Here is a 57,671-nt window from a genome sequence, read left to right as displayed (position 1 = left end):
GCTTTCCTCGACTTGGTCGGCGACCTCCGGGATGTCTGCAAGCAGAGGGATCGGATCGGGTGTGCGGGAGGGACGGAACGTCTTCCAATCGATGTTCGCGATAGCGATGCTCGGTTCCGGCCGGCTGATCGCTTGCTCGAATGCCGTGAGGGCAAGCTCGGGTGGCATGGGCAGAATGCCGAGTCGCCTGAGCTGGCGGTGAGTTGCTTCAGCGCTCGCGAGACCTTCGCCTTCCCAGAGTCCCCAGGCGATGGAGGTGGCGGGTTGTCCTTGGGTGTGGCGGTGGTGGGCGAGGGCGTCGAGGTAGGCGTTGGCGGCGGCGTAGTTGGCTTGTCCGGGGGAGCCGAAGGTGGCGGCGGTGGATGAGTAGAGGATGAAGTGTTGGAGGGTGGGGTGGTGTTGGGTGAGTTCGTGGAGGTGTTGGGCGGTGAGTTGTTTGGGGGTGAGGGTGGTGTGGAGGTGGTGGGGTGTGAGGTTGGGGATGGTGGCGTCGTTGAGGGTGGCGGCGGTGTGGATGATGGTGGTGAGGGGGTGTTGGGGTGGGATGGTGTTGAGGAGGTGGGTGAGTTGTTGTTTGTTGCTGGTGTCGCAGGTGGTGATGGTGGTGTGGGTGTTGTGGTGGGTGAGTTGTTTGAGGTGGTGGTGGGCGTTGGGGGCTTGGGGTCCTTGTCGGCTGGCGAGGATGATGTGGTGGGGTTGGTGGTGGGTGGTGAGGTGGTGGGCGAGGGCGGTGGCGAGTGCTCCGGTGCCTCCGGTGATGAGGATGGTGCCGTGGAGGGTGGGTTTTGGTGTGGGTGTGTTGGGTTGTGTGGTGGGTGTGAGGCGTGGGGTGTGGAGGGCGTTGGGTCGGATGGCGAGTTGGTTTTCGGTGGTTTGGGTGAGGGCGGTGGGGAGGTGTTGGTGGAGGGTGTGGGGTGTGGGGTGGTGGGGGAGGTCGATGAGTCCGGCCCAGTGGTGGGGGTGTTCGAGGGCGGTGGTTTTGCCGAGTCCCCAGGTGAGTGCTTGTTGGGGGTGTGTGAGGGGGTCGTGGGGGTGGGTGCTGGTGGCGTTGTGGGTGATTGTCCAGAGGGGGTGGTGATGTGGGGGTGTTGGGTGAGGGTTTGGATGAGGGTGAGGGTGAGGGTGAGTCCGGTGGGGAGTGTGGGGTGGTCGGGGTGTGGTGTTTCGTCGAGGGGGAGGAGTGAGAGGAGGCCGGTGAGGGTGTGGGGTGGTTGGTTGTGGGTGGTGAGGGTGTGGTTGAGGTGTTGGGCGAGTGCCTCTGGGTTGGTGTGGGTGTGGTTGAGGGGGAGGGTGATGGTGTGGGCGCCGTGTTGGTGGAGGACGTTGAGGATGTTCTGGGTGAGAGGAAGGCTGGTGTGGTCTTCGGGGTGGGGGATGAGCCAGGTGCCGTGGAGGTGGGGTGGTGTGGTTGGTGGGGGGAGGGGTTTCCAGGTGATGGTGTAGGTCCAGTTGGTGATGGTGTTCTGTTGTTGTTGCTGTTGGTGCCAGGCATGGAGGGCGGGGAGGAGTTCAGGGAGAGGAGTGTCAGGTGGGACGTCGAGTGTGGTGGCGAGCGCGGTGGCATCCTGGGCGCGGACGGCCTCCCAGAATTGCTCATCATTGGACTGAACTCCCTTTGCAGGGGCCGAGACTGCGGTTTGCGATGTGGGCGTGGTGGTGCTGAGCCAGTAGCGTTCGTGTTGGAAGGGGTAGGTGGGGAGGTCGATGTGCTGGTGGGGGGTGGTGTGGGTGGTCCAGTTGATTTTTTGGGCGTGGGTGTGGAGGTGGGCGAGGTGGGTGAGGAGGGTGTGGGTGTCGTCGCGGTCGCGGCGGAGGCTGCCGGTGACGACCGCCGGGGCCGGAGTGTGGTCGTTGAGGGCGGGAACCAGGGTCGGGTGCGGGCTGCACTCGATGAAGGTCTGATGCCCCTCGGAGGTCAGAGCAGTGGTGGCTTCGGTGAAGTGGACGGGGTGGCGCAGGTTGCGGTACCAGTACCCGGCATCCAAACAAGCCGTGTCCACCCAGGCATTGTCCAGGGTGGAGTAGAACGGGATGGTGGAAGGTTGGGGGGTGATGTGGGCGAGGAGGGTGGTGAGTTGGTCTTCGAGGGGGGTGATGTGGGGGCAGTGGGAGGCGTAGGTGACGGGAATGCGCCGTGCCCGTACCCCCTCACTGCGGCAGTGGTCCAGCAGTTCCTCCAGTGCGTCGGCGTCCCCGGAAACCGCCGTCGCCGTGGGGCTGTTGTGCGCGGCTACCCACAACCGCCCCTCCCAACGCTCCTCCAGCAGATCGGCTGTTCGGTCCGCTGGCAGTGCGAGGGAGGCCATCCCGCCCGTTCCCTGCAGGGACTGCAGCACCCGGGCCCGCAGGGCCACCACGGCTGCCGCGTCCGGCAATGAGAGCGCCCCCGCCACATGCGCCGCCGCGATCTCCCCCTGCGAATGCCCGACCACCGCGTCCGGCTCCACCCCGTAGGAGCGCCAGACCGCCGCGAGCGCGACCATCACCGCGAACAGCAACGGCTGGACCATCTCCACCCGTTCCCACACCGCGTCCTCGGCGGGCCGGCCCAGCATGTCCGGCACCGCCCATCCGGTATGCGGCTCCAGCGCCTGGGCACACTCCTCCAGCGCTGCCGCGAAGACCGGCGAGGACTCCCGCAACCCCAACCCCATCCCCGCCCACTGACCACCCTGACCGGGAAAGACGAAAACGGTCTTGTATCCGTCCGCGCCGGGGGGTGGCGTGCCGTGGACGAGGGCGGGATGGTCCTCCCCCGCCGCCAGGGCCTGGAGGGCATCGAGGTAGCCGTCCCGATCCCCAGCCAGGACCACTGCCCGATGGTCGAACACCGACCGGCCCGAGGCCAGTGCATGCCCCACATCAGGCAAGGACAGGTCCGGGTGGGCCTCGATGAACGCCCGCAGCGCGCTCGCCTGGTCCCTCAGCCCTTGCTCGGTCTTCCCCGTCACCGGCCAGGCCCACGGTCCCGGCGGAACCGCCGCGGTCTCGACCGGGACCTCTTCGGTTGGTGCCTGTTCGAGGATGACATGCGCGTTGGTGCCGCTGACCCCGAACGACGACACACCCGCCCGCCGCGGCCGCCCCGTCTCCGGCCACGGCACCGCCTCCCTCAACAACTCCACCGCACCCGCCGACCAGTCCACATGCGGCGACGGCTCATCGACATGCAACGTCCGAGGCAGAAAACCCTGGCGCAGCGCCATCACTATCTTGATGACCCCCGCCACCCCCGCCGCAGCCTGCGTGTGCCCGATGTTCGACTTCACCGACCCCAGCCACAACGGCCGCCCCTCCACCCGCCCTTGACCATAAGTGGCCAACAACGCCTGCGCCTCGATCGGATCCCCCAGCCTCGTCCCCGTCCCATGGGCCTCCACGGCATCGACGTCACCCGGCGCCAGGCCGGCGTTGGCCAGAGCCTGCCGGATGACCCGCTGCTGGGACGGACCGTTCGGCGCCGTCAGCCCATTGCTCGCCCCGTCCTGATTGATGGCGCTGCCGCGTACGACCGCCAGGACACGGTGGCCGTTGCGGCGGGCATCCGACAACCGCTCCATCAGCAGCATGCCGACACCCTCACCCCAGCCGGTGCCGTCCGCCGCAGCCGAGAACGCCTTGCACCGGCCATCCCGCGCCAGACCCCCCTGCCGCGAAAACTCCACGAACATCCCGGGCGTGCTCATCACAGTGACCCCGCCGGCGAGTGCCATGGAGCATTCGCCGGACCGGAGGGACTGGGCGGCCAGGTGCAGGGCGACCAGCGACGATGAACACGCGGAGTCCACTGTCAGGGCGGGTCCCTGCAATCCAAGGGCGTATGCGATGCGACCCGAGACGACGCTGCCGGTCGTTCCTGTAAGGACGTGCCCTCCGACCTCCTCGGGCGCCTGATGCATGCGGGGGCCGTAGTCGGGGGAGAGGAGTCCGGCGAAGACCCCGGTGGTGCTCCCACGTACCGTCTCGGGGGCGATCCCGGCGTTTTCCAGCGTCTCCCAGGCGACTTCCAGGAGCAGGCGCTGCTGGGGGTCCATGGCTAGGGCCTCGCGTGGGCTGATGCCGAAGAAGTGGGCGTCGAACTCGTCGGCGTCGTAGAGGAAACTCCCATGGCGGGTATAGGACGTGCCGAGGTGCTCGGGATCAGGGTCGTAGAGCTGCTCGACATCCCAGTCCCGGTTGTCGGGGAATTCCCCGACGGTGTCCTTGCCGGTGGCCACGAGCTGCCACAGGTCCTTGGGGCTCTTCACTCCCCCTGGGAAGCGGCAGCCGATTCCCACAATGGCGATCGTTTCCTCCGTCCCCTTCTCAGGCCGCGGGGACACCGCCAAACCTTGACTTCCGTAACCGTCGTCTCCGAACGCCTCCGCGTTTCCATCGCCGAGCACCATGCCGGCCAGGTGCTTGGCGAGTACCGCGGGCGTGGGGTAGTCGAAGACCGCGGTCACAGGGATGCGCAGCCCTGTCGCCTGCTCCAGGAGATGCCGCAACTCCACGGCGAGTGATGAGTCGACACCCATGTCGTGGAATGTGGCGGTCGTCAGCATGCCTTCCGTCCTCGCAGCGCTGCTCTCCAGAACCTGCGCGGACTTCTCGGATACCAGGCGAGTGAGGTGCACCTCGAGCTCCGCTCGGCCCAGCAGGGAAAGCGCAGCACGCGCATCCGAATTCCGGACGGGCTCGGGGCCTGGTTCAGCGTCGTCCGTCTCGCCCTGCGCGGTAGACTGATGCAACGGCAGGCGCTGGAAGGCGTATGCGGGAAGGTCGGCCCAACGGTGGTCGTGCCCGGCGAACGCGGGCCTGCAGTCCGTGGACAACGCACCATTGACGTGGAGTTGCGCCAGCGAGGTCATGAACTTCCGCATCCCGCCCTGGTCGCGTCGCAGGGTGCCGACGGCAACGCCGCCGGTGCTCATCGCATCGGCGGTGGCCAGCACGTCCATGACCATCACGGGATGGGGGCTGATCTCTGTGAAGCAGCGATGCCCCTCGCGCAGGAGCCGTTCTGCGGCAGCTGAGAATCGAACGGTGCTTGTCAGGTTGCGCGACCAGTAGTCGGCGTCGAGTTCGGGTCCGTCCAGCCACTCCCCGGTGACCGGGGAGAGGAAGGGGACGCTTGCCCGACGGGGAACGATGCCGGACAGCGCGGAGCGCAGGTCGGCCTGGGAGGCTGAGAAGTGAGGCGAGTGCACCGGTACGTCGATCGGGAGCGGGCGGTTCCAGATGCCGTTCGCGGAGAGTTCGGCCAGCAGCTCTTCAACGGCCTCCCGTTCACCGGAGATCACCGTGGTGGACGGGCCGTTCGTGGCGGCGACCACCACCGCGCCGTCCCATCTCTGCAGGCGCGACGCCAGGGTGCCGGCGCCAAGGCGCACGACGGCCATGGCACCCGTGCCGGCGACGGCGGCCTGCGCGTTGCCCCACGACGCGACCACCCGGACCGCGTCCTCCAGGGTCAGCGCCCCGGCCACCTGGGCTGCCGCGATTTCCCCGAGGCTGTGGCCCAGGACGGCCGCCGGTTCGACGCCGTGGGCGCGCCACAGCCCGGCCAGCGACACAATGATGGCGAACATGACGGGCTGTGCCACGTCGGGGCGATTGAGCGAGGGAGTGTCCGGTGCGCCGTGCAGCACATCCTCCAGCCGCCATCCCAGCAAGGGGGCGAAGGCGTCCGCGCAGGCCCGCACGCCGTCCCCGAACACGGCGGAGGTCTCCAGCAACTCCACCGCCATGCCCGGCCAGTGCTGCCAGTGGCCGGGGAAGAGGAAGACGGTGCCCTGGGACGGGCCGGCCGTGCCCCGGACGAGTCCGGGGTGCTCCTCGCCCTCGGCCAGGGCGTGCAGTCCTCGCAGGAGGTCCTGCCGTTCGCCTGCGATCACGACGGCCCGGTGCGCGAAGGACGTACGGGTGGCCGCCAACGCGTACCCCACGTCCGTGTGCCGCAGTTCGGGGCGGTCGGTCATGTGGTCGTGCAGGCGTCGGGCCTGCGCCCGCAGTGCGGCGTCGGTGTGGGCGGAGAGGACATAGGGCAGTACGGCGGCGTCCGGTGGGGGAGTGCCGTCTTCGTGCGTCGTGGCGGGGGCGGAGAGAGGCGCCGGCGACGCCCCGGGGGCAGGGCCGAAGACCAGGTGGGTGAAGCTTCCCCGGGCGTCGAAGGAGGCGACGGCGCCCGGGCCGTCGCACCTGCCCTGGCACGCGAGGGCCTGAAGGATTCCCGCCATGTCCGGAGCCGCCGCCCGGTGTGGCGGGGTGGGGGCCGAGGGGTCTGGGTCTGCGGAGTGTCCGGTGCCGGCCGAAGCCGGCACACCAAGGACGGCCCTCACGGCGGCGACGTCCGGTTGGAACGCGTCGGGCACATCGGTGCTGCTCAGGTGGAGGTGGCGCAGTGTCTCGGGGCCTGCGCCCGCTTGTTCGTGCGCCGCGTGCAGTGCGCGCACCGGGCCGTCCCCGCGGGTGTCGCTCGTGGCGCTGCCGTGGATGACGCAATGAACGCGGTTGCCGTCGGCCAGTGCCCGGGAGAGGGGTTTGAGGATCAGGAGTGCGCCGATCATGCTGCGTTCGCCGCTGTCGGCGGAGGAACCGGACGCCGGTGCCGTCCCGTCCTCCCGCGCGACGGGGTGCACGCCGCCGGCGACTGCCAGCGTGTACGCGCCGGTGCGGAGAGCGCGGCATGCCTCGTGGACGGCGGCGGGCCCGGACACGGCTGTGGTGCCGGTCGAGGTGGTAAGTCCATGGGAGGCGAGGAACGCGCTGATCGGAGGTGAGCGGTCCGGTTCGGGGGGCCGTGTCGTCCGGGCGTCGTTCTCGGTGGCGACGGCAGGCGTGGCGAGGAACAGCCCCGTCTGGTCCTGTACTTGGGCTGTGACCAGTCCCGCGTCCTCGAACGCTTCCCAGGCCAGTTCCAGGAGCAGCCGCGCCGAGGGGCTCATTGCCGCGGCCTCCTGGGCCGTGACGCGGAAGAAGGCGGCGTCGAAAAGGTCCATCTCCGTGGGAATTTGGCGGCTGCCGCAACCGATGACGGCGACGGCCTCGTCCGACGATGGCGACGATGGAACTGACGCACACCCCTCGGGGTCGGGGCCCTCGGCGTCGTGAGGGGCGGCCGGTTGATACGTCTTGTCATGCATCTCACGCACCTGACTGCCTCCAAACCGCAAACCGCAGCCTTCCGGGGGAAGACCCTAGGAAGGATCGGTTTGGGCGGTAACCCCTACGATCCCCGGGAAGGGCGGCGTGGAGCTTCGGTCGGGTTCGCACGCGTGAACTGCCAGACAAAAGAGGTCACTTGGTCGTATCGGCATTGCGCAGCGTCCCGGCATTTCCCCCGGTCTCATCGTTCTGTTCCCCGGTCGCCACCGATGGGATTCCGGTGCGCGAATGCGGCGTTCGGCAGGGGGTACCCCAGACATGTTCCGCAGCCCTCGTCGGGCCTCGGCTTCCTCGGTAGCGTGGGAAATCCCGCGGCCGCGCGCGGGGGTGGCGTTCCGCTCGGCTGCCGCCGGTTCCCCGGCCTCGGGCCGAGATGCTCGGCTTCCAGCCGGTCCCGAGAACCCGCGGGACGCGAAAGGGTCGAGGACGTACGAGCTGAGGAGACCGGGTAACCCATGTCAGAGTCATGCCGTCCCGTGCCGGGCGAATGCGCCTTCGCTGTTGCACGCGGAGCGCTCCCGGTCATCGGACACCTGCGCAACTTCCTGTGGGAGCCACTGGAGCTCCTGGAATCGCTGCCCGCCACCGGGACCTCGTGGAAATCCGCCTCGGGACGCGCAGAGTCTATGTGGCCTGCCGCCCCCGCCGCATGCGCCGTATCTTCGCCGGCAGTCACCTGTTCGGCAAGGACGGACGGCAACTTGAGGAAGCGGAGCAGGCGTACGGACATACGCTCGCCACTACGCCGGACGAGCGGCACCTTCGGCTCCACCGCATGCTGCAACCGGCTTTCGACCGGAGTGCCCCGGCCGGGTACGGGGCCCTGCTGGAGCGGAATGCCGCCCTCCTCGCCGGTGGGTGGCGGACGGTCAGGTCGTCGATGTCTTCCCGACTTTCCAGGCCTTCGCGACGGATGCCGTCAGCCGTGCCCTCTTCCCCGGCTCCCTGGGCGACGAACGCCTCGCCGAGGTGCGGAACCTGTTCCGCGAGGTGAGCGAGACGGACGAGGGAGTCGGCATCGCTGCCGCCCTGATGCTGCTGCGGGGCGCGAACGGCGGGCGGAGGGGACGGAAGGCCGTCCGGGAGCTGTGCGACAAGGGGAGCGACGACGTGTTCCTCCTCTCGCCGTTGCTCGCTGCCGGCGCGCCGCCCCCGCATCCGGGGGCGGCGGGCGGAGCGAGCGGGACGGAGCCGGTGCTGACGGACGAGGAGACCCGCGCCTGGGGTGACCTCCCACGCCCCGGTACAGAGCCGCTGCCCTTCGGGCCAGGGGTTCCTACGGGTTGGGGCAGCCGTCCCCGACCGGTACAAAAAGGATGAGTCGGACGCGAGGCGAGGAGGTGCGGTGCCCGTGATCAGGGTCGGGCTGTTCGGCTGTGCCGACACCCCGTGGCTGGGTGTGGTCTCGGCGCTCGTGGCCTCCCCCTTGGTGCGCGTCGTGGCGGTCGCCGGCCGTACCGACGGGGAGACGGTGGCGGCAGCCGGCCGACTGGGCTGCGCCGCCGTGAACGGTTACGCGGCCTTGCTGGAACGCGGGGACCTGGACGCGGTCTACGCGCCCCTGCCGCCGGAGCTGCAGACCGAATGGATCGGCAAGTCGCTCACGGCGGGCAAGCACGTCCTCGTCGGAGAACCCCTGGCTCTGAACCGCATGGAAGCCGCCATGCTGGTCGCGGCCGCACGCATGGGCGGGCTCCTGCTCATGGAGAGCTTCGCGTTCCCGCGGCACAGTCAGCACGCGGCCGCCCAGCAACTGATCGATGAAGGCGCCATCGGCGAGCCGCGGTCGTTCACCGCCGCTCTCTTCCTTCCCCCGCCGCCCCCCTCCAGGTGGAGCGGCGCGTGCCCTTCTGAGGCCGGTGGCGCGCCCCCCTTGCACGGAGGGCGTGGCGCGCTGCTCGACACGGGTGTGTACGCGCTCCGGGCCGCGGGTCTTCAGCCGGGCAGGAACCCGCAGGTGGAGGGGGTCGTCCTCCACCGCGACCGGGACACGGGGGTGGACGTCGCCGGAACGGTCCTTCTGTCGACGGCGGACGGTCGGGTCGGCAACGTGTCCTTCGGCCACGACCGGTTGCTCGCCCGTTCCACCTACTTCGTACAGGGCAGCCGGGGCAGCATCACTCTGCCCATGGCCTTCACCGCTCCGCCTGGGTTGCGGCCTGTCCTCCGCCTGGAACGACCGGAAGGGGTCGAGGAACGCACGCTGGACGCCGACTGCCAGAACGGTGCGCTGGTCTCGGCGTTCGCGAGGAGAATCCTGGAGGGCGGCGATCTGATCGGCCCGGGCGAGGACATTCTCCGGCAGGCGTCCTTGCTCGACGGCGTCCGCGAGACCGCCGAACGGGACAGGCGGCAGCGGGGGTTGTAGACAGGAATGGCCGGTGATCACTACCGGCCGAGTGGCCGGCCTCGTCCCAGGATCCGCCGCGGCGTCACGGGCGACAGCCCGGCGGGCCGGGTTCCCCAGCCGGTTGCCAGACCGGCCGGTTGTGGACGTACCACTGCACGGTGTCGGCGAGTCCGTCCTAGAACGGCACGCGCGGACGGTAACCCAATTCGGCCACTGCCTTGCCGATGCCCAGGGCGTAGCGGAAATCCTGCCCCGGGCGGTCGGGGACGTGCTCGACGGAGGACCAGTCGGCGCCCAGGCGGGCGAGCAGCAGGACGGTGAGGTTGCGGTTGGAGAGTTCAGTGCCGCCGCCGATGTGGTAGACCTCGCCGGACCTGCCGTGCTCGGCCACGAGGGCGATGCCTCGGCAGTGGTCGTCGACGTCCAGCCAGTCCCGGCGGTTGGATCCGTCGCCGTACAGAGGGATTGTCTCCCCCTCCAGGATGCGGGAGACAAAGCGGGGGACGAGCTTCTCCGGGTACTGGTACGGCCCGTAGGTGTTAGAGCCGCGGGTGACGCAGACCGGCAGCCCTGCGTGCGGTGGTGTGCACTCCCCGGTCGCGCTCCATGGCCCACACGTACTGGCCAGCCCGCACCAGCGCGTCGTGGGTGCCGGTGTCGAACCAGGTAATGTCTGGCTTCAGCGGCACGAACCGGGCCCTGCCCCCGCTCGACGTAGACCGGTTGACGTCGGTGGCTTCCGACTCGCCCGCGTGCGTAGGGCCGGAGACCGCGTGCGATGCCGACTACGTCGCTGCCGTACAGGTAGGGGCCGGTGATGGCCAGGTTGGACTTGTGGTACGGAGGGCTTCTCTACGAGGGACACCAGCCGGCCGGCGGCAGCGATCTTCCCCACCCTGTACCGTTCGGGGTCCTCGACCGGATCGCCGAAGACGACGCAGCCGTCCACGTAGCCGGTGTGCCGGCGCAGGGACGGGAGACCGGGGCCCTGGTGCGGTGGGCGAAGATGCGCTGTCGGATCGAGCACGACCACCGCGAGCTCAAACACGGCCTCGGACTGGACCACTTCGAAGGCCGCAGCTGGCGGGGCGGGCACCACCACGTCACCCTCGTCACCGCCGCCCAGGCATTCCTCCCCCTCCACCGGAACGACCCAAAAGTCCCCGCACCAGTCTGAGCCTCTACCAGGTTCTCGACGCCATCCAGGGCCTGTTGCGGTGCTGGACTACCACCTGCGGCCGCCCTCAGCCAGCCAGCAGCCGAACCACAACCAGACGCCAACCGACTTAACGAAGCACTACTAGGCCTCATACCGCCAGGCGTACACCAGGAAGATATCGGTGTCCTTGAACACCAGGTCCTGTTCGAGCGCCGTGGCGAGGCCGTGGGAGGAGAGGAGGGAGAGCACGGCCTGGAGGGATCCGTCGACGTCATGCACTTCGGCGACACACTGCCGGACCTTGGGCCAGTCGTCCTCCGACAGCCCCCGGAAAACCTCCAGTTCGCTTTTCTGGACGTCCACTTTCAGCAGCCCGATCGAGGACACGTTCCGCTCCGCGATGACCTCGGACAGCGTGTGCACCGGGACCTCCACCGTCTCCGGTACGCCCGTCGCCCATTTCTCCGCCACCATGGCGTCGATGTCCTCCGCCGGATATCCGCTGTTCACCATGACGGAACGGACGAGGGCCTCTTCCTCCTCCGGGCTAGGGTGCAGGCCGGACATCGCGGTGAAGTGCGGATAGTAGGCCAGCTCGGCGGTGCCGGACCGGTCGGAGACCGCGCACCGCGTGGTGACCGCGTCGATGCCGTGCGCGGCGACGTTCGCCTGGAGGGCCGCGTACGGCCCGGGGCCGGGCTCGAAGGCGTGGACGCGCACCCCCGGGCACTCGGTGTGGAAGAAGAGCGTGGCCAGCCCGATGTTCGCGCCCACGTCGAAGACGGTGTCGCCGGGACGCAGCGTGATGCCGTTCCGGGCGTAGCAGCGTTCGACGAAGATCTCACGGTAGAGGATTTCGGTCTCACCGGGGTTCACATGCTCGACGGTGAGCTTGTTGGGCAGCTGCGTTGATTCCATTGAGTTGCGTCCGATTCTCTTGGCAGTGGTGAGAAGTGAGAAGCGTGCACCGGCAATTGCTGCATTCCCGGCCCCCGGATGCAGTGAATACCGAGTGTAGAAATTCTGTGATGCCGCGAGAACCCGTGTCCTGGCCGGGAGCCGGAGCCCTGGAACAGGGGAACGCAGGGGTGCCTGCCACCACGTCTCCGTCCGTAGTCTCTCGGCTGTCATTGCGGCTCGGTGAGGCGCCCCGGCCGTCACGCCGCCGGAGGAACGACGGCTACCAGGACGAGGAGAATGCGGCCGTGACAGAAGACGACGAACTCTGGCTGCGTTGTTTCCGGCCCGCACCGGAGAGCAGCCACCGGCTGCTCTGTTTCCCGCACGCCGGCGGAGCGGCGAGTTCCTTCCTCCCGCTCGCCCGGTCGCTCGCCCCGGACGTCGAAGTGCTGGCCGTCCAGTACCCCGGGCGGCAGGACCGGCGCAACGAGCCGCACTTCACTTCCATCGGTGAACTCGCCGACCGCATCCACCGGGTTGCCGCGCCCCGGCTCGACGAGTCGACGGCGCTCCTCGGCCACAGCATGGGGGCTGTTCTGGCCTTCGAAGTCGTCCGGAGGATGGAGCGGGAGACCGGCCGCACCTGTGCCGGGCTCTTCGCCTCCGGGCGCAGGGCCCCGTCCTGCAGGCGCGAGGAGGACGTCCACCGGCGCGATGACAGCGGCCTTCTCGCCGAACTCATGGACCTGGGCGGAACCGACCCGCGGATTCTCCAGGACGACGAGCTCCTGGCCGCCTTCCTCCCCTGCCTGCGCGCCGACTACGAGGCCATCGAGACCTACCGGGCGGATGACGGCGTCACCGTCGGCTGCCCTGTCACCGTCATGGTGGGTGAGGACGACCCGAGGACCACGCTCGAGGAGGCGGACGCCTGGCGTCAGCACACCACGGCCGCGTTCGAGCTCTGGTCCTTCCCCGGGGGCCACTTCTTCCTGGACGGTCCCCACCACGCCCAGGTGGTCCGCACGATTGCCGGTCGGCTCGGAAATCGCTGAACCGACCGTTCTTGGTGACGTGTTGGTCTGCGACGTGTTGCCGTCGGAGGCCAGAGGGCTGTCGTCCTGTCGTAAAGGAGGCCGTACGTGGCCGTCTCGATCTCCACCGTCATGCTCATGGGCATCGTCGTCGTCTTTCTGATCAGAGGCGGCCACATCCGCCCGGGTTCCGCCGTTGCCTGTGTGCTGTTCGGGTTCACGCTCGCGTCCACCGGAATGGCCCCGACCATCAACAGCGGCCTCCTCTCCATCGCCCGAGTAGTTTCCAGCTTCTGAACCAGAGGTTCGGCAACTTGCGCGCTTCCTCTGTGATGAACGATCCGTTGCTCGGCGGGGGACAGAAGACGGACAGCGCGCGCAGCTGCGCTACTGCCCGCGGGAACTGCCGCCGACAGTGCGGGCTTTGTCATGTGCGGCCGGCGTTCCGGCCCGGGGACGCAGGGAGGTAGCACAGGGAGCCTCCGGAGGGCAAGAGACATTCGTTACGGGCGGGCAGGGGCATCCGGTCGCCTCCTGTGTTTCCTAATCTCGGACGGCGGTGTTCTTCTCAGCCAGCGGTGATCAGTCCTGCGCACCGACTCTCGGGTGCAACAAGGAGGTTGGGCATGCGGCCCCTTCTTTCCCCGATTCCTTCCCGGTTCGGTGGTCGCGGGCGTCGGCGGAATCCTGAACCGTCGGAACGCAATCTCGTCCACCTGCCACGCGCCTTCCAATACGCGGGAGACACCTTCGACGAACGGTTCGTCTTCGTCGGCCCGTGTCTGGGGGGAGCGCCGCTTCCTGGGCGAGTGGGCGCCGTCCGGCGACGGACTGCCGGTCGTACTCGTCTCGTTGGGTACCGTCTGCAACGCACAAAATTCCTTCTTCCGCATGTGCGTCGAGGCCTTCCACGAGTTTCCGGCCCATATCGTGATGGCATTGGGGCAGGAGATCGGCTCTTGTGACCTCGATCCGTTGCCACCCTCCATCGAGGTGCACGAGTGGGCCCCACCTTTCGGTGCTTCCCCACGCCAGCGCCTTCGTCGCGCACGGCGGTATGGCCAGCGTCATGGAGTCGCTCTACTCCGGGTGCCCGGCGCTGGTCGTGCCGTTGACCGCCGACGCCCGGCGACCGGCCGACGTATCGCCGACCTGGGACTGGGTCGGACGACGCGTCCGGAAGACGTCACCGCACAGACACTCCGGAAGACCCTGCTGGAGCTCATGGCGGACGAGGAGGCCACCAGGCGGGCCGGGGAAATGCGGCAGCACTGCCTCGCGGCGGGCGGCACCCTCCGGGCGGCGGATGAATGCGAAGCGCGCGTAGGGCGAGTGCGGTAGAGCACCCCTGCCAGGGCCGTTCTGCCATCGCCGCGGAACTGCTATCGGGGTCGGGTCGGAGCCGATGGCACGGTGCCGGAAATCCAACCGGAACCGGACGGATTGTTCAGGCGTACGTACCGGCGATCGTCCTGGCATGGACGATCGCGGGTACGCCGTTCAGCCTTCGTACCCCATCTTCCGCATCTCGGTGCTGACATCGGAGTCTTCGAAGTACTCCACGTCAGGAATGCGCCGGAGCTTGTCGAGCATCTCCACATCAAGGTCCATTGAATCCGCCATGTCGAGGATCTCCCCCTTCACAGCGGGAAAGGTCAGGCTCATGAGCAGTTGCTGGAGCGATGCGTACGGCATGGCGGTCCTCCAGAGAGCGAAGGGGTGACGAATGAGGCAGAGTGGTGAGGTGAGTTGGGAGCCCGGTGCCGGCTCTTGGACGAACGGTGTTCGGCTCACGGGCTCCGGGTCAGCCGGTGCGAACGGCCGCCAGGGAGAGGTAGCCAATCCCTCTCACCGCATTGGTCCGGGCGAAACGTTCGGCGATGGACAGGACGTCTTCGGCGCTGGTGCCCAAGGCCGTCGCGCAGTCCTCCACCCGTTTCCGCACGTACTCGGCAATAGCCGCGAACGAGGGAGCGATGACGTCGTCGCCGACGTTGGTGAACTCCTCGACGAGGAACCCGGTATCGGTGACGGTCCGCCGTTAGTCGCGGACTGGTGTGATCTCGTGAACCGCGAACATGACGTCCAGGGAGAACTGTCGCTGCGCTCTCCCTCTGCGTGACGCTCCTCCCGCCGGACCAGATCCGTGGCCACAAGGCGCCCACCGGCACGGAGCACCCGGGCGGTCTCCCGTAGCACTTGAGGGACGCTGGCATGTGGAGAAGACATTCGAGCGCCCATACGGCGTCGAACGACGCGTCGTCGAAGGGAAGGGCCATGGCGTCCGCATGCAGGAAGCGAACCCGGTCGGCGACCCCCGCCTGCTCCGCCAGAGCCGTGGCCATCCTCACCTGTACCCGGCTGATGGTGACGCCGATGGCCTCCACCAGCTCCGCCAGGGTGCACCGTACCGTCGGCCGGCCCGAGCCGAACCCCCACGTCGAGGATCCGGTCGCCGGGGGAACACCCAGTTTCTCGATGGCCTCGTCCATGTCCCCGACGTCACTCGGAGGCGGCGTTGGTTCGGCTGGCACAGGCACGACCTCTTTCGTCTCTGTCGTCGGCGGAGCGGAGGGCTGCCACCAAGGTGTCGTGGGCTGTCCGGAGTGACAACGTGCGCAGAGGTGGGCCGGCAGAACGCAGGGGGTCTCTCTCAGACGCCCCCCGGGTCCCTGGGGGAGTTCACAGCAGGTCCCGGACCCGTCGTCCGGCCTTCCGATTCAGGGGTGGGCACGGGTGACCGGGACTCGCCGGTGTCGCTAGCTTCGGCGCTGCCCAGGTCTGTCGTGGCAACCGTTGGAGATGATGGTGACTTCGTCTGGTGACAAGGTCATTGAAGCACTGAGGGCATCCCTCAAGGCGAACGAGAGGCTGAGGCAGCAGAATCGGGAACTCGCCGATGCGGCGAGGGAACCGATCGCGATCATCGGCACGGCCTGCCGCTACCCCGGGGGGATCCGCTCGCCCGAGGACCTGTGGAACCTCGTGGAGTCCGGGCGCGACGCCATCGGCGAGTTCCCCGACAACCGGGACTGGGACCTGGAACGACTCTACGACCCCGACCCCGCCCACCCGGGAACCTCGTACACCCGCCACGGCGGCTTCCTCTACGACGCGGCCGACTTCGACGCCGCATTCTTCGAGTTGAGCCCGCGCGAGGCCCTGGCCACCGACCCGCAGCAGCGGCTGCTGCTGGAGACGGCGTGGGAGGTTTTCGAGCGGGCCGGTATCGACGCGGGGACGGTGAGGGGCAGCCGTACGGGCGTGTTCGCCGGAGTCATGTACCACGACTACGGAAGTCGCCTCCATACCATCCCGGACGGGTTCGAGGGATACCTCGGCAACGGCAGCGGCGGCGCAGTGGCCTCGGGCCGTATCGCCTACACCTTCGGGCTGGAGGGGCCGGCGGTCACGGTGGACACGGCGTGCTCCTCGTCGTTGGTCGCCCTGCATCTGGCCTGTCAGGCCCTGCGGTCGGGCGAGTGCACCATGGCCCTCGTTGGCGGCGTCGCCGTCATGTCCACCCCCAATCTGTTCGTCGAGTTCGCACGGTTGCGGGGGCTCTCGCGCGACGGCCGGTGCAAGGCGTACGCGGCCGCGGCAGACGGCACCGGCTGGGGCGAAGGCGTCGGCATGTTGCTGGTCGAGCGGTTGTCGGATGCGCGGCGTCTGGGCCATCGGGTGTTGGCGGTGGTGCGGGGGAGCGCGGTCAACCAGGACGGCGCGAGCAACGGGATGACCGCTCCGAACGGCCCGTCCCAGCAACGCGTCATCCAGCAGGCGTTGCTGGGCGCGGGGCTGGAGCCGGGTGATGTGGACGTGGTGGAGGGGCACGGGACGGGGACGACGCTGGGGGATCCGATCGAGGCGCAGGCGTTGTTGGCCACATATGGTCAAGGGCGGGTGGAGGGCCGGCCGTTGTGGCTGGGGTCGATGAAGTCGAACATCGGTCACACGCAGGCCGCGGCGGGGGTGGCGGGGGTCATCAAGATGGTGATGGCGCTGCGGCATGGGGTGTTGCCTGCCACGTTGCATGTCGATGAGCCGTCGCCGCATGTGGACTGGTCCTCCGGCGCCGTCGAACTGCTGACTCAGGCGGTGCCGTGGCCGGAGACGGGGCGGTCGCGGCGGGCGGGTGTGTCGTCGTTCGGGGTCAGCGGCACCAACGCGCATGTGATTCTGGAGCAGGCGCCTGTTGAGAAGCCGGGTGGCTCCGAAACGGTGGCGGCCGCACCTGTATCGGGGCCGTGGCCGTGGCCGGTCTCGGCGAAGTCGCCGCGGGCCCTGCGGGAGCAGGCGCGCAGGCTTCACAGGTTCCTGGCGGCGGACGCCGACCTGTCGCTGCCGGACGTGGGGCACATGCTGGCGTCGGGTCGGTCGGTGTTCGACCACCGGGCCGTCATCCTCGCCGAGGACCGCGACGGATACCTGGAGGCGCTGCGGGCTCTGGGCAGCGGCGAAGCACACGGCGCGGTGATCGAAGGACCGGATGCGGCGGCCGCGGGAGCCGGAACGCGGTCACGTGCCGGAATGGACGGGGTCGTTTTCGTCTTTCCCGGTCAGGGTGGTCAGTGGGCGGGGATGGGGTTGGGGTTGCGGGAGTCCTCGCCGGTCTTCGCGGCAGCGCTGGAGGAGTGTGCCCAGGCGCTGGAGCCGCATACCGGATGGGCGGTGCCGGACATGCTGGGCCGGCCCGCCGAGGACGCGGTGTGGGAACGGGTGGAGATGGTCCAGCCGTTGCTGTTCGCGGTGATGGTCGCGCTCGCGGCGGTCTGGCGCTCCTACGGGGTGGAGCCGGACGCGGTGGTCGGGCATTCGCAGGGGGAGATCGCGGCGGCGCATGTGGCGGGGGCGCTCTCATTGCCGGACGCGGCAGCCGTGGTGGCCCTGCGGGCCCGGGTGCTGCAGTCCCTGCAGGGAACGGGCGGGATGGCCTCCCTCGCACTGCCAGCGGACCGAACAGCCGATCTGCTGGAGGAGCGTTGGGAGGGGCGGTTGTGGGTAGCCGCGCACAACAGCCCCACGGCGACGGCGGTTTCCGGGGACGCCGACGCACTGGAGGAACTGCTGGACCACTGCCGCAGTGAGGGGGTACGGGCACGGCGCATTCCCGTCACCTACGCCTCCCACTGCCCCCACATCACCCCCCTCGAAGACCAACTCACCACCCTCCTCGCCCACATCACCCCCCAACCTTCCACCATCCCGTTCTACTCCACCCTGGACAATGCCTGGGTGGACACGGCTTGTTTGGATGCCGGGTACTGGTACCGCAACCTGCGCCACCCCGTCCACTTCACCGAAGCCACCACTGCTCTGACCTCCGAGGGGCATCAGACCTTCATCGAGTGCAGCCCGCACCCGACCCTGGTTCCCGCCCTCAACGACCACACTCCGGCCCCGGCGGTCGTCACCGGCAGCCTCCGCCGCGACCGCGACGACACCCACACCCTCCTCACCCACCTCGCCCACCTCCACACCCACGCCCAAAAAATCAACTGGGCCACCCACACAATCCCTCACCGACACGTCGATCTGCCCACCTACCCCTTCCAGCGCGAGCGCTACTGGCTCACCGCACCCCCCGGCACGGGGGACGTGACCCGCGCGGGCCTGCAACCCGCCCACCACCCCTTCCTCGGCGCCACCCTCACCCTCGCCGACAACGACACCCACCTGTTCACCGGACAGATCAGCCTCACCACCCACCCCTGGCTCGCCGACCACACCATCGCCGGCACCCCCCTCCTCCCCGGCACCGCCTTCCTCGAACTCGCCCTCCACACCGCCCACCACACCACCACCCCCACATCCAAGAACTCACCCTCCACACACCCCTCCCCCTCCACCCCACCCACCCCACCACCCTCCAAATCACCACCACCCCAACCAACACCCACGGCCAACGCCAACTCACCATCCACACCAACACCACCCCCGACGACCAGACCACCCCCTGGACCCTCCACGCCACCGCCACCCTCACCCCCACCCCACCCCCACACCCCCCACCAACAACACCCCCTGGCCACCACCCGACGCCGTCCCCATCCCCCTCGATGACTTCTACCACCGCCTCGCCCAAGCCGACTTCACCTACGGCCCGGCCTTCCAAGCCCTGACCGCCGCGTGGCGACACGGCGACGACATCCTCGCGGAGGTCAGGTTGCCTCGGGAACTCGCCGACGAGGTCGGCTCGTACGGGTTGCACCCCGTCCTGCTCGACGCCGCGCTCCAGGCCACCTGCCTCGTGGCAACGGACGAGGAGCAGGCCCGGCTGCCCTTCGCCTGGCGGGACGTGTCCGCCTACGCCACCGGCGTATCGACGCTGCGCGTACGCGTCCGGCCGCTGGGTCCGGACGCCGTGGCGCTCGACGTGGCCGACTCGGAGGGGCTGCCCGTCCTCTCCCTCGGTTCCCTGGTCACGCGGCCGGTGTCGATGGCTGCGCTCCGGTCCGCCGGGTCGGCGGTCGAGGAGTCGCTGTTCGGGCTGGACTGGGTGCCGATCGCCCGGGGTCCGGAGCCAGAGGGTTCGCGGCGTCGCGTCCTGCTCGGCCATGCCGCTCCGGGGCTGCTCGCGGCTCTGTCCGCACTGCCTGGGCCCGCGCCGGAGTGCTGCGCCGGTGTGGACGAGCTGGTCGCGGCCGTGGAAGCGGGTGCACCCGCCCCGGACGAGGTCTTCGTCCTCTCCCTCCCGCCCGAGGGCATCGCTCCCGCGGGGCAGCCGACCGCAGTGCGGGAGAGGACCGAGCAGATGCTGACCCTTCTCCAGCGCTGGCTCGGCGAGGAGGCGCTGGGCTCGTCCCGGCTCGTGGTCGTGACCCGTGGAGCGGTCGCCGCGGAGGACGGGGACGACGTGGCGGACCTGGCCGGGGCCGCCGTCTGGGGACTCGTCCGCTCGGCCCAGGCAGAGGAGCCGGGCCGCTTCCAGGTCGTGGACGTGGATCCGGGCGCGGCCATGGGCGAGGCGGCCGGTGCCCAAGTGCCGGAGGACGAGGCCGAGTCGTGGGCGGCCGTGGTCGCAGCATCGGGATGCGGCGAAGACCAAGTGGCCGTCCGGGCCGGGCGGTTGCTGGGGGCCCGGCTCGTGCGCGCTAGAGCCGCAGACGGGGCGTGGTCGCGTGACGAACCGTGGCGGCTGGAGAGCAGCGCGTCCGGGTCGCTCGATGACGTGACGGCGGTGCCCGCTCCGGAGGCGTCGGCGGAACTCGCCCCCACGCAGGTGCGGGTGGCCGTGCGGGCGGCGGGAATCAACTTCCGGGATGTGCTCGTGGCCCTGGGCATGGTCCCGGAGCAGGTGGGGCTGGGCAGCGAAGGGGCCGGCGTCGTGCTGGAGGTCGGTGCGGACGTCACCGACCTGCGTGCCGGGGACCGGGTGCTGGGCGTGTTCGGAGGGGCTTTCGGGCCGGTCGCGGTGGCCGAGCGGCCGATGCTGGCCCGCATGCCGGAAGGATGGACCTTCGCCCAGGCGGCGGCGGTGCCGGTGGTGTACGCGACCGCGTACTACGGCATGGTCGACCTGGCGGACGTCCGGCCGGGCGAGGCGCTGCTGGTGCACTCCGCGGCCGGCGGAGTGGGCCTCGCCGCCGTGCAGTTGGCACGTCATCTGGGCGCCGAGGTGTACGCCACGGCCCATCCGTCGAAGTGGCCGCTGCTGCGGTCCCGGGGAGTGCCCGGGGACCGCATCGCCTCGTCCCGCACGCTCGACTTCGAGGAGCACTTCACCTCGCTCACCGGCGGGCGTGGCGTGGACGTCGTCCTCAACAGCCTCTCCGGCCCCTTCACGGATGCCTCGCTTCGACTGCTGCGGCGCGGCGGCCGGTTCCTGGAAATGGGTAAGACGGACCGGCGGGACCCCGGTGAGGTGGCCGCTGCCCACCCCGGCGTGGCCTACCGGGTGTACGACCTGATGGAGGCCGGTGCGGAGCGGATCGGGGCGATCCTGCGAACGGTGCTGGAACTGTTCGCGCGAGGCGCCCTCGACGCCCAGCCCCTCACCTGCTGGGACGCCCGGCGCGCGGTCGACGCCTTCCGCCACATGCAGCAGGGGCGGCACACCGGCAAGAACGTCCTCGTCCTTCCGGCCGGACCCGACCCGGCCGGTACGGTTCTGATCACCGGGGGCACGGGAGTTCTCGGCGCGGCCCTCGCACGTCACCTCGTGACGGCCCGGGGGGTGCGCCACCTGATCCTGGCCGGCCGCAGCGGGCCCTCCGCCGAAGGGGCCGCCGAACTCCGGGCCGAGCTGACGGCGGCGGGCGCTGACGTGAGGATCACCGCATGCGACGCCGCCGACCGCAGAGCACTGGCAGGGCTCCTGGCCTCCGTCCCCCCGGAGCATCCGCTGACGGGCGTGGTCCACGCGGCCGGTCACCTCGACGACGCCACGCTCCCCGCGCTGACCCCCGAGCACCTCCGGACCGTCCTGGCACCCAAGGTCGACGGGGCCAGATGGCTGCACGAACTCACCCGGGACGCCGACCTGGCCTTCTTCGTCACCTACTCCTCCGCGGCCGGCCTCCTCGGCTCGCCGGGCCAGGCCAACTACGCCGCCGCCAACTCCTACCTCGACGCCCTCGCCGTCCACCGCCGCCTCCAGGGACTCCCCGGACACTCCCTCGCCTGGGGCATGTGGGAGCAGGCCAGCGGCATGACCGCCCACCTCGGCAGCACCGACCACGCCCGAATCGCTCGCTCCGGGCTGCGTCCGCTGTCCACGGAGGACGGCCTCGCCCTCTTCGACGCCGCCCTCCGCTCGGAGCGGGCCGTCCTGCTGCCGGCCCACCTGCGCGTGCAGAACACGCTCGCGGAGGAGACGGAGGAGAACGTGCCGCCGTTCTACCGCGGCCTGTTGTCCTCCCCGAGACGCCGCTCCCTCGACGGCTCCGCGCCGGGTGCCGGCCCGGACTCGCTGCGTGCCCGGCTGACCGGCCGCGGCTCGGCCGAACAGACCGACATTCTGCTGACCACCGTCCGCACGCACGCCGCCATCGTCCTGGGCCACACCGGCCCCGAGGCGGTGCAGGCGGACGCCGCCTTCCGCACCATGGGATTCGACTCGCTGACGGCCGTCGAACTCCGGAACCGGCTCAACAACGCCACCGGACTCCGGTTGCCGGCCACCCTCGCCTTCGACCACCCCACCCCTCTGCTCCTGGCCGGGCACCTGAGGGACGAACTGCTGGGAGCGGCGGCCGGCAGCCGGGCCGATGCGGCGGCTCCCGTCACGGTGACCGGCAGCCCGGACGAACCAGTGGCGATCGTCGGCATGGCCTGCCGCTTCCCCGGAGGAGTGCGCTCCTCCGACGACCTGTGGGAGCTGGTGTCCGAGGGCATCGACGCGGTGGACGGCTTCCCCCTGGACCGCGGCTGGGACCTGGAACGGCTCTGCGCCGAGGACTCGGACCAGCCCGGTTCCTCGTCCACCCGCTACGGCGGTTTCCTCTGCGGCGCCGACGAGTTCGACGCGGGGTTCTTCGGCATCAGCCCGCGCGAGGCCCTGGCCATGGACCCGCAGCAGCGTCTGCTTCTGGAAACGGCATGGGAGGCCTTCGAGCACGCCGGCATCGACCCCGTGTCGGTGCGCGGCAGCCGAACCGGGGTGTTCGCCGGGGTGATGCCGCAGGAATACGGACCGCGCCTGCACGAGGCCGTCGAAGGCGCGGAGGGCTACGTCCTGACCGGTACGTCGGGCAGCGTGACTTCGGGCCGCGTCGCCTATGTGCTCGGTCTGGAAGGCCAGGCCGTCTCGGTGGACACCGCCTGTTCCTCCTCCCTCATCGCCCTGCACCTGGCCTGCCAGGCCGTCCGGGCGGGGGAGTGCTCGATGGCGCTGGCGGGCGGCGTCACGGTGATGTGCACCCCGGGGGCGTTCGTGGAGTTCTCGCGGCAGGGTGGTCTGGCGCGGGATGGCCGGTGCAAGGCGTTCTCGGCTGCGGCGGACGGCACGGGCTGGGGTGAGGGTGTCGGTGTGCTGTTGGTGGAGCGGTTGTCGGATGCGCGGCGTCAGGGGCATCGGGTGTTGGCGGTGGTGCGGGGGAGTGCGGTCAATCAGGACGGGGCGAGCAACGGCCTGACGGCGCCGAATGGTCCGTCGCAGCAGCGGGTCATCCGGCAGGCCCTGGCCAATGCGGGGCTGGGGCCGGGTGATGTGGACGTGGTGGAGGGGCACGGGACGGGGACGAGGCTGGGGGATCCGATCGAGGCGCAGGCGTTGTTGGCCACTTATGGTCAAGGGCGGGTGGAGGGGCGGCCGTTGTGGCTGGGGTCGGTGAAGTCGAACATCGGGCACACGCAGGCTGCGGCGGGGGTGGCGGGGGTCATCAAGATGGTGATGGCGCTGCGCCAGGGTTTTCTGCCTCGGACGTTGCATGTCGATGAGCCGTCGCCGCATGTGGACTGGTCGGCGGGTGCGGTGGAGTTGTTGAGGGAGGCGGTGCCGTGGCCGGAGACGGGGCGGCCGCGGCGGGCGGGTGTGTCGTCGTTCGGGGTGAGTGGGACCAACGCGCACGTGATTCTGGAGCAGGCGCCTGTCGAGGAGTCGCCTGTCGTTGCGGCGTCGCCGGGGCCGTGGGCGTGGCCGGTGTCGGGGAAGACCGAGCAGGGGCTGAGGGACCAGGCGAGGGCGCTGCGGGCGTTCGTCGCTGCCCATCCGGACGTGTCGCTCGCGGATGTGGGGCATGCGCTGGCGTCGGGGCGGTCGGTGTTCGATCACCGGGCGGTGGTCCTGGCCGAGGACCGGGACGGTTACCTCGGCGGGCTGGGAGCTCTGGCGGCGGGTGAGGAGCATCCCAGGGTGGTGGTGGGGGACGGGCCGGTGGTGGGGGGTGGTGGCAAGGTCGCGTTCGTCTGCGCGGGACAGGGCACCCAGTATCCCGGCATGGGACACCAACTCTACGAAACCTTCCCCGTCTTCGCCGAGGCACTCGACGAGGCATGCGCCCACCTCGACCCCCACCTCGACCAGCCCCTGCGGGAGATCCTCTTCGCACCGCCGGAGGAGGGGCAGAGAGCGCTGGTGCACCGCACCCAGTACACCCAGCCCGCCCTGTTCGCCCTGCAAATCGCCCAGCACCGCCTCATCACCGAAACCTTCGGCCTGACCCCCGACTACCTCGCCGGCCACTCCCTAGGAGAAATCACCGCAGCACACCTCGCCGGAATCCTCACCCTCCCCGACGCCGCACGGCTCGTGGCCGTGCGCGGACGGCTCATGGCCACCCTCCCCACCGACGGCCTCATGGCCGGCCTCCAGGCCGCACCCGAAGAAGTCCTCCCCCTGCTGGAAGGCCGGGAGGACGCCATCTCCCTGGCCGCAGTCAACAGCCCCACGTCACTCGTCGTTTCCGGCGACGCTGAGGCCGTCCACGACATCGTCCGGCACTTCCACGACCTCGGGCGCAAGACCACCGTCCTCCACACCAGCGGCGCCTTCCACTCACCCCACATCGACCCCCTTCTCCCCCCACTTCACGAAACCACCAGCACCCTCACCTACCACACCCCCCACACACCACTCATCAGCAGCACAACACCGGCGGAAACCCTCCTCACCCCCGACTACTGGACCCACCAGACCCGCGAACCCGTCCACTACCAGAACACCACCTGTGCCCTCCACACCCTCGGCGTCACCACCTACCTCGAACTCGGCCCCGACAACACCCTCACCACCCTCACCCACCACAACCTCACTGACACCAACCTTCAAGCCCACCCCCTCCTCCAACCCAACCAACCCGAAACCCACACCCTCCTCACCACCCTCGCCCACATCCACACCCACACCCACACCATCAACTGGACCACCCACACGGCCCCCGCCCGACATGTCGACCTACCCACCTACCCCTTCCAGCACCAGCGCTACTGGCTCACCACACCCCCCGGCACGGGAGACGTGACCACCGCCGGCCTGCAACCCGCCCACCACCCCTTCCTCAGTGCCACCCTCACCCTCGCCGACAACGACACCCACCTGTTCACCGGGCAGGTCAGCCTGACCACCCACCCCTGGCTCGCCGACCACACCATCGCCGGCACCCCCCTCCTCCCCGGCACCGCCTTCCTCGAACTCGCCCTCCACACCGCCCACCACACCACCACCCCCCACATCCAAGAACTCACCCTCCACACACCCCTCCCCCTCCACCCCACCCACCCCACCACCCTCCAAATCACCACCACCCCAACCAACACCCCCCACCAACGCCAACTCACCATCTATTCCTCCCAGATGGAGTCCACAGGCTCCGGTACAGCGGCGGAAGCATCCTGGATCCGCCACGCGGTAGGTGTCCTGACCGACGAGCCGTGCCGTGATGGCGACGGGAGTGACTGGGCAGCGGAGGCATGGCCTCCACAAGGAGCCGTGTCTGTACCCCTGGAAGATCTGTACGAGAGGTTCGAGTCCGCCGGGTTTGCCTACGGCCCGGCCTTCCAAGGGCTGCGGCAGGTCTGGCAGCGGGGCGAAGAGACCTTTGCCGAGGTCTGCTTGGAGGAAGAGACGCTGAGCGAGGCGGCGCGCTTCGCCCTGCATCCCGCGCTTCTCGACGCGGCCGTGCAGGCGGTTCCCCTGGTTGGAACCCCAAGTCCGGGCACAGCGACGGCAGATGAGGAGAGTGGTCTGCCGTTCAGCTGGTCCGGTGTCTCCCTGTTCGCCGAGGGGGCGGCGACGCTGAGGGTCCGGCTCAGCCGCACGTCCAGGAACACCGTGTCCCTCCACATCGTGGACGCGGAAGCGCAGCCAGTGGCTTCGGTCGAGTCTCTGGAGCTGCGGCCCGTTTCCATGGACGAACTGCGGTCTGAGTTCGGCGAGGGGACGTACGAGTCGCTGTTCGAGGTGGTGTGGCAACCGGCCGACACCGGTTCTTCCCGTGCTTCGCAGGGTTCACGGCGTGGTCGCGAGTGGGTGGTTCTGGGTTCGGAGCCGGATGCGGTGCCCGTGCCCGCCGCCACGGTGGTGACGGCTTTCCGGGACATGGACGGGCTGCTGGAGGCGGTGGCCTCCGGCATGTCCGTGCCGGAAGTGGTCGTGGCTCCGTGCGGTGGGCTGGCGGGGGTGGAGGGGGAGCCGTCGGAGGTGCTGGAGGCGGTGGCGGCGGAAGCGCTGACGTTGTTGCAGGGCTGGCTGGCCGACGAGCGCTTTGCCGACAGCCGGTTGGTCGTCGTGACGCGCGGAGCGGTGGCCGTCACGGCAGGCGACGACGTGGTGGACCTGGCGGGCGCGGCGGTCCGGGGGCTGGTGCGGTCCGCGCAGGCGGAGAGCCCCGGCCGGATCTGTCTCCTCGATGTGGACGACGCGAACACTGCGGGCGGCGTGGTCGACGTCGGGGACCTGGACGCCTGGGACGCTGCCGCGTCGAGGATCGAGGCGGCGGTGTCCTGCGGCGAGCCCGAGGTGGCGCTGAGGAGCGATCAGGTGCTGGTGCCGCGCCTGGTGCGGGTTCCCCGGCCCTCGGACGTGCCGGAGGGCACGGGCTTCGACGTGGAGGGCACGGTGGTGGTGACCGGCGGGACGGGGGCGCTCGGTTCCGTGGTGGCCAAGCACGTGGTCCGGTCGTACGGCGTCCGGCACCTGCTCCTGGCCGGGCGGCGGGGCCCGGAGGCCCCGGGCGCCGCAGAACTGACCGAGGAACTGCTCGCGCTCGGCGCGGCGGAGGTGCGGATCGTCGCCTGCGACCTGGCCGACCGCGAAGCCACAGCGCGGCTGCTGGAATCCGTGGCGCCCGAGCATCCGTTGACGGCCGTCCTCCACCTGGCCGGCGTGCTGGACGACGGCACACTGCCGTCGCTGACGCCGCAGCGGCTGGCCACGACCCTGCGGCCGAAGGCCCTGGCGGCCCTGCACCTCCACGACCTCACCGGCGCCGATGGTCGGGAGCTCGACGCCTTTGTGACCTTCTCCTCCGTCGCGGGTGTCATGGGTTCGGCCGGCCAGGCCAACTACGCCGCCGCCAATGCCGTCCTGGACGCTCTCGCCCATCGTCGTCGTGCCTCGGGGCTGCGGGCGCTGTCCCTGGCCTGGGGCTTGTGGGAGGAGTCGGGAGGCATGGCCGACCGGCTCCAGGAGACGGATCGCTCGCGCGTTGCCCGTTCGGGGATCGCCCCGCTGTCCACGCAGGAAGCACTGACGCTGTTCGACGCGGCATGGGACCGTGCCCGGTCGGGCCCGGAAGCTCGCCCGGTGATGGTGCCGGCGCGGGTGGACGCAGCCGCCGTCCGGGCAGCCGAGCAGGTACCACCCCTCTTCCACAAGCTCGTCCGCGTACCGAAGCGCCGCAGCGCACAGCGCGCGGCAGATGCGAACGGCGGCGCCCTGCGCGCCCGTCTGGCCGGGAAGTCCGGCCCGGAGCGCACGAGGATGCTCCTGGCGCTGGTGCGTCGGCACGTCGCCAGCACGCTCGGGCACGACAGCGCCGACACCGTCCGTGCGGAGAGTTCCTTCCGGGATCTCGGGTTCGACTCGCTGACGGCGGTCGAACTGCGCAACCGGCTCCAGAGCGCCACCGGCCTGCGTCTGCCGGCCGGTCTGATCTACGACCACCCCAGCCCGGCCGCCCTCGCCGAGCACCTGAACCACGCGCTCATCGACGACCCGGACCACCGCCCCGCCCTGCCGTCCGCCGCCGTCCGGGTGAGCGACGAACCCGTCGCGATCATCGGCGCGACATGCCGCTACCCCGGCGGGGTCCGTTCCCCCGAAGACCTGTGGCGGCTGCTCACCGCGTCACGGGACGCCACCGGCGACTTCCCCGACGACCGTGGCTGGGACGTCGACAACCTCTACCACCCCGATCCCGACCAGCCCGGCACCTCCTACACCCGGCGAGGCGGCTTCCTCTACGACGCGGGCGACTTCGATCTGGCCTTCTTCGGTATCAGCCCACGCGAGGCCCTCGCGATGGACCCGCAGCACCGCCTGCTCCTGGAAACCTCATGGGAGGTGTTCGAACGCGCCGGCATCGACCCCATGTCCATGAAGGGCAGCCGTACGGGCGTGTTCGCCGGAGTCATGTACCACGACTACGCCAGCCGCCTCCCCACCGTCCCGGACGGCTTCGAGGGGTACCTCGGCAACGGGAACGCCGGCAGCATCGCCTCGGGCCGTATCGCCTACACCTTCGGGCTGGAGGGACCGGCGGTCACGGTGGACACGGCCTGCTCGTCGTCCCTCGTCGCCCTGCATCTGGCCTGTCAGGCCCTGCGGTCGGGCGAGTGCACCATGGCCCTCGCCGGTGGTGTCACCGTCATGTCCACACCGGCGACGTTCGTGGAGTTCTCGCGGCAGCGGGGGCTGTCCCCGGACGGTCGGTGCAAGGCGTTTGCCGCCGATGCCGACGGAGTTGGTTGGGGTGAGGGTGTCGGTGTGGTGTTGGTGGAGCGGTTGTCGGATGCGCGGCGTCTGGGTCATCGGGTGTTGGCGGTGGTGCGGGGGAGTGCGGTCAATCAGGACGGGGCGAGCAATGGGCTGACGGCGCCGAACGGGCCGTCGCAGCAGCGGGTCATCCGGCAGGCCCTGGCCAGCGCGGGCCTGGGGCCGGGTGATGTGGACGTGGTGGAGGGGCACGGGACGGGAACGACGCTGGGGGATCCGATCGAGGCGCAGGCCCTCCTTGCCACCTACGGTCAAGAGCGCCCCGAGGGACGGCCGTTGTGGCTGGGGTCGGTGAAGTCCAACATCGGCCACACCCAGGCCGCTTCCGGTGTGGCGGGCGTCATCAAAATGGTCATGGCTCTGCGTCATGGTCACCTTCCCTCCACCCTGCACGTGGAGGAGCCGTCGCCGCATGTGGATTGGTCGGCGGGTGCGGTGGAGTTGTTGAGGGAGGCGGTGCCGTGGCCGGAGACGGGGCGGCCTCGGCGGGCGGGTGTGTCGTCGTTCGGGGTGAGTGGGACCAACGCGCACGTGATCCTTGAGCAGGCGCCCGTCGAAGAGCCGTCTGATGAGGAGGAGTTGGCGGTGCCGGCGGGGCCGTGGGCGTGGCCGGTGTCGGGGAAGACCGAGCAGGGGCTGAGGGACCAGGCGAGGGCGCTGCGGGCGTTCGTCGCCGCCCACCCCGACCTGTCGCTGCCGGATGTGGGGCGTGCGCTGGCGGTGGGCCGGTCGGTGTTCGATCACCGGGCCGTCATCCTCGCCGAGGACCGGGACGGCTACCTCGACGGGCTGGAAGCCCTGGCGGCGGGTGAGGAGCACCCCGCCCTCGTGCACGGCAGCCCACCCCCCGGCGCGGAGGGGTACAAGACCGTCTTCGTCTTCCCCGGTCAGGGCGGCCAATGGGCCGGAATGGGTCTCCAGTTGCGGGAATCCTCACCCGCGTTCGCCACCGCCCTGGACCAGTGCGCCCAGGCGCTGGAACCGCATACCGGGTGGGCGGTACCCGACATGCTGAGCCGGCCGGCAGAGGACGCCGCGTGGGAGCGAGTCGAAGTCGTCCAGCCGCTGCTGTTCGCGGTGATGGTCGCACTCGCGGCGGTGTGGCGGTCGTACGGAGTGGTACCGGACGCGGTCGTCGGGCATTCGCAGGGCGAGATCGCAGCGGCCCACGTGGCCGGGGCGCTGTCGTTGCCGGACGCCGCAGCCGTCGTGGCCCTGCGCGCCCAGGTACTGCAATCCCTGCACGGCACCGGCGGCATGGCCTCGCTCGCCCTCCCCGCAGACCAAACAGCCGCCCTGCTCGATGAGCACTGGGAGGGTCGGCTGTGGGTGGCCGCGCACAACAGCCCTGCAAGCACCGCTGTGTCGGGGGATGCCGATGCGCTGGACGAATTGCTGAACCACTGCCGCCATGAGGGGGTGCGGGCGCGGCGCATCCCCGTCACCTACGCTTCCCACTGCCCTCACATCACCCCCCTTGAAGACCAACTCGCCGGTCTTCTGGCCCACATCACCCCCCAACCCGCCGCCGTCCCCTTCTACTCCACCCTCGACAACGCCTGGACCGACACCACAGGTCTGGATGCCGGGTACTGGTACCGCAACCTGCGCCACCCCGTCCGCTTCACCGAAGCCATCACCACCCTCACCACCCAAGGCCACCAGACCTTCATCGAGTGCAGCCCCCACCCCACCCTCATCACCGCACTCAACGACCACACACCCCCACCCCCCGTCATCACCGGCAGCCTCCGCCGCGACCGCAACGACACCCACACCCTCCTCACCCACCTCGCCCACCTCCACACCCACGCCCAGACAATCAACTGGGCCACCCATACGCCCTCTGCCCGGCATGTCGATCTGCCCACCTACCCCTTCCAACACCAGCGCTACTGGCTCACCGCACCCCCCGGCACGGGAGACGTGACCACCGCCGGCCTGCAACCCGCCCACCACCCCTTCCTCGGCGCCACCCTCACCCTCACCGACGGTGACACCCACCTGTTCACCGGGCAGGTCAGCCTGACCACCCACCCCTGGCTCGCCGACCACACCATCGCCGGCACCCCCCTCCTCCCCGGCACCGCCTTCCTCGAACTCGCCCTCCACACCGCCCACCACACCACCACCCCCCACATCCAAGAACTCACCCTCCACACCCCCCTCCCCCTCCACCCCACCCACCCCACCACCCTCCAAATCACCACCACCCCAACCAACACCCACGGCCAACGCCAACTCACCATCCACACCAACACCACCCCCGACGACCAGACCACCCCCTGGACCCTCCACGCCACCGCCACCCTCACCCCCCACCCCACCCCCACACCCCCACCAACAACACCCCCTGGCCACCACCCGAAGCGGAGATGCTGTCCCCAGACCAAGTGCGGGAGCTGTACACCGCATTGGCAGCAGCCGGGTTGGAGTACGGGCCCGCCTTTCAGGGGCTCGGCGCTGTGTGGCGGCACGGGGCGGACGTCCTCGCGGAGGTGACGCTGGCAGACGAGGAGGCGCGTGAAGCACGTCACTTCGGTCTGCACCCGGCGCTGATGGACGCCGCCCTGCACGCCGCCGCCCTCCTCGGACCCGCGACCGGAGTGCAGGACGAGTCCCCACGGACCGGCATGACCGGTGCCTCAGTGCCCTTCTCCTTCTCCGGGGTCACGCTGCACGGGACCGGTCCCAGCGTCCTGCGCGTCAGGTTGTCCCCCGGTCCACTGCACGGCGATCAGCCCTCCGTGCGGCTGGCGCTCTTCGACGAGGCCAACAGGCCCGTGGCAGAGGTGAAATCCCTGGAGCTGCGGCCGTTGCCACCGGAGGCGCTGCGCGCGGCCTCGGGGGCGCGACGGCACGAATCCCTCTACAGCCTGGAGTGGCAGCAAGTGCTTCGGGGGGGAGACGGAGAAGGGGAGGAACCGCCCGGCCCTGCCATGGCGTGGGACATCGGCCCCTTCTCCGACAACGCCCTGCTCCTCGGACTGCTACGACATCCGGACGCGATGTGCGGCGTGTTCACGGACCCCGCCGAACACGCGGCGGCCTTGGAGGCGGAAGGCCGGGTGCCGACGGGGTGGTTCCTGCTTCCCGTTCGGGCCCCACACCCTGACGGTGGGCTGGTATCCGCCGTGCATGGCGCGGTCCTTGCGGTGCTGGAGGCAGTTCAGGCGTGGGCGGGTGACAGCCGGTACGACGGCACGCGGCTTGCGGTCGTCACCCGGGGCGCCGTGGCGGCGTCGCCGGGTGAGGACGTGACGGATCTGGCCGGTGCGGCGGTATGGGGGCTGGTCCGCTCCGCTCAGTCGGAGAACCCGGGCCGTATCGTCCTGCTCGATGTGGGCGTCGAGGCAGGGGCGGAGGGCGGTTCTTTCGGCGCGGGCGAGGAGGTCGAGAAAGTCCGTTCCGCCGTCGCGGCGCTCGGTACCCGCGGAGAGTCCCAAGGCGCTCTCCGCGCCGGGGAGCTCCTGGTGCCGCGCCTGTCACGGGTTCCAGTGGAACCGCCGTCACCACCAGTTCCAGCCCAACTCTCCGACGGCAAAGCTCCCTTCAAGACCTCCACCGGCGCACCACCGGTCGCGTTCGGACCCACCGGTACGGTCCTGATCACCGGAGGGACCGGGGCCCTGGGCGCCGCGCTGGCGCGGCATCTGGTCGTCGTGCACGGCGTGCGCCACCTGCTGCTGGTCAGCCGGAGCGGCCCGGCCGCTCCGGGGGCCGGGACGCTGGGCGACGAGCTGATCGAGGCGGGCGCGGCCGAAGTGACGATCACGGCTTGCGACGTGGGTGACCGGGGCGCCTTGGCGGCGGTCCTGGAGAGTGTGCCCGCCGATCACCCGCTGACCGGGGTCGTCCATGTGGCGGGTGTGCTGCATGACGCCACCCTGGCCTCTCTCACGTCCGAGCACCTCGACGACGTCCTCGCCCCCAAGGCCGACGCCGCCGTCCACCTGCACGAGCTCACCCGTAATGCGCCGGATCTCTCCGCCTTCGTCATGTACTCCTCGGCCGCCGGCACCTTCGGCTCGCTCGGCCAGGCCAACTACGCTGCTGCCAATGCCTTCCTGGACGCCCTGGCCCATCACCGTCGGGCCGGGGGCCTGCCCGCGCTCTCCCTGGCGTGGGGGCTGTGGGAGGAGGAGACGAGCGGGATGACCGGCCGCCTGGGGCGTGGCGACCGCGATCGTATGGTGCGGACGGGGATCAGGCCGATGGTGACGGGGGAGGCGCTCTCCCTGTTCGACGCCTCCCTGCTCAGTGGACTCCCGGCGCTGCTTCCCGTGCGGCTGGACACCCGGAGGGCCTGGTCGGGGGAGGCCGTGCCGCCGCTCTTCCGGAACCTCGTCCGGGCGCCCGCGCGGCGTGCCCGCGCGGCGACGGCCTCGGAAGGGGGCGTCGAATCCCTGCGCAGGCGTCTGGCGGGGAAGAACGCCGCAGGGCGGCAGGAGGTGATGCTCGACCTCGTCCGCAGCCGGGTCGCCGCCGTCCTGGGCCACCCGGGGCCCGCGGCCATCGATCCGCACGCGGCCTTCCGCGACCTCGGGTTCGACTCGCTCGCCGCCGTCGAGCTGCGCAACGGGCTGCACGCCGACACGGGTCTGCGCCTTCCGTCCACCCTCGCCTTCGACCACCCCACCTCCACCGCGCTCGCCGCTCACTTGCTCCGTTTGCTCCGCGAACTCCTGGGGGACGACGGCGTTCTCGCCCCCGGCTCCGAACCGGGGCTCGCGGAGGTCGAACGACTGGAGGCGGCGCTCTCCCGCGCTTCGCTCGGCGCCGCCCAGCGCACGGTCCTGGCGAAGAGGCTGCGGGTGCTGGCCGGGCGGCTGACCGGCCCGGAGGACGGGGCCGCCGGTGCCCATGACATCGGCGCGGAGCTCGAAACGGCGTCGGACGAGGAGATGTTCCAACTGATCGACAACATCGACAACGTCGTGAGTATCGACAACACCGACACCGCCGGTACCACCAACACCACCGACATCCCCGACCAGCACTCCGGTGGCGGCGACGGCCCCTGACGGACGGACGCCCCGCGGGGTTCTCCGCAGCCGGGCCCGCGCGGCGCAGGGCCACTGCCCCGGGCGTCGGACCACCGTTGGAACACCGTCAGATCAACGCGCTGATCTGCTCCTCGACGCCGAGCAGCGTCCGGCCGTACACCTCGCCCGTCGCGGACGGATTGAGCAGCGCGTGCCGGCCGGCGGTCTCCAGGTCGCGCCAGAAGCGTTGCAGTGGGCTGGTCTCGGCGAAGCTCCTGGCGCCCTCGAGGGTGAGGAGGAGGTCGAGCGCCTCCCGTGAGCGGCGGGCGACGGTGGCGGCGTCCATGCGGACGCGGGCCCGGTCGGGGAGGGGCATGGGGCGTCCCTCGGCCGCCCAGCGGTCGACGTCGTCCGCCGCGCGGGTGAGGTGCAGGGCGGCGGTGTCGATCAGCTGGGCGGCGTCGGCGAGTTGGGTGTGGGTGGAGGGGGCCTCGCGCGCGTCGGCGTAGAAGGTGTGCGAAATGCCGCGTCCCGTCCCGAGCGAGGACAGGACGTATTCCAGCGCGCCGCGGGCCATGCCCAGTTGGGGGCCGACGAGGGACAGGGCGAGTACGGGGACGAAGGCGGCGCGGTACAGGGGCTCGTCCGTGAACTCGGTCGGGTACGCGCCCTCCCGAGCCCTGGTCACGGACAGGATGCGGTGTGCGGGGACGAAGACGTCGTCCGCGACGAGGGTGTGGCTGCCGGTGCCGCGCATGCCGGCCACGTGCCAGGTGTCCTCGACGGACAGCTCGGACATCGGGACCAACGCCAGTCCCTGGTCCAGCCGTTCGCCCGACGTGCCGGTGACCGGTATGCCGAGCAGGGCCCACTGGGCGTGGAGGCAGCCGGAGACGAAGCCCCAGCGGCCGGTGACGGTCTGGCCGCCGTCCGTCGCCCGGGTCGTCGCGGCGGGCGGGAGGGCGGTGCAGGCGCGGGCGTGGGGGTCGGTCCCGTAGACCTCGCGCTGTGCGCGTTCGGGGTAGAGGCCGGTGATCCAGGCGGCGATGTTGATCAGTGAGGTGGTCCAGGCGGTGGAGCCGCAGCCGCGGCCCAGTTCGGACGCCGTCTCGACGAGGGTGCGGATGCTCTCCTGCCGGCCGCCGAACCGCCGGGGGAGCAGGAGCCGGAGGAGGCCCGCCTCCTGGAGGGCCGTGATGTTCTCCTCGGCGACCCGCCGGTCGTCCTCGGTGCGGGCGGCGTTGCGCCGCAGCAGTTCGACCAGTGCGTCCGTGCCGGCTGTCCCCATGGGAGGGGACTGTACCCGCGTACGCGGGCGCGTTCGCGGTGGCGGTCGTGCCCGAGGGGCAGGCTTTGGGACGGCTGCCGACGGGCATCCGTTCAGTAGCCACGGCCGGTGGTCCCGTCCGGTCCGATCCGCAACCGCCTTCGAGGTGACGTCATGACAGGCCCCTCCTACTACGGCGACCGCCCGGCACCCGGGTATCACCGTGACGACCGCCGGGGCGGGCCCTCCCGGCCGCCGGTGGACGCGGGCCGGCTGTGGGCCACGGGGGTCGCCACCGCCGTGGTCGCCGCGCTCGCCGCGGTCGTGGCCACGCTGCTCGTGCGCGGCGTGTTCGACGTCGCCGTCTTCGCCCCGCGGCACGCGGGCGCCTGGGGGGATGTGACCACCGGGTACCTGGCCGCGGTCGCGGCCGGCGCGGCCCTGGTCGCCACCGGGCTCGTCCACCTGCTGCTGGTGACCACGGCCCAGCCGGCCCGCTTCTTCGTCTCGATCACGCTGCTGGTCACCGCCGCGATGATGCTCCTGCCGTTCACGACGGGCATCGGGACCGCCACGAAGTTCGGTACCGCCGCGGTGTATTGCGTGATCGGGGCGACGATCACCGGTCTGCTGTCCGCCGCCGCCTCCGGCGTGGCCGGGGCCGACCGGCCCGGGAGCCGCTGACCGGGCCCAGGCTCACCCGGGGATTCCGGCTTCATCGAGGCGGTATTCCTGGCGGTCGGCGTCGTAGGAGTAGAGCTCGGCGTAGCGGCCCCAGTCGGTGGCGGTCTCGAGCTGCTGCCCGACCTGTTCGCTCGTGTAGTGGTGGGCGAGGAGGTCGCGGAAGAAGCCGGCGCGCAGGGTGCTGTCCGGGTTCTGGCGGAGGCTGGTGGTGATGAGTTTGACGAGCGGTACGTCGCGGACGGCCTCGGCGAAGATCTTCTTGGACTGCTGGACGTCGGCGCCGGCGAAGGCCGTGCCGCGTTCGGTCAGGACCAGGTCGTCGCCGCTGACCTTGCCGAGGCAGAGGAGGTCGAGGGCGTCCACGAGGGGGAGGATGTCGTCGACCTCCAGGCCCAGTTCCTCGGCCAGGTCGGCCAGGTCGCAGCGGCCGCCGCGGTGTTCGACCATCTCGACCAGGCCGGACAGCCCGTCGACGCCGGCGGTGGGCAGCGGCGTGTTGGCGGGGGTGCGCTTCTCGGCCTCGACGGTGTCGGTGCGGCCGGGGACGCGGGTCACCTTGGGGCGGCCGGTCATGGTGCGGTAGACGCGGTCGATGAGGTCGTCGAAGGCGGGGGAGTTGCGGTCGCGGGGGTGGTCCAGCGGGACGTCGAAGGTCTCGCGGATGGTGCCGGGGCGGGAGCCGAGGACGACGATGCGGTCGGTCATGAGGACGGCCTCCTCGATGTTGTGGGTGACCAGGACGACGGCGCGGGTGGGGAACTGGCCGGACTCCCACAGCTCCATGAGTTCGCCGCGCAGGTTCTCGGCGGTGAGGACGTCGAGGGCGGAGAAGGGCTCGTCCATCATCAGGACGTCCGGTTCGACGACCAGTGCCCGGGCGAAGCCGACGCGTTGGCGCATGCCGCCGGAGAGCTCCTTGGGGTAGGCGGATTCGAAGCCGTCGAGGCCGATGAGGTCGATGGCCCGGAGCGCGGCCTCGGCGCGGCGGGCGGCGGGGACGCCGCGGGCCTCCAGGCCGAGTTCGACGTTCTGCTGGACGGTGAGCCAGGGCAGGAGCGCGAAGGTCTGGAAGACCATGGCGGTACCGGGGTTGGCGCCGGTCAGGGGCTCGCCGCGGTAGGCGACCGTGCCCGAGCTGGGCGGGACGAGCCCGGCCAGGCAGCGCAGCAGGGTGGACTTGCCGGAGCCGGACTTGCCGAGCAGGGCGACGATCTCGCCGGCCCGGACCTCCAGGTCGATGCCGGTGAGGACGGGCAGTTCGCCGTCGGCTCCCGCGTAGGACTTGGTCAGGCCGGTGGCGGCGAGCAGGACGTCGCCGTCCGCCGGGCGCGGGGGCCGGTGGGCCGTCCCGGCGGCCCGGCCGGGGCGCAGGTTGCGCAGGGCGCTCAGGACCATGAGGGGCTCCCTTGCTGTGTTCGGTGGCGGACGGGGTCAGGAGGCGTAGCGGGTCTCGGCGAGGCGGTGGAGGCGGCGCCAGAAGAGGCGGTTGAGCCCGACGACGTAGAGGCTCATCACGGCGACGCCCGCGATCAGGTGCGGGAAGTCGCCGGTGGCGGTGGCGTGGGAGATGTACGCGCCGAGGCCGGTGGCGGTGAGGGTGGTGGCGCCGAAGGGGACGATCTCGGCGACGATGGAGGCGTTCCAGGCGCCGCCGGAGGCGGTGATGCCGCCGGTGACGTAGGACGGGAAGATGCCGGGGAGGATCAGGCGCTTCCAGCGCTGCCGGCCGCGGACGCCCAGGTCGTCCATGGCCTCGCGCAGGTCGGTCGGGATCGACATGGCGCCGGCGATGGTGTTGAAGAGGATGTACCACTGGGCGCCCAGGGCCATCAGCAGGACGCCGCCGACGTCGATCGACAGTCCGGTCCTGAGGAAGAACCAGACGGCGAGCGGGAAGAGGAAGTTGGCGGGGAAGCTGGCCAGGACCTGGACGAGGGGCTGGGCGATGCGGGTCAGCCTGGGCGAGAACCCGATCCGTACGCCGATCGGCACCCAGATCAGGGTGGAGCCGACGACCACCACGGCGACGCGGGCGAGGGTGGCCAGGCCGAGCAGGAGGGGTTCGCCGAAGACGCCGAGCCCGGTGCGGTCGCTGAGGTAGCCGACGAGGTCGGCCAGGCCCCACAGGATCAGTCCGCCGGCCACGACGGCGAAGGCGATGTCGCCGGTGCGCCGCCGCCGGTGGTCCGGGGCGAGGGGGCGGTCGTCGACGCCCAGGACGCGGCCCGCGCGGTTGAGCCCGTGCCCGACGGGTCGCAGCAGACGGCCCAGCAGGCGCGGCCAGTTGGAGCGGCGCAGGAAGTCGAGGACGACGCTGCGCTGGATCTCGCCCGCCTCGGACTGCTCGTTCTTGAACTTCTCGGCCCAGGCCGTCAGGGGGCGCCAGAAGAAGAAGTTGACGCCGATGACCATGACGGCCATGGTGAGGATGGCCCAGCCGATCCTGCCGAGGTCGCCGTCGGCGATGGCGGCGCCGGCGTACGAGCCGACGCCGGGCAGGGCGTAGTCCTTGTTGCTGACGCTGATGGCCTCGGAGGCGACGAGGAAGAACCAGCCGCCGCCGAAGCTCATCATGCCGTTCCAGACCAGGCCGATGGCCCCGGCGGGCACCTCCACCTTCCAGAAGCGCATCCACCGGGTGAAGCGGAACGAGCGGGAGAGCTCGTCGAGTTCGCGGGGGAGCGAGGTGAGGGAGTGGTAGAAGCCGAAGGTCATGTTCCATGCCTGCGAGGTGAAGATCGCGAAGATGGACGCGCACTCCAGGCCGAGCATGGAGCCGGGGAACAGGGCGATGAAGCCGGTGACGGCGACGGTGAGGAAGCCGAGCACCGGGACCGACTGGAGGATGTCGAGGGCCGGGATCAGGATCCGTTCGAGGCGGCGGCTGCGGGCCGCGGCGCAGGCGTAGAGGAAGGTGAAGACGGTGGAGGCGGTCAGTGCGACGAACATGCGCAGCAGGCTCCGGGCCGCGTCGTAGGGCAGCTGCGACGGGTGTGTGTCGATCTTCACCGACTGGCTGGTGGAGAACCGGACCGTCGTTCCCTGCCCCACCCGCAGGGTGATGTAGAGCAGCACGAGCACGGCGGCGGCGACCACCACGTCGACCCAGGTCATGCGGGACATCCGGCCTGCGATGCGGGACGGCAGGGACGTGCGGGCGGCGGCGGGGCCCGTGGGGAACGGCAACATCACACAACCTCCGACCACACTCTGGGCACAGATCGTCCCGTGCCGCGACCGTGGCGGGCGGGCCCGGGGATGGGACGGAAGGGTTGCAAGGGCGGCTGCGTCTGCTGTGACCTGCGCTGATGGCGCAGGGGACGGGACGTGTCGCGAGCAGTATCACCATTTGTTGCACTGTTGCGCAAATATCGCGGGCGGCGCCTTCCGTCCCGGCGGCGGTCCGTGTCAAGACTGGGTCAAATAGTTGCGCCGTTGCGCAAGTACGGGCACACTCGTGGAGGTTTGAAGAGGCACCTCGTTCGGTGAGGCGTCTGTACGGACACAGGCCACTGACCCCACGACGTCGAGAGACGCCCAGGGTCAGGACAGATCTCCCCGGCTCAAGGGGTGATCCCAAGTGGCTTCCCGCGCCAGGGGATTACGCCGTGCAGTGCCAAAGCTCTGACGAGTCGGGGTGAACCGGCCGCACGGGCCGGTCCGCTCCTTGCCGCGTCCGTCATGGCGCCCGCGCGCGCCCCGGCCGGGAGGAGGCGAGAGACATGGATCGAAGTCACAGTAGTCCGGGCCTCACCGGGCCCCGCATCCGTACGTCCTCGTCGACCTCCGGTACGCGGTAACCGCCCTTCCCCGCGCCCACGCGCGCCACAGCACTGCGCCCCCTCGGTGCGGCGACCCCGCCGCCCCGGGTCCTCGTGCTGCCCGCCCGCGGGGGAGAGCGCCGCCGTGTGCCCCGACCTCCCCCGCCGGGGGACCCGGGAGGCTGCCATGACCGACCTGACCACCACCGCCCCGGCCGTGCCCGCACCGCGCACGGCCGTCCTCGACGACGCCCACGCCGGCGACATCCACGGCGCGCTCGGCACCATCAGGGTGGACGACACCGCCCCCCGCAAGGGGCTGTCCGCCAAGCTCAGGACGCTCCTCGCCATCGTCGGCCCCGGCCTGATCGTGATGGTCGGCGACAACGACGCCGGCGCCTTCGGCACCTACACCCAGGCCGGGCAGAACTACGGCACCGGCCTCCTGTGGACGCTGCTCCTGCTCGTACCGGTGCTGTACGTCAACCAGGAAATGGTGCTGCGGCTCGGCGCGGTCACCGGCGTCGGGCACGCCCGGCTGATCCTGGAGCGGTTCGGGAAGTTCTGGGGCGCCTTCTCGGTCATCGACCTGTTCCTGCTCAACGCGCTCACCCTCGTCACCGAGTTCATCGGCATCACCCTCGCGGTCGGCTACCTCGGCCTGCCCAAGGTGCCCGGCGTGCTGCTGGCCGCCGCGATCGTCGTCGCCGCCGCGTCCACCGGCTCCTTCCGCCGCTTCGAGCGCACCGCCGTGCTCCTGTGCGCGGGCTCGCTGCTGCTGATCCCGGTCTACTTCCTCGTCCACCCCGGCGCCGGACAGATGGCCCACGACTTCGTCGTGCCCGGCCTGCCGAAGAACTCCCAGCTCTCCGACGTCATGCTGCTGATCATCGCCATCGTCGGCACGACGGTCGCGCCCTGGCAGCTGTTCTTCCAGCAGTCCTACGTCATCGACAAGCGCATCACCCCGCGCTTCATGCGCTACGAGAAGGCCGACCTGTGGATCGGCATCGCGATCGTCGTCATCGGCGCCGCCGCCATGATGGGCTTCTGCGCCGCCGCGTTCGCCGGGCACGCGGAGTCCGGCCACTTCACCGACGCCGGTGACATCGCCCACGGCCTGGAGCGGTACGCGGGCAGGACCGCCGGCGTGCTCTTCGCCGTCGCCCTGCTCGACGCCTCCGTCATCGGCGCCGCCGCCGTCTCCCTGTCGACCGCCTACGCCATCGGCGACGTCCTCGGCCTCAAGCACTCCCTGCACCGCGGCATCAAGGGCGCCAAGGGTTTCTACGCCGTCTTCGCCGGACTCGTCCTCGCCGCCGCCGTCATCGTGATCATCCCGGGCTCCCCGCTCGGCCTGCTCACCGAGGGCGTCCAGACCCTCGCCGGCGTCCTGCTCCCCTCCGCCACCGTCTTCCTGCTCCTGCTCTGCAACGACAAGGCCGTCCTGGGCCCCTGGGTCAACGGACGCGCCATGAACGTCTTCACGTCCCTCGTCGTCGCCGCCCTGGTCACCCTCTCGGTCGTCCTGACCGCCGCCGTCCTCTTCCCGGACCTCACCTCCGGCGCGATCCTCGACATCATGGGCGTCTGCGGCGTCGCCGGCATCCTCGCCCTCGGCTACGCCGAGACCCGGCGCCGCCGCAAGGGCTGGGCCCCGGCCGGACCCGTGGACCGCACCGGCAAGGAGAACTGGCGGATGCCGCCGCTGGAACGGCTGCCCAGGCCCCTCGTCTCCACCGGCCGCAGGGTCGGCCTGACCGCGCTGCGCACCTATCTGTTCGCCGCGATGGTCCTGGTCGTCGTCCGCGTCGTGCAGCTCGCGACGGGCAACTGACCGACCCGCGCAGCCCGTTGACGGCGCCGGGCTGCGCCGCCCGGGCTCTGCCGCCACCGGTCCGGCCTGACGGCCTTCCGCTCCCCGTTCCCTCTCGACCGCGTCACGGAGGTGACCTTCGCATGTCCGTCCTCACCGTGCTCCACGTCCGCCGCGTCCACCGCGCGGCCGCCCTCCGGGCCTTCGTCCGCGACGCCGCCCGGCGCATCGCCGACAGCCCCCTCGACAGCACCGTCCTGCGCGCGGCCCCCGTGACGTCCCCGGGCCGCCGGACTACTCGGTGACCGGGCGCCGGACCCGGCGCGCGGCGGTGCGCGCGGGCGCGTGCTGTTCCTGCGCGACGGCGGCCGTCTCCGTCCGCGCCGCCGCCGTGCCGGAGCCGGCGCCCGTCGCGCCGGCCGCCAGCACCGCGCCTTCCAGCAGGGCCTCCACATGGGCGCCCGCTACGCGGTAGTAGATCCTGGTGCCCTCCCGCCGGGAGGACACCAGCCCGGCGGTCCGCAGCTTCGCCAGGTGCTGCGACGTCGCGGCCACGTGGGCGCCCAGCAGCTCCGCCAGGGTGCTGACCGGCAGCTCCTGGCGTCTGAGGGCCCAGAGCAGGCGGTAGCGGGACGGGTCGGCGACCGCCTTGAGGACCGCGACGGCGCGGTCGGCACCGGCGGAATCCCAGGGAGGAACTTGCGCTTCCATGCAAAAAGGGTAGCGGCCGCCCTCCGCTCCGGCCGGTCCCGGCGCCTCCCGCCGCGGCCGCGCCCGCGCCGGCAGGAGGCGGGGGAGCGGACGCGCGCGGTGACCGCGGTCAGCCCTTGAACAGGCCGGTCCCGCCGTTGCCCTGCTTGGCCGGCTGCTGGGGGTCGTAGCCGGCGAAGGGGCGGTCGAAGAGCCAGTTGTAGAGCATCTCCCGGCAGATCTCCGGCTGGAACGCGGGCACTTGGTGCCCGGAGTCGGGCACGGCGACCTGGGTCAGATTCCTGAGGCGGCGGACGAATCCCTTCGGATTTCCCTGCGCCTGCGTCCAGATCAGCCGGGGGGCGTTGCGCCATTCCCCGTGCTCGTGCTCGCCCTTGCGCCGCATGAGGTCGTCCAGGATCTCCTCGGTGCTCCGGAATCCGCAGGCGGTGTCGAAGTTCCCGGTGTAGAGCAGGGTGGAATATCCCGCGTCGAGGAGTTCGGCGTACTGGCCGGTGCAGTCCCGCATGTTGTCGTTCACCAGGGCGTCGGCCACGGGGCCCTCGTTGTCGGCGCACTGCCAGGGGACGTGCGGGGGGACGTGCAGGGACTCCTTGACGTGCTCGCTGTTCAGGTAGGCGTTCAGCGCCCCCATGGACAGGTCGTCCCAGCGCCGCACGTCGTAGAGGTCGAAATTCCCTCCGTACGCCAGCGTGGCCGAGACCAGGGCGTTGCCCAGCTTGGTCGCCTGCCGCATGTCTCCCGAGCGGAGGACCTCCTGGAATTCCGCGTACGACTCGTCCAGGGAGTTCTTCTGGGCGATGCCGAGGAATCCGGTCGTGTAGGCGTAGTCGACCAGGGCGCGGAGCGACAGCTCGGGCCTGATCCAGCCGTTGCCGACAGCGATGCCCCGCAGGCCGATGTTCCGTGCACCGCTGTTCTCCCGGTTCCGCCGGTGGATCTCCAGGGCGATGGCGGGGACGTACTTGCCGGCGTAGCTCTCGCCGCAGACGTACAGCGGGCAGTTCGCGTACTCGGGGTGCGCGGAGAAGAATTCCTGGAGGCCCTTCCAGAACATCCGGGCGAGGGCGTCCTCGTCCTCGGCGTACTCGTCGGCGTCGGAGTAGCTGTATCCGGTGCCGACGGGCTGGTCCCAGTAGACGACGTGGGCCTCCTGGTTCCAGGATCCGGGGGAGACCGAAACCGTTCCCGCGGGGTCGTCGCCGATGGACAGCGGGCCGTTCTCCAGGAAGAGCCCCAGCAAGGAGGACGCGCCGGGGCCGCCGTTGAGCCAGATCAGCAGCGGCGTGCCGTCGATCAGGGCCTGTTGGTCGGGGGCCGCGACGTGCGGGTTGCAGGTCTGGCTCTCGAAGAACCAGTAGAACAGGTGGTTCTTCTTCCCCTGGTGCCTGACGCTGTCGATGTGCACGTGTCCGGCGTAGGAGCGGACCTTCTTGACGTCCTTGGTGAGGAAGGCGATGCGCAGGGTGTCGGGGATGTTCGCCGGGATCGAGGCGACGAGGTCGTCCGAGGACATGGTTCACCCTTCGTGCTGCGGCGGGTTGACGGCGACGGGGCGGCGTCCGGGCGGTCAGGGAGCCAGCCGGCGGAGGCGGCGGGACTGCAGGTGGTGGTGGCTGGTGAACAGCTTCTGCACCCTTTCCTTCCGCTCCAGGAGCCCGATGCGCTGCCCCTGGAGGACCTGCAGCGCGGGGAACCGGTCCTTCTCGAAGAGCAGGATGTTCAGCGAGCCGCCGTACTGGAAGTAGCCGATCTCCTCGCCCTTGCGCACCGGCACGGGCTGCGATTCCGGGCTGATCGCCCTGAACTGCTCCTGGTAGACCACGGAGGCGATCGAGTTGAGGCCGACGGTCACCATCCCGACGTGTCCGACTCCGTCCGGCCCCGGCACGGGCTTTCCCTCGGCGTCCAGGTACCTGGTCCTGATGACGACGTAGCCCCGGCGGAACTGGTCGAACATCTCGTAGTCGTAGCCGTAGCCCACGTCGCCCTTGTTGAGCAGGTCGGGGAAATCCCGCATTCCGTAGTAGACCCCGCCGACGTCGGCGCGGGACTCCACCACCTCACCGGACACCGGGGCGTGGTAGCGGTGGTAGTTGTCGGGCATCAGGACGCACGAGACCGCCGTGCCGTCCAGGAACTTCTCGGCGTACGGGGATCCGTCGAGCAGCTGCTGGACGTTCATGGTCACCGACTTGACCGGGATGGGGGTCTCCAGCGTCAGCCTGTCGACGATCATGTTGATGACGCAGTCGGCCGGGGCGACCACCACGCTGTCGTCCGCCGGGGCGTCGACCGGCCGCCTGTCCTTCTTCACCTCGCGGACGAAGAACTCGTTGAAGTTCCGCCAGTCGAGGGCGACATAGTCGTCCATGCGCTTCTTGCCGAGCTGCTCGATCCACCGCTGGGTGACTTTCCTGGACTCCTCGGAGTCCATCTGCCTGCCCTGCAACTGGGTGAAGTCGGCGAGCATCTTGAGCCCGGGGCCGCAGGTCACGAAGACCATGCCGTAGTCGTTCTCGTAGTTGAGCTCGCTGAACTTCTCTATGTACTCCAGCCCGTTGTCGACGCCGCATTCCTCCAGCTGCCAGCGGTGCCAGCTCCGGAAGAACTCGCACAGGCCCTTGATGTCCTTGTTCTTCCATTCGTTGTCGCGCTGTCCCCCCTCGGGGGCCGGATACGGCACGACGTTGGCGACCGCCGCTTCGTAGAGGGTCTGGAAGCCTTCGCGGTCCGCGTGGTACCAGTCCTCCACGGTTTCGAGGAAGTGGTTGATGTCGGCCGACGGCGGCCATTCCCTGCCCTGCGTCATCCGTGTGTCCCCTTCACTCGTCCGCTTCTGTCTCGCGCCGGACCAGGCTGGCCCGGTGCCGGGACACCACGAAAGGGGACCATGGGCGCGAACCGCACTTCTCTGCCACGGAGTTGGCCGTCACTCCCGCCACGGCGGGGCACAGGGGGCACAGGCCTGCCGGGCGAGGGCTCGGGCGGAGTTCCCCCGCGCCCCACCGGTCAGCCCCGTCCCACCGCACACGGCCGGACGGCCCACGCCGAAGCGGTTGACGATGACCGGGACTCGGTCCAATGCCCCTCGGCGGACGCGGACCGATGCCGACACCGGCCCGGTGCCGGGTGGCTGTCGGCATGATCGGTGAGCTGTCGGAGAGCTGTCGGCGTGATCGGTGAGCTGTCGGCGATCGGTCGGTGCACGCCACGACAGTGGATCAGGCCGGCGCCGGTCCACGACGGCACCGGCGCACCGGCCCGACTCGCCGCAACGGCGCTCACGACCAGGGAGAAAGCCCCATGACCACCACGCACGTCACGATCATCGGCGCCGGGCTCGGCGGCCTCACGCTCGCCCGCGTCCTGCACCTCCACGGCATCCCGGCCACGGTCTACGAGGCGGAGCGGTCCCCGGCCGAGCGGTCGCAGGGCGGGCTGCTCGACATCCACGCCGACAACGGCCGCATCGCCCTGGAGAAGGCCGGCTTGACGGACGCGTTCCGCGGCATCGTCCTGGAGGGCCGCCAGGCCCTGCGGGTTCTGGAGCCGGGCGGGACCGTCGTGCTCGACCAGGCCGACGACGGCACGGGCGAACGCCCCGAGGTACAGCGCGGCGAACTGCGACGGCTCCTGCTCGACTCGCTCCCGGCGGGCACCGTCCGGTGGGGACACAAGGTCGGCGGCGCCCGCACCCTCGGCGACGGGCGCCACGAGGTGACGTTCGCCGGCGGCGGCACCGTCGTCACCGGCCTGCTGGTCGGCGCGGACGGCGCGTGGTCACGCGTCCGGCCCCTGCTTTCCGCCGCCACTCCCGCGTACACCGGCAAGTCGGTCGTCGAGACGTACCTGTTCGACGCCCTTACCCGGCACCCGGCCGCCGCGAGGGCGGTCGGCGGCGGGGCGATGGTCGTGCCCGGGCCGCGCCGGGAGATCTTCGCCCACCGGGAGAAGGACGACACCCTGCACGCCTACATCGGGATCACCGAGCCGCAGGAATGGTTCGCCGCGATCGACTTCGCCGATGCCGCCGCGGCCACCGCGCGCATCGCGCGGGAATTCGACGGCTGGGCGCCGCAGCTCACCGCGCTGATCACCGACGGCGACACCGCGCCGGTGCTGCGCCCCCTCCACGCCCTGCCGGCCGGTCACCGGTGGGACCGCGTCCCGGGCGTGACCCTCCTCGGCGACGCCGCCCACCTCGCGGCCCCGAACGGCGAGGGCGCCAACCTGGCCATGCTCGACGGCGCCGAACTCGGCGAGGCCCTCGCCGCGCACCCCCACGACACCGAGGCCGCGCTCACCGCGTACGAACGGGCCATGTTCCCGCGCGGGGCCCTGGCCGCCGCCCGCGCGGAGGAGGGGGCCGTCTCCGGCGGGTCCGCGGCCCAGGGCCTGATCGACGCGGTCGTACGGCAGTGAGCCGCCCCGGCAGGGCACCTGACGGAGGCGCCCGCCGCGCTCGTGACCGCGGGTGTTACCTTCTCCTCCCGTGGCGGAGCACCAGGACCGGACCAGGGCGGCCTACGACGGGGTCGTCGAGCTGTACGCGTCGATGTTCGCCGGACGGCTGGAGACGCAGCCGTTCGCGCGGGCCATGCTCGGCACCTTCGCCGAGCTGGTGCGCGGGACGGGGAACGCGCGGGCGGCCGACGCCGGGTGCGGGCCCGGACACATGACGGCCATGCTCGCCGACCTGGGGCTGGACGCCTTCGGGCTCGACCTCTCCCCGGCCATGGTCGAGCACGCCCGGCGGGTCCACCCGGCGCTGCGCTTCGACGAGGCGCGGATGGAGGCCATGCCGGTCGAGGACGGCGCGCTCGGCGGCGTGCTGGCCCACTACTCGATGATCCACACCCCGCCCGGGGACCTGCCCGCGCTGCTCGCCGAGCAGGTGCGCGTCCTGGCGCCCGGGGGCCTGCTGCTGGTCTCGTTCTTCGGGACCGAGGAGCCGGAACCGGTCCGCTTCGACCACAAGGTGGCGCCGGCCTACAGCTGGCCGGTGGACCGGTTCGCCGGCCTGCTGACCGGGGCCGGGCTCGTCCCCTTCGCCCGGCTCGTCCACGACCCGGCCTCCGAACGGGGCTTCCTCGACGCCCACTTGCTGGCGCGCCGCCCCTGGGACGGCCCGTCGCCGGCGATCAGCTCTGCGGCCGGCGGCCGTGATTGGCGGCCTTCATACGGGACTTCTTCTTCTTGCGGCGCCGTTTCGAGGACATGAGGTCCCTCCTCTCCGGTACACCTCCGACCAATTTATCGCCTCCGGCGGAGAGGCGCCGGTCGAGGGACCGCGTGCACGGCCGCACCGCCGGCCCGCTCGCCTGATCGCGTGACACGCGCCTCCGCCGCGGTGGTGCGGCCCGCGCGGGCCGGCCCGTTCTGGCACCGTCGCCCCCGTGCTCACCGTGCTGTTCGCCGTGCTGGCCGCCCTGAGCAACGCCTCCGCCGTCGTGCTGCAGCGGGCCGCTGCCCGGAGCGTGCCCCAGGACCACGCCTTCAGCCTGCGGCTGGTGGGCGATCTGCTGCGGAACCCGGTGTGGTTCGCGGGGATCGCGGCCGTGATCTGCGCCGCCGTCTTCCAGGGACTCGCCCTGTCGCAGGGCTCGCTGGCCCTGGTGCAGCCGATCTTCGTCAGCGAGCTGCCGTTCGCCCTGGTGCTGGGCTGTCTGGCGTTCCGGCGGCGGCTGCCGGCGTACGGGTGGGCGGCCGTCGTCATGGTCGCCGCGGGCCTGGCGCTGGGGCTGGCGGGCGCGGCGCCCGCCGGCGGGCACGCGCGGGTCGGCACGGTGCGCTGGCTGCCCGCCCTCGCCGCCTCGCTCGCCGCGATGGCCCTGTGCGTCGGGGCGGCGCTTCCCCGCCCCCGGGGGAAGGCCCGTGCCGCGCTCTTCGGGGCCGCCGCGGCGATCGGCTACGCGCTGACCGCCGCGCTGATGAAGGACGCCATCGGCGCCTTCGCGCGGCACGGCGCGGGCGCGTTCTTCACGAGCTGGCAGACCTACGGCTTCGGCGCCGCCGGGGCGGCCTCGCTGTTCCTGCTCTCCAACGCCATGGAGTCCGGCCCCCTCGTCGCCTCCCAGCCCGCCCTCACCCTGGGGGACGCGCTCGTCAGCCTCACGCTGGGGCTGCTGGTGTACGAGGAGCGGGTGCGCACCGGGCCATGGGTCCTCATGGAGGCGGCCGGGGTCGTCCTCATCACCGCCGGGGTGCTGATCCTGCCGCGCGTGGAGCCCGGCCCGCCGAGGCGGGCGGACGGCACCGGGCCGCCGCCCGTCACCTCCTGACGGCCCGCAGGATCACGAACTTCGGGTCGCCCGCGACGACTTCGCAGGCGCCGAAGAGCTTGCGGAGCTTGACGTGGTACCCCAGGTGCCGGTTGCCGACGACCCACAGCTCGCCGCCCGGGCGCAGCACCCGGCGGGCCCCGGTGAACATCCGGTGCGCGGTGGTGTCGGTGGTCGCCTGGTGCGAGTGGAACGGCGGGTTGTTCAGGACGAGGTCCGCCGAACCGGCCGGCAGGGCGGACAGCCCGTCACCGGCGAGGAACCCCGCCGCCCGCCCGGCCGCCGTGTTCGCCCGGAACGTCGCCTCCGCCGAGGCCACGGCCTGGTAGGACTCGTCGACGAAGACCACCTCCGCCTCCGGGTTCGCCACCGCCGCGGCCGTGCCCAGCACGCCGTTGCCGCAGCCGAGGTCCACCACGCGCTCGGCGCCGCGGGACCGGGGGAGGTGGTGCAGGAAGAAGCGGGTGCCGATGTCGAGGCGGTCGGCGCAGAAGACGCCCGCGTGGTTGACGACGGTCAGTCCGGCCGCCGGGCCCGCGTCGTCGCCCAGGACGTACTCCAGCGGCCAGGGGCTGGGGCCGGGCCGCGGCTCCGCGGCGGGCGAGCAGAAGATCAGGCGGGCCTTCTTGGCGGCCAGGGACGTGCGGGTCGGCCCGAGGATCCGCTCGAAGAGCCTCAGCGTCGAGGTGTGGATCTCCGTCACCTTCCCGGTGCCGACGACCACCGTGCCGGCGTGGACGCCGGGCGCGAGCCGCAGGAGCTGGTCCTCCAGCAGCGCGAGGCTCTTGGGCACGCGGACCAGCAGGACGTCGACGCGGTCCGGCGGGGTGTCCCGGGTGGTCAGCAGCCGCACCGCGGACGCCTCGGCGCCGTTGCGCGCCAGGTTGGCCCGCGTCGCTTGCTGCGTCAGGAACGAGTCGGTGATCTGCACGGGCCGGTGCGCGGCGAGGGCGGTGGTCAGGGCGCCCCACCGGTCGCCCAGGACGACGACGGAGCCGTCGAGGTCCGCCCGCGCCGCGGGCGTTCCGTCGGCGGCGGCGACGGGCTCCGCGAGGTGCCGCAGCAGGTACTCGTCGGCGGCGTCCCAGGGCAGGAGCCGGTCGCGGGGGTCCTCGGGGAAGCGGGTGAGGTCGAACTCACCCATCGGGGTGGAAAAGCGCTTCATCGTGGGACTCAGGCTAACGGAGCGGGCAGGCGGCCCGCCCTCCGGACCGGCCCGGCCGCCCCGCGGCTGGTTGAATGCCCCGCATGCACCTGATGTTCGTCGGCGACTCCATGACCATCGGCAGCGCCGGTGACCTCACCTGGCGCTACCGGATGTGGCAGCACCTGTCCGCCACCCACGGCGGCCCCTTCCGCATCGTCGGCCCCCGCGACACCCTCCACGACATCGCCGCCGACGCCCCCGTCTCCCTCGACTACGGCGCCCCGGACTTCCCGGAGAAGGCCCGGGCGCACCTCGCCGGCTGGGGGCAGGGCTGGTGCCACATGGCGCCGCTGATCGAGGACGCGGTGCGCGCGCACCGGGCCGACACCCTCCTGGTCTCCCTCGGCCTGATCGACCTCGGCTTCTACACCGACGCCCGGCAGACGGCCGGGAACGTCCGCCGCTTCGTCGCCGGGGCGCGCGCCGCGAACCCGTCCGTACGGGCCGTCCTCCTGCCCGTCATCCACAACGTCCGGGCCCGCCAGGAGCCGCGGTTCGCGGCCGACTGCGACCGCTTCAACGACCTGCTCGCCAAGGCCGTCGCCGACCTCGGCACCCCGGGCTCGCCGCTGCTGCTCGCCTCCGTCCCGCCCGGCTGGGACCTGGACCGCGACACCTACGACGGCACGCACCCCAACGCCCGGGGCGAACACCTCCTCGCCGCGGCGTTCGCGGACGCGATGCACCAGGCGTGGGAGGTGGGCGGCCCCTACGCGCCCGTGGCCGCCGCCGGCCGGGACACGACGCCCGTCCGGCGGGGTGCGCCACAAGCCCGTACGCGCAGGGTCAGGCGTCCAGGCGCCGGTCGATGACCGTGCGCAACTTGCCGCTGCTCGCGGCCCGTTCGAAGCCGTCCGGGCCGACCGCCTCGACCCGCAGGTCGAGCAGGCGCTCGTCGGTGACGGCCGCCCGCAGCTCGGGGTAGTGGGCCAGGAACGCCGCCGTCGCCGCGTCGGGGTCCGCGCCGTTCATGCGCAGGACGACGCGCTCCCGGGCGGCCCCCGGCTCGACGAGCATCTGCAGCTCGCCGCAGTACCCGAGGTGGTCCTCGGCGATGCGGGCGAGGCGGCGGTAGTTGAGGAAGTACGTGCCGGTGCGGATCACGTCGCCGGTGCGGCCCAGCAGTTCGAAGCGCGGCGTGGTGCGGCCGCAGGCGCACGCGCCCTCCACCCAGCGTCCCAAGTCCCCCTGTTCGTAGCGGGAGATGGCGGGGGCGCTGCGGGTGTGCGGGGTGAAGACGATCCGCCCGGTCCCGCCCGGGGCCACCGGCTCGTCGCTGTCCATCGCCAGGATCTCCAGGGTGAACAGGTCGTCGAACAGGTGGTAGACCGTGCCCTCGGCGTGCTGGCACTGGTGGCCCATGGTGCCCAGGTCGCTGCCGCCGTAGGCGAAGCCGCGGATCGCCTCGATGCCGAACTCCTCGGCCAGGTGGCGGCATTGCTCGGCGCCGAAGTGCTCCCCGCCGTAGAAGACCTTGCGGATGCCGCCGTAGGCGCGCAGGGCGTCGCCCGCGTGCCGGAACAACTGCCAGACGTACGACGGCATGGCGAGGATCGCCGTCGCGCGGTGCCGGATCAGGACGGCCGCGTCGCGCGCGTAGTCCGTGGACCCGGCGACCGGCAGCTGCGCCGCGCCGATCTCCTCCAGCAGGCCGTTGCCGTACAGGAAGCTGCCGTACATCCCGCCCGCGAACAGCAGGTTGGCCACCCGGTCGGTGCGCACGTCCAGGCCGGCGGCGACCAGGCCCTCGCCGCCGCGCCGCAGCTGGGTCCTCCAGTCGGCGTAGGCGTGGACGGCCAGGGCCGGGGTGCCGCTGCTGCCGCCGCTGCAGATGTGCAGCTGCTGCTTGCCGGCCGGGATGTGCGGGTTGAGCCGCTGGACGTCGGCCTTGGTCATCACCGGCAGGGCGGGGGAGGGCCGCTGCCAGGCCGCCGGTCCCGCGGCGGCGCGCGGGTGCAGGTCGTCCAGGCGGGTGTCGTGGGCGAAGCGCTCGTCCAGGCGGACGCTGACGCGGCGGCTGTAGCGCTGCAGCGGATAGAGGCCGTCGTGCGGCTCGCCCGGGTAGCTGTCCAGCATCGAGCCGACCGGGGTGACGCGCAGCACGCCCGCGGTGAACAGCCGCTCGGCCAGCACGGGGACGTCGGTGCGGGCCGCGGCCAGGCCGGCGGTCTGCAGGTAGCGGCGCATCGGCCGCAGCACGGCGGTCAGCTGCTCGCGCGGCAGCGGCTTGACCCACACCGTGCGGTACAGCGGCGAGGCGCGCAGGGCGGAGCGGTGGTCGACCAGGACGCGCCAGGCGCCGTCGGGGCTCTCGTACGTCCTCGTCAGGCCCAGGTGCTCCTCGCTGCGGGCGACCAGCAGCGTGGTGGTGATCTCCGCCTGCTCGGGCACGTCGGGCCGCGCGGCCGGGAAGCGGCCGCCGCGCCGGTCCAGGGCCGCGCCCAACCGCTCGGCGAACGCGGCCAGTTCGGCCCGGTCGGCGGTGTCGAGGTAGACCACCTGGGGGCTGGAGCACGCCTGCTGTTCCAGGCGGCAGACGCTGTCCGCGACGCCGTCGAGGACCTCCTCGTCGGCCCAGGCGCCGGCGGTCAGGTAGGCGAAGGAGATCCGGTGGCCCCAGGTGATCAGCCGGCAGCCCGCCGGGACGTGCTCCGAGACGCCGGCGACGGCCTCCTCGCCGCCCCAGACGGCGACCGCGTCCGCCGGGGCGCACAGCAGCCGCAGCCAGTCCGTGCGGGACGAGGAGAAGCGCAGCACGACCAGCCGGGACGCGATCGTCCCGTCCGGGTCCTGCTCGCCCAGCGCCTCCAGGAGCAGATGCGTGAACAGCGAGCCGCCGCCGCTGGTCTTGAGGACGTTGACGTTGCCGGCGAGCAGGCCCTCGACCGCGCTGAAGACGCCGACGATCGGGTCGTTGCCGGCCGTGACGTGCGCCAGCAGGCCCACCGGCGCCCACGACTCGAACACCGGGGCGCGGAAGTCGGTGCGCCGCAGGCTCTCCGGGTCGGTGCCGCCCAGCTCCACGGCCAGCTTGCGCTCCAGGCCGTCACGGCTGAGGAACTCGGCGATCTCCGCCAGACTCCGGCGGGCCGACTCCTCGTCCGCGCCCGAGCCGACCAGGTGCGCCGCCAGACGGCGGTGCAGGTCCCCGTCCGCGTCGGACAGCAGGCGCGACAGCCGGTCGCAGGCGGCGACGACCTGCCGGGCCGGCAGCGGCCGCGCCAGCTCCTCGCCGGCCAGGGCCGGCAGTTCGGCCAGCAGCTTCCCGGCCTCGGCGTCGTCGACCCAACGCCCCTGCCAGAGATGGTTCTTGTGCTCGTTCGTCCGCTCGGCCATCACGCCGCTCCCTTCATGAGTTCGGCAGCGGCGACGGCGCAGCTGCGGTTGGTGCTGGTGCCGGCGCGGCCGTGGATCTCGAACCAGTCGGTCTCCAGGCCGCAGCCGCACGCGGATCCGGGGTGCACGGAGACCAGGTCCCCCATGAGCACGCTGTGCACGGGCACCGACGTCATGAACGGCGACACGCAGTGCAGGAAGCCCCGTTCGCCGTACGGCAGCGGGTCCAGGGTGGTCACGTGCCGGGCGAAGACCCGCGACCAGACCGGGGCGTGCAGACGGTGCCGGGCGCACTCGGCGTACGTGACGCCGTGCTCGACGGCGCCGTAGCTGTCGCGCACCCGCTCGTGCGGGATGCCGAGCTGCTCCTCGATCCGGTCGTACAGCTCGAACTTGCCGATCCGGCGGCCGGCGTGGCCCTTCCAGCCGCCGCCGAGGTAGACGAACGAGTCGGCGCGCAGCTTCAGCGGCGGAACGCCCAGGGCGCGCATCCGCTCCAGGGTGAACCACAGGAACGACGGGAAGCCCAGCAGGCGCACCGGCAGGTCCTCCTCGGCGTAGCGCACGAGGGTCTCGACGCAGCCGAAGGGGTCGAAGACGTGCTCGTCCCCGACCGAACGCAGCGCGTAGGCACGCCGGTTGACCGGGGCCATGTCGCACAGGAAGTCGTCGGTGAAGGCGGTGCCGAGCTTGAGGCCGACGGCGGGCTCGTAGCTGTAGAGCAGGTAGTTGGCGGGCCGGTCGGGGGTGACGAAGCCGTAGTGGTCCAGGACGAACGCGGCCATGCGCATCACCGAGCCGATCGACCAGGAGTCGAAGAACATCTGCGACTTCTGGCCGGTCGTCCCCGAGGAGGTGAAGTGCGCCGCAACGTCCTCGTCGGGGATCGACTTCACCACGTGGGTCTTGAAGAAGTTGGCGTGCGTCAGCGGGAGCCGCGCGGCGTCGGCGGCGGTGCGCAGGGCGGGTTCGCCGTGGGCGCGCCACACGTGGCCGTAGAAGTCGGACCGTTCGGCGTGCCAGGTGTTGACCTCGGTGAGGGCCCGCACGAACAGGGCGTCGATGTCGGGGCCGGTGGCGTAGGGGGTGCGGAGGTCGCCGAGCCGTTGCAGGTGCGGCAGGCGCCCGGCGTCGGGCACCGGCAGCGGGGCGAAGTACTTCGCGTGCGGGGCCGGGTCGGGTGTGGTCATCGCGGGGGCTCCGGGGTGAAGGTGTCGAGGTAGGTCGCGGTCCAGGACCGGCTGTACTGCTCCACGTAGGGCGTGAACACGGCGTCGGCGTCCAGGGCGCGGAAGTCCGGGCGGCCGGCGGCGTGCGTGAGGACGACGTGGTCGTGCCACAGCCCGTCGTCGTGCCGCATCGCCGGGTACAGCGCGCTGGGGACGAAGCCGTGCGCCAGGTAGTGCTCCAGGCGCTCGCGGTCGGCCAGCGGCAGCAGCGTCTCGACGTACGCGGCGCCGTGCCGGGCCATGGCGTGCACCACGTCGCCGAGCGCCTCGCCCGGCGCGGCGGTGGAGGGGAGGATGTCGAGCAGGGTGCCGCAGCCGCCTTCGTCGTCGATCACGCCGTACGCCTCGAAGCGGCCGTCCGCCGGGGTGAGCAGCACGTCGGGCGGGCTCAGCGGCAGCGAGGGGGCCCCGCCGCCGGTGTGCTGCGCGTACCGGCGGCGTACGAAGGACGCGGCCCGGATCACCTCGATCGGCTCCGCGCCCGGACGCGGGCACGCCCGCGGCGGCGCGGGGAGCGGCCGGACGTCCTCGTAGCCCAGGGGGCCGGCGGCGCGGCCCGCCGCCTCCAGCAACGGCAGGATCTGCGCGGGCACTTCGGGGACCGGCGCGCGCCGGGCGAGCACGCCGTCGCGGTGGCGGATCACCAGGGCCAGGGTTTCGCGGCCGCGGAGCTCCACCGCGCCCGGCAGCAGGCCCATCGGCCGGAACCCGTGCCGCATCAGGGCCCGTTGGGGCACCGGGGAGACGCAGCGGGCGGTCGCGTACACCGAGTCCAGTTCGCCGTCCGGGCCGAACGCGCCCTCGCACAGGCCGGACAGCAGGGCGCGGGCGATGCCCGCGCCGGCGTGGCCGGGGTGCACGGCGAGGCCCTCGACCTTGCCGACCCGTGCGGCCGCGTCACCGCGCAGCACCGCCGAGCCGATGACGTCGCCGGACTCGGCGTGCCGGGCGACCAGCCAGCGCACGCCGGGTGCCTGGAGCGCGGCCGTCATCGCGGCCGGGTCGGTGCCCAGCCGCAGCGGATAGGACGGGCCGTACACGGCGAAGTACAGCTGGCGGAGGGCGGCCACGTCGCGGAGGCCGGCGGTGTCGATCAGTACCGGGCCGTGCCCGGTGGTCCGGGGCAGTAATTGCGTCACAGGAACTCCGTTCGCCGACGCGAAGCGCCGAAGAAGTCGAAGAAGTCGAGAAGTGAAGGAGGAAAAGGGGTGCCGGTTTCAGCGGGCGTCGGTCGCGGACGCCTCGTCGTCGGTCCCGGCCGCCGAGCGCGCGCGGGCGAAGAGCAGCGCGGCGACGGGCAGCAGGCCCACCGCCTGTGTCAGGCACAGGACTTGGGGCGACACCACGTCGCCGATGAGGCCGAAGGCGAGGGCGGCCAGCGGGAAGCTCGCCCCGAGCAGCGCGAGCATCGCGGCGAAGAAGGCCGGCCGCGCCGCCGCCGGCACGCTGCGCTGGAACAGCGCCACGAACACCACGTTCGTCGCTCCGACCGCCCAGCCCGCGACGATCAGGCACGCCACGAACAGCTCGCGGTCGGCGACGAGTCCGGGCAGGATCAGGGAGGCGCCGAACAGGGCGATGCACGCGGCGCCGATGTGGCCCGGGTGGCCCGGCAGCCGGCCGCCGGTGAAGATGCCGAGCAGCATGCCCAGCCAGAGGGAGCCCTCCAGCACGCCCAGGGTGAGGGCCGGCGCGTCCAGGACGTTCTTGGTGTACAGCGGCAGGACGAGGAAGGTCGCGTTGATGAAGAAGTTGGCCGCCGCGAAGCAGATCAGCGCCAGGCGGATGAAGGGCAGTCCGGCCAGCATCCGCCAGGTCCGGGCGAGTCCGCCCTGTGTCCCCTCGTCGTCCGCCGCGGGGAGGGGGGTGAAGCGGGCGCGGGTCACCAGCAGGGCCGCGCCGAGGTAGGCCAGCGCCCCGGCCGCCGCCACGCCCGCCAGGCCGACCTGTTCGACGAGCGCGGCGCCGAGCAGCGCGCCCGCCATGCCCACCATGGAGAACGTCGACTGCTCGAAGGCGGTGGCGTCCTCGATGTCCGCGTCGTCGACCAGCTCCGGTACGGCCTTGGACAGGCACGGGTCGAACAGGGCCTGGCAGGCGGCCAGTCCGAGCATCACCGGGTAGACGGCGAGCAGCGGGAGGTCGGCCGGGGCGGCGTACGCGGCGATCGCGGCTGCCAGCACGGCGGCCGCCGACACCGACGACCGCAGCACGCCGCGACTGGGGTGCCGGGCTATCGCGCGGGCGATCCACGGGGCGCACAGCACGGGCGGCAGCGCCGCGCAGGCCAGCAGCAGGCCGGAGGCGAGGCCGCGTCCGTCCGCGGTGACCTCGCCGAGGAGCCACCACATGACGGCCATCTGGTACATGCGGGTCGCGCTCTGGCTCAGCAGTTGCGCACCCCACACCCGGGCGAAGTCGTGGTTGCGTATCAACAGCGGACGGGCGCGGTCGCGTACGTCCGTATCAACAGGGTTCACAGGAGGGCTAATTCCCTTGCGATTCATGGTCCGCCGACCGGGAAGAGAGCGCCCCCACAGGCACACGGTCGGAACGGAGGGAAAGGTGATGTCGTCGGCACTGCGACGAGATGAGGAGAGCGGCTGCCGTCATGCGCGGCCCGCGTCGCGGAGTGGTCCCGCGTCGTTCCTCACGGGGAGAAGAGAAGAAGGTGGGGGCGCCGGTGGGGCCACCGGTGCAGTGGGACGCGGCCCCGGGAAAGCGGGCCGGCCGGCGCGCGGAAAAGCGGGCGCGCGGAAGGCGGGTGGTGAGCGGGGAACGACGGTAACGGGTCCGATGGCGGGTGGACGGACATGTGGCCTTGCCTAGGGTTGACGAAGACACTGCGTGGGCGCGGGGGCCCACGAGAATGGGTGGCTCGAGGCCCGCTTCCGGGGTGCGGTGAATACCGCACCCCACGCGCGTTCCGTGTGAACGTCGGTCTGACGTTCCCTCACGGACGCGGCGCCTCGTCGAATATAGCGCACGGCTGATCGACTCACGTCAACCGTTCAATTTTGAACGGGGTGCTGGCCGGAAAGCGATGCTTCTCTCATATGAATGCGCCGCCCGGTATCGGCATTCGAAAGTCTTCGACCGCTCCCCGCCGAAGGGGCCGACGGCCCCCTCGGCGGGGAGAGCGGGCGCCACACTCGGGGGCCGGGTTGTTCCGGGGGCGCGCCCCGGTGGCGGCCGCCGCACGGCACCGCGGACCCCGCGGCCCTCGCATAAAGAATGCGGGGCCCCGGCCGGTATTGGCCGAGGACCCGCATTCCAGGCGGAAAGAAAGGCGGGAGCGTGTCACTCCACCTTCCTCTTCTCGTACCAGCCTGATCCGCCTCTGACTCCGGAGGGGCATTCGGCCTTCTGGTACTCGAATCGCCACGGACCTTCGGAGTACGAACCGTCGCTGCAGTAGATGAATGCCTTCACGTGCAGGCGGGTTCCCGCGCACTTGGCGTGGAAGCGCCGCGCTCCGCCGGGCCCCGCATTGTCGTACCAGGTTTGGCAGCCGGCCTGGACGGACGCTTCCTGGGTGGCGGCCTCGGCCGCCGCCGGCGCCACGAGGAGACTCGATCCCATCAGTGCGACGGCGGAAACTCCCATCGCGATTCGCTTCGCCAACTCATCCTCCGGGGTGCGAAAAGGTGCGCGAGACGTGTGCGCCGACCTTATGAGCGCCGGATGGTGCTGTCACGAAAGGAATCGGCCAACCGAGCATTCTGCACAGCCGAAAGCGAAGTTTCCGATTCCGTCCGCCCCGCCTCGCGGGCCGCCCCGTTGTCGCTCGTGCGCCCCACCGGGCACCGCCCCCTGCGCTGCCTCCCCCCACCGCGCCCGGCCGGGATCCACGCCGCGATCGTCTAAGGTTGCCTCGGGCGAGCTCCGCGCCCGAGGTCTCATGAACTCAAGGTCGTAGAGCGGAGGTTGCGTTCCATGGTCGAAGCGCGTGAGGGGGACGGGGCGGCGGAGGAACGGGTCGACCGGTCCTTGGTGCTGGCCTGCGGGGTGCTGATCCTCGGTGCCTTCCTCGCCCTGCTGGACACGACGATCGTCAGCGTCGGCGTGGACCGGATCGCGGGCAGTCTCCGGTCGCCGCTGACCACCATCCAGTGGATCGGCGCCGGGTACATGCTCGCGATGGCCGCGGCCATCCCCCTGTCGGGGTGGGCGGTCGACCGGTTCGGCGGCAAGCGGATGTGGACGGCCTGCCTGGCGCTGTTCCTCCTCGCCTCCGCGCTGTCCGGACTCGCGTGGTCGGCGGAGAGCCTCATCGTCTTCCGCGTCGTGCAGGGGTTCGCCGGCGGGCTGATCGAGCCCGTGGCACAGACGCTGATCGCGCGCACGGCCGGGCCGCGCAGGGTGGGCCGGGTCATGAGCCTGGTGCAGATCCCGATGATGCTCGCCCCCGTCTTCGGGCCGGTCC

33 protein-coding genes, 4 pseudogenes and 1 riboswitch (2 of these 38 only partly in view) are annotated in these 57,671 nt (G+C 71.2%); of the genes and pseudogenes, 17 read left to right on the top strand and 20 right to left on the bottom strand.

The genetic code is table 11. The annotated features are described in order from the left end of the window. From AC230_RS20760 to AC230_RS33890, 3 genes and pseudogenes are all read right to left on the bottom strand, one after another. On the bottom strand, positions 1-168 hold part of the coding region annotated (locus AC230_RS20760; RefSeq protein WP_157868625.1) for a type I polyketide synthase (this coding region is incomplete at its 3' end). Its footprint begins 5,585 nt before the window's first position; 168 of 5,753 annotated nt are visible. A gap of 123 nt (positions 169-291) precedes the next feature. Beyond that, a pseudogene (locus tag AC230_RS34815) lies at positions 292-759 on the bottom strand (KR domain-containing protein); the annotation flags it as partial. Positions 760-1,529: 770 nt separating this feature from the next. Beyond that, positions 1,530-6,974: pseudogene (locus AC230_RS33890) on the bottom strand (acyltransferase domain-containing protein); the annotation flags it as partial. A 1,030-nt stretch (positions 6,975-8,004) separates the two neighbouring features. Between AC230_RS33890 and AC230_RS32135 the strand changes: the two are divergent. Continuing rightward, positions 8,005-8,466 (top strand): hypothetical protein, encoded by a 462-nt coding sequence (locus tag AC230_RS32135; RefSeq protein WP_049717791.1) that lies wholly within the window; start codon positions 8,005-8,007, stop codon positions 8,464-8,466. Positions 8,467-8,491: 25 nt separating this feature from the next. Beyond that, the gene (locus AC230_RS20745; protein WP_049717790.1) at positions 8,492-9,514 is read left to right on the top strand and encodes a Gfo/Idh/MocA family protein; all 1,023 of its coding nucleotides are present in this window, start codon (positions 8,492-8,494) and stop codon (positions 9,512-9,514) included. A 157-nt stretch (positions 9,515-9,671) separates the two neighbouring features. On the opposite strand, the gene AC230_RS20740 is transcribed toward AC230_RS20745, so the two are convergent. Together AC230_RS20740 and AC230_RS33885 are read right to left on the bottom strand one after the other, a co-directional pair. Continuing rightward, entirely contained in the window at positions 9,672-10,064 is a 393-nt protein-coding gene (locus tag AC230_RS20740; protein WP_338399820.1) for an NAD-dependent epimerase/dehydratase family protein, read from the bottom strand. After that, positions 10,036-10,185 (bottom strand): hypothetical protein, encoded by a 150-nt coding sequence (locus AC230_RS33885; protein ID WP_241833304.1) that lies wholly within the window; start codon positions 10,183-10,185, stop codon positions 10,036-10,038. Before AC230_RS33885 ends, AC230_RS20740 begins: the two co-directional genes overlap by 29 nt. 299 nt (positions 10,186-10,484) lie before the next feature. Between AC230_RS33885 and AC230_RS20735 the strand changes: the two are divergent. Beyond that, positions 10,485-10,673: pseudogene (locus AC230_RS20735) on the top strand (IS701 family transposase); the annotation flags it as partial. A 123-nt stretch (positions 10,674-10,796) separates the two neighbouring features. Here the strand turns inward: AC230_RS20735 and AC230_RS20730 are convergent. Beyond that, positions 10,797-11,573, bottom strand: coding sequence for an FkbM family methyltransferase (locus AC230_RS20730; RefSeq protein WP_049717789.1), 777 nt, complete (start codon positions 11,571-11,573; stop codon positions 10,797-10,799). A gap of 287 nt (positions 11,574-11,860) precedes the next feature. On the opposite strand from AC230_RS20730, the gene AC230_RS20725 reads away from it, so the two are divergent. The 3 genes from AC230_RS20725 to AC230_RS34705 all read left to right on the top strand — a co-directional run bounded on the left by AC230_RS20725 (position 11,861) and on the right by AC230_RS34705 (position 13,916). Next, positions 11,861-12,610 (top strand): thioesterase II family protein, encoded by a 750-nt coding sequence (locus tag AC230_RS20725; RefSeq protein WP_049717788.1) that lies wholly within the window; start codon positions 11,861-11,863, stop codon positions 12,608-12,610. A gap of 87 nt (positions 12,611-12,697) precedes the next feature. Then, positions 12,698-12,886, top strand: coding sequence for a hypothetical protein (locus AC230_RS20720; protein ID WP_049717787.1), 189 nt, complete (start codon positions 12,698-12,700; stop codon positions 12,884-12,886). A 664-nt stretch (positions 12,887-13,550) separates the two neighbouring features. Beyond that, positions 13,551-13,916, top strand: a complete 366-nt coding sequence (locus AC230_RS34705) for a hypothetical protein (RefSeq protein WP_422125611.1) — start codon at positions 13,551-13,553, stop codon at positions 13,914-13,916. A gap of 173 nt (positions 13,917-14,089) precedes the next feature. On the opposite strand, the gene AC230_RS20715 is transcribed toward AC230_RS34705, so the two are convergent. Together AC230_RS20715 and AC230_RS34365 are read right to left on the bottom strand one after the other, a co-directional pair. Continuing rightward, complete coding sequence (locus AC230_RS20715) at positions 14,090-14,284, bottom strand: DUF2795 domain-containing protein (RefSeq protein WP_049717786.1); 195 nt, start codon at positions 14,282-14,284, stop codon at positions 14,090-14,092. 95 nt (positions 14,285-14,379) lie between these two features. Then, positions 14,380-15,081 carry a methyltransferase domain-containing protein gene (locus AC230_RS34365; RefSeq protein ID WP_277816922.1) on the bottom strand — a complete coding sequence of 234 codons (702 nt, stop codon included), beginning with the start codon at positions 15,079-15,081 and terminating at the stop codon, positions 14,380-14,382. 316 nt (positions 15,082-15,397) lie between these two features. On the opposite strand from AC230_RS34365, the pseudogene AC230_RS20710 reads away from it, so the two are divergent. The 3 genes and pseudogenes from AC230_RS20710 to AC230_RS32125 all read left to right on the top strand — a co-directional run. Next, positions 15,398-18,388, top strand: a pseudogene (locus AC230_RS20710) (type I polyketide synthase); the annotation flags it as partial. A 157-nt stretch (positions 18,389-18,545) separates the two neighbouring features. After that, entirely contained in the window at positions 18,546-30,467 is an 11,922-nt protein-coding gene (locus AC230_RS20705; protein ID WP_338399819.1) for an SDR family NAD(P)-dependent oxidoreductase, read from the top strand. Beyond that, positions 30,359-32,989: a type I polyketide synthase gene (locus AC230_RS32125; RefSeq protein WP_049717784.1), complete on the top strand. Its 2,631-nt coding sequence runs from the start codon at positions 30,359-30,361 to the stop codon at positions 32,987-32,989. Before AC230_RS20705 ends, AC230_RS32125 begins: the two co-directional genes overlap by 109 nt. An 88-nt stretch (positions 32,990-33,077) precedes the next feature. On the opposite strand, the gene AC230_RS20695 is transcribed toward AC230_RS32125, so the two are convergent. Further along, positions 33,078-34,238 (bottom strand): acyl-CoA dehydrogenase family protein, encoded by a 1,161-nt coding sequence (locus AC230_RS20695; RefSeq protein ID WP_049717783.1) that lies wholly within the window; start codon positions 34,236-34,238, stop codon positions 33,078-33,080. Positions 34,239-34,391: 153 nt separating this feature from the next. On the opposite strand from AC230_RS20695, the gene AC230_RS20690 reads away from it, so the two are divergent. Then, positions 34,392-34,901: a DUF6069 family protein gene (locus tag AC230_RS20690; protein WP_049717782.1), complete on the top strand. Its 510-nt coding sequence runs from the start codon at positions 34,392-34,394 to the stop codon at positions 34,899-34,901. A gap of 12 nt (positions 34,902-34,913) precedes the next feature. On the opposite strand, the gene AC230_RS20685 is transcribed toward AC230_RS20690, so the two are convergent. Together AC230_RS20685 and AC230_RS20680 are read right to left on the bottom strand one after the other, a co-directional pair. Next, positions 34,914-36,296 carry an ABC transporter ATP-binding protein gene (locus AC230_RS20685; RefSeq protein WP_078871438.1) on the bottom strand — a complete coding sequence of 461 codons (1,383 nt, stop codon included), beginning with the start codon at positions 36,294-36,296 and terminating at the stop codon, positions 34,914-34,916. 36 nt (positions 36,297-36,332) lie between these two features. Then, positions 36,333-38,090, bottom strand: a complete 1,758-nt coding sequence (locus AC230_RS20680; protein WP_049717781.1) for an ABC transporter permease — start codon at positions 38,088-38,090, stop codon at positions 36,333-36,335. Positions 38,091-38,371: 281 nt separating this feature from the next. Next, positions 38,372-38,545: riboswitch (M-box (ykoK) riboswitch) on the top strand. 304 nt (positions 38,546-38,849) lie between these two features. Here AC230_RS20680 and AC230_RS20675 point away from each other — a divergent pair. Both AC230_RS20675 and AC230_RS32680 read left to right on the top strand, forming a co-directional pair. Beyond that, positions 38,850-40,499, top strand: a complete 1,650-nt coding sequence (locus tag AC230_RS20675; protein WP_049717780.1) for an NRAMP family divalent metal transporter — start codon at positions 38,850-38,852, stop codon at positions 40,497-40,499. Between the two features lie 122 nt (positions 40,500-40,621). Further along, the gene (locus AC230_RS32680) at positions 40,622-40,783 is read left to right on the top strand and encodes a hypothetical protein (RefSeq protein ID WP_157868622.1); all 162 of its coding nucleotides are present in this window, start codon (positions 40,622-40,624) and stop codon (positions 40,781-40,783) included. On the opposite strand, the gene AC230_RS20670 is transcribed toward AC230_RS32680, so the two are convergent. The 3 genes from AC230_RS20670 to AC230_RS20660 all read right to left on the bottom strand — a co-directional run bounded on the left by AC230_RS20670 (position 40,773) and on the right by AC230_RS20660 (position 44,001). After that, positions 40,773-41,189 carry an ArsR/SmtB family transcription factor gene (locus tag AC230_RS20670; protein WP_049717779.1) on the bottom strand — a complete coding sequence of 139 codons (417 nt, stop codon included), beginning with the start codon at positions 41,187-41,189 and terminating at the stop codon, positions 40,773-40,775. The two genes, AC230_RS32680 and AC230_RS20670, sit on opposite strands and share 11 nt — an antisense overlap. A gap of 109 nt (positions 41,190-41,298) precedes the next feature. After that, positions 41,299-42,705: a S10 family serine carboxypeptidase-like protein gene (locus AC230_RS20665; RefSeq protein ID WP_049717778.1), complete on the bottom strand. Its 1,407-nt coding sequence runs from the start codon at positions 42,703-42,705 to the stop codon at positions 41,299-41,301. A 54-nt stretch (positions 42,706-42,759) separates the two neighbouring features. Then, positions 42,760-44,001, bottom strand: coding sequence for a phosphatidylserine decarboxylase (locus AC230_RS20660; RefSeq protein ID WP_049717777.1), 1,242 nt, complete (start codon positions 43,999-44,001; stop codon positions 42,760-42,762). A gap of 494 nt (positions 44,002-44,495) precedes the next feature. On the opposite strand from AC230_RS20660, the gene AC230_RS20655 reads away from it, so the two are divergent. The 3 genes from AC230_RS20655 to AC230_RS20645 all read left to right on the top strand — a co-directional run bounded on the left by AC230_RS20655 (position 44,496) and on the right by AC230_RS20645 (position 47,473). Then, positions 44,496-45,614: an FAD-dependent oxidoreductase gene (locus tag AC230_RS20655; protein WP_049717776.1), complete on the top strand. Its 1,119-nt coding sequence runs from the start codon at positions 44,496-44,498 to the stop codon at positions 45,612-45,614. A gap of 70 nt (positions 45,615-45,684) precedes the next feature. Beyond that, positions 45,685-46,413, top strand: a complete 729-nt coding sequence (locus AC230_RS20650; protein ID WP_078871437.1) for a methyltransferase domain-containing protein — start codon at positions 45,685-45,687, stop codon at positions 46,411-46,413. A 175-nt stretch (positions 46,414-46,588) separates the two neighbouring features. Beyond that, entirely contained in the window at positions 46,589-47,473 is an 885-nt protein-coding gene (locus tag AC230_RS20645) for a DMT family transporter (protein WP_049717775.1), read from the top strand. Here the strand turns inward: AC230_RS20645 and AC230_RS20640 are convergent. Next, on the bottom strand, positions 47,463-48,638 hold the full coding sequence (locus AC230_RS20640) for a methyltransferase (protein WP_049717774.1): 1,176 nt from the start codon (positions 48,636-48,638) through the stop codon (positions 47,463-47,465). The two genes, AC230_RS20645 and AC230_RS20640, sit on opposite strands and share 11 nt — an antisense overlap. Before the next feature lie 83 nt (positions 48,639-48,721). On the opposite strand from AC230_RS20640, the gene AC230_RS20635 reads away from it, so the two are divergent. After that, the gene (locus AC230_RS20635; RefSeq protein WP_198535579.1) at positions 48,722-49,492 is read left to right on the top strand and encodes a GDSL-type esterase/lipase family protein; all 771 of its coding nucleotides are present in this window, start codon (positions 48,722-48,724) and stop codon (positions 49,490-49,492) included. Here AC230_RS20635 and AC230_RS20630 read toward each other — a convergent pair. The 5 genes from AC230_RS20630 to AC230_RS20610 form a co-directional block, all read right to left on the bottom strand. After that, positions 49,467-52,016, bottom strand: coding sequence for an acyl-CoA reductase (locus AC230_RS20630; RefSeq protein WP_049717773.1), 2,550 nt, complete (start codon positions 52,014-52,016; stop codon positions 49,467-49,469). The genes AC230_RS20635 and AC230_RS20630 overlap by 26 nt on opposite strands. After that, entirely contained in the window at positions 52,016-53,206 is a 1,191-nt protein-coding gene (locus tag AC230_RS20625) for a LuxE/PaaK family acyltransferase (protein ID WP_049717772.1), read from the bottom strand. Before AC230_RS20625 ends, AC230_RS20630 begins: the two co-directional genes overlap by 1 nt. Further along, positions 53,203-54,384, bottom strand: coding sequence for a GNAT family N-acetyltransferase (locus tag AC230_RS20620; RefSeq protein ID WP_049717771.1), 1,182 nt, complete (start codon positions 54,382-54,384; stop codon positions 53,203-53,205). The genes AC230_RS20625 and AC230_RS20620 overlap by 4 nt, the downstream gene beginning before the upstream one ends. Before the next feature lie 78 nt (positions 54,385-54,462). Then, entirely contained in the window at positions 54,463-55,725 is a 1,263-nt protein-coding gene (locus AC230_RS20615; protein WP_049717770.1) for an MFS transporter, read from the bottom strand. A gap of 820 nt (positions 55,726-56,545) precedes the next feature. After that, entirely contained in the window at positions 56,546-56,869 is a 324-nt protein-coding gene (locus AC230_RS20610; protein WP_157868621.1) for a hypothetical protein, read from the bottom strand. A gap of 312 nt (positions 56,870-57,181) precedes the next feature. Here AC230_RS20610 and AC230_RS20605 point away from each other — a divergent pair, with 312 nt between their 5' ends. Next, positions 57,182-57,671 carry the 5' portion of a DHA2 family efflux MFS transporter permease subunit gene (locus tag AC230_RS20605; protein ID WP_049717768.1) on the top strand. It continues 1,067 nt past the right edge of the window, so the window shows 490 of its 1,557 coding nt (coding positions 1-490); it begins with the start codon at positions 57,182-57,184; the stop codon falls past the right edge of the window.

Source organism: Streptomyces caatingaensis (genome assembly GCF_001187435.1).
GTDB classification, from domain to species: Bacteria; Actinomycetota; Actinomycetes; order Streptomycetales; family Streptomycetaceae; genus Streptomyces; species Streptomyces caatingaensis.
This window is presented reverse-complemented; position numbering and strand designations above follow the sequence as displayed.

Excerpts from the sequence above, each read along its gene's own strand:
- AC230_RS20625 (WP_049717772.1), bottom strand. The coding sequence starts at position 53,206 with ATGACCACACCCGACCCGGCCCCGCACGCGAAGTACTTCGCCCCGCTG.
- AC230_RS20640 (WP_049717774.1), bottom strand. The coding sequence starts at position 48,638 with ATGAAGCGCTTTTCCACCCCGATGGGTGAGTTCGACCTCACCCGCTTC.
- AC230_RS20670 (WP_049717779.1), bottom strand. The coding sequence starts at position 41,189 with ATGGAAGCGCAAGTTCCTCCCTGGGATTCCGCCGGTGCCGACCGCGCC.
- AC230_RS20695 (WP_049717783.1), bottom strand. The coding sequence starts at position 34,238 with ATGGGGACAGCCGGCACGGACGCACTGGTCGAACTGCTGCGGCGCAAC.
- AC230_RS20660 (WP_049717777.1), bottom strand. The coding sequence starts at position 44,001 with ATGACGCAGGGCAGGGAATGGCCGCCGTCGGCCGACATCAACCACTTC.
- AC230_RS20715 (WP_049717786.1), bottom strand. The coding sequence starts at position 14,284 with ATGCCGTACGCATCGCTCCAGCAACTGCTCATGAGCCTGACCTTTCCC.
- AC230_RS20655 (WP_049717776.1), top strand. The coding sequence starts at position 44,496 with ATGACCACCACGCACGTCACGATCATCGGCGCCGGGCTCGGCGGCCTC.
- AC230_RS32680 (WP_157868622.1), top strand. The coding sequence starts at position 40,622 with ATGTCCGTCCTCACCGTGCTCCACGTCCGCCGCGTCCACCGCGCGGCC.
- AC230_RS20680 (WP_049717781.1), bottom strand. The coding sequence starts at position 38,090 with ATGTTGCCGTTCCCCACGGGCCCCGCCGCCGCCCGCACGTCCCTGCCG.
- AC230_RS20730 (WP_049717789.1), bottom strand. The coding sequence starts at position 11,573 with ATGGAATCAACGCAGCTGCCCAACAAGCTCACCGTCGAGCATGTGAAC.
- AC230_RS20630 (WP_049717773.1), bottom strand. The coding sequence starts at position 52,016 with ATGGCCGAGCGGACGAACGAGCACAAGAACCATCTCTGGCAGGGGCGT.
- AC230_RS20685 (WP_078871438.1), bottom strand. The coding sequence starts at position 36,296 with ATGGTCCTGAGCGCCCTGCGCAACCTGCGCCCCGGCCGGGCCGCCGGG.
- AC230_RS20675 (WP_049717780.1), top strand. The coding sequence starts at position 38,850 with ATGACCGACCTGACCACCACCGCCCCGGCCGTGCCCGCACCGCGCACG.
- AC230_RS20690 (WP_049717782.1), top strand. The coding sequence starts at position 34,392 with ATGACAGGCCCCTCCTACTACGGCGACCGCCCGGCACCCGGGTATCAC.
- AC230_RS34365 (WP_277816922.1), bottom strand. The coding sequence starts at position 15,081 with ATGGACGAGGCCATCGAGAAACTGGGTGTTCCCCCGGCGACCGGATCC.
- AC230_RS20665 (WP_049717778.1), bottom strand. The coding sequence starts at position 42,705 with ATGTCCTCGGACGACCTCGTCGCCTCGATCCCGGCGAACATCCCCGAC.
- AC230_RS20635 (WP_198535579.1), top strand. The coding sequence starts at position 48,722 with ATGCACCTGATGTTCGTCGGCGACTCCATGACCATCGGCAGCGCCGGT.